Origin of the sequence: Isoptericola haloaureus (assembly GCF_036689775.1) — a bacterium.
GTDB classification, from domain to species: Bacteria; Actinomycetota; Actinomycetes; order Actinomycetales; family Cellulomonadaceae; genus Isoptericola; species Isoptericola haloaureus.
In genome coordinates this window covers 626,968-684,638 of the sequence record NZ_JBAGLP010000118.1, presented here as the reverse complement: position 1 = coordinate 684,638, position 57,671 = coordinate 626,968, and the positions used below count along the sequence as shown (strand labels likewise).

The window sequence follows — 57,671 nt, the reverse complement described above, 5'->3', positions numbered from 1 at the left end:
TGCAGCACGGTCCCGTCGGCGCGGCGCGGCAGGATCTCCGGGTGCTTGCGGGTGAGCCAGGGCGGCGGAGAGGCCGTGGCGGTGGCCAGCGCCACCTGGACGCCGTTCGCGTGCAGGCGGTCCATGGTCTCGTCGAGCCAGGTCCAGTCCAGCTCGCCCTCGCGCGGCTCGATCGTGGCCCACGAGAAGATCGCGACGCTGAGGATGTTGACCCCGGCCTCGCGCATCAGGCGCAGGTCGTCCTGCCGGACGTCGTCGGGCCACTGCTCCGGGTTGTAGTCCCCGCCGTAGCCCAGGCCGTCGACCCGCGCGTTCCACGGGCGGACGGCGGCAGGGTCGAAGGGGGGAGGAGTCACGCGTCGTTGCATGGCGACCAGTGTGCCATAAATCGATTCAAAACCTGAACGTCCTTCGCGCACCCGGTGGCTCGTGCCGGCGCCGGTCCCTGACGGTTCCAGGGGGCCTGATCGGCCACGACGCCCCGACCTCGCACCCCAGCGGGTGAAATCTTGGCGCAGGTCGCACGGTGTGCACGCCGTGGCCAGACCCGAAAAGCCCGGAAAGACGGGCCGCGGGGACAGATGGGGAGTCACCGGGCATTGCACCGCCGCCCGAGGGCCCGTCCGCCGGCTTCCGCTGTTGCCTCCGGCTCCCCTAGGCTGCCCGCGCCGTCTCTCCACGCCGAGCCCCCTGAGAGTGAGTTCCCAGCGATGACCGCTGCTCGACTACGTCTACCGATCGCGATGATCGCCGCTGCCGTGATGGTGCTCCTGGGCGCCCTCGTGGCGCTGCCCGGTGCGTCCGCCACCCCGGGGGGAGGTGGGGTCTCCACCGGCAACGGAAACGGGAATGGGAACGGGAACGGCCAGCAGACCTGCCCCGACGACGGTGAGTGGTCGAAGGTCGACGGTCTGACCGGCACCGAGTACCTCGCCGAGGCCAGCCCGGGCCACCTGATCGTCGAGGTCTGCGTGAAGTCCGCACAGGCCGTCGAGACCATCACGGTCGACCCGCCCGCCACGAGCTTCCTGATCGTCTCGCCGTCGGTCAACGGCCAGGGCAGCACGCAGGACATCAGCCACGTCTCCGTCCGGGAGATCGAGGACAACGGTGGTTGGCCCTACCCCGCGCCGACCTGCCAGGCCGGGCTGACGGTGACCTACCCGGACGGCGTCTCCGGCAACGACGTCAACATCCGTGTCCGCAACCTCGACACGGACGCCACGCGGACCTTCAACTTCCACCTCGGTACCGAGCGGTGGACGGGTGTGCAGAACTTCGACCCGACGACCCTGGACGAGTGGCCCGGCTGGACCCGCTACGTCTTCGAGTGGGTGCAGGTCGACGGGACGAACTACCACTGGGAAGGGTTCGTCGAGTGCGACGAGCCGGAGCCCTCACCGTCGCCGACCCCGACGCCGTCGGAGGAGCCGTCGCCGAGCCCGACGCCGTCGGAGGAGCCCAGCCCGTCGCCCACGCCGTCCGAGGAGCCGTCGCCGAGCCCGACGCCGTCGGAGGAGCCCAGCCCGACGCCGACGCCGTCGGAGGAGCCGTCGCCGAGCCCGACGCCGTCGGAGGAGCCGACGCCCGAGCCGGTGGAGCCGTCGCTGGCTGGTTCGCTCGCGGCCGGTGAGTGCGTCGCCGATGCGCCGTGGATCGTCTTCGACGTGACTCTGACCGACCCGGACGACCAGGTGTCGGAGCGAGCCGTGATCCTCGAGCTCACCGACGGCACGCACGTCGAGACGCTGGAGCTCGGGACTCTCGGCGCGGACGGCACGCTGTCCGGTCGCACCCTGTGGCCCGGTGCCTCCGTGGCCGACGACGGCGTGACGCCGACCGGGTGGCCGGGGTGGACCCGGCTCGAGGACGGCACCTGGGTCCAGACCAACGGCAACTACGCCTGGACCCGGGGCGACATCGACGCCACCCTCGTGGTGAACCCCGAGGTCGCGGTCGAGCTGGCCTACCCCGAGGCCACGCCGGTGTGCGCCGCGGTCCCGCCGCAGCCGGAGCCGGAGCCGTCCGCGGAGCCGTCGCCGGAACCGTCCGAGCCCGGTGACGAGGCGACGCCGGAGGAGGAGCCCTCCGCCGAGCCGACGTCGTCGCCGACGGTCGAGGCCGAGTCCGACACCGACGAGCTGCCCCGGACCGGGTCGAACGTCACGCTGATCGCGGTCGGTGCGCTCGCCCTGGTCGCGGCCGGCGGAGCGTTCCTCTGGCTGCGCCGCCGGGCGTGAGCTGACGTGAGGGCCCGCCCGGGAACGGTCCCGGGCGGGCCTCGCGCGTCCCCGGGCGACCTGGCACGGCGTCGTGGACCGGGTGAAGTTCGCGGGTGGCCCGGGCTCGGCCCGGGTCCCGATCGTCAGGAAAAGCCTGGAAAAACGGGCAGAGACGACAGATATGGTTTCCTGGGACACATCACAGCGGTGTCACGGTCGGCGCGGCGGTCTTCCGCGGCCGGGTGTCCTTCCTCTAATCTTCGGACGTCGTCACCCCGCCCTCAGAGAGTGAGCTCCAGCGATGACCGCTGCACGTCTCCGCCTGCCGATCGCGATGATCGCCACCGCTGCGCTGCTGCTGCTCGGTGCCCTGGCGCTGCTGCCCGGCGCCGGCGCTCTGCCCGCGAGCGCCGCCACCGTCCAGACCTCGGCTCAGGAGGTCTGCCCCGACGGGGGAGACTGGACCAAGACCGAGGACATCGACGAGACGTCGTACACCGTGACGGCGGACCCGGGATACCTCATCACCGAGGTCTGCGTGAAGTCCGCGACGACGGTCGAGTACATCGACCTGAGCCCGGGCGTGACCGAGTACACGGTCGAGTCGCCCTCGACGAACGGCAACGACCAGCTGCAGGAGATCAGCCACGTCTCCGTACGCCAGGTCGTCGAGCCGACGCCGCCCAACGAGCCGTCGCCGTCTCCGACCCCGTCGACGACGCCCACGCCGTCTCCGACCCCGTCGAGCACGCCCACACCGTCGAGCACGCCGCCCAACGAGCCGTCGCCGACGCCGACCCCGTCGAGCACGCCGTCACCGAGCGCGTCGCCGTCGCCCTCGGCGACGCCCACGCCGTCGCCGTCCGACGAGCCGTCGACCGAACCGTCGGAGGCCCCGACGCCGCCGTCCGACGAGCCCGAGGAGCTGCCGCAGACCGGCTCCGAGGTCACGTTCCTCGCGCTCGGGGCTCTCGCGCTCCTCGCCGCCGGCGGAACGATCCTCTGGCTGCGCCGCCGCGCCTGATCTGAGGGTCACCCGCTGAAGGGCCCGACCGGGACGATCCCGGTCGGGCCCTCGGCGTTCGGGCGGACGATGGTCCAGGGTGACCGGTCGCCGGCGCGGGTCGTCAGCACGGCAGGCGGGAGCGGACGTCGCCGCGGTGACACACGAGTCGACCGGCGTCGACCCGCAGCTCGGCGACGAGGACGCTCGATCGGCGGCCCTCGACGGAGTCCGGGTCGGCGACGGAGCGCCCGGGGTGCGTGAAGTAGACGATCCACGCGACGGCGTCCGGGGCGTCCGGGTCGTCGGTGAGCACCTCGACGTGGGCGTGGTGCCCGGGAGCCACGTCGTCGGGCCGGTCCGCCGACTCCTCGAGGATCAGGCCGTGCGGCTCCCAGTGCTCGAGGTCGTCCGACCGGTAGACCATCTGTCCCCGCCACTCGTCGACGATCATCCAGTACCGGCCCGACAGCCGGAACGTCTTCGCGCCCTCGTGGGGGCGTCCGCCGATCACCTGCCCGTGCACCGTCCAGGTCCACAGGTCGGGCGAGTCCGCGGCCCAGGTGGTCGAGCCGTCGGCCTCGTCCTTGTACCAGAGCCGCCACCCGCCGTCGGGCAGACGGTGGACGCAGGCGTCGATGACGCGGTCGGAGCTCAGCGGCAGCGGGCCGTGGTCGGTCCACCGCTCCAGGTCGAGGCTGGTCAGGTGGTGGATCCTGCGGTCGTTCCCCTCCCACCGGTCCGGGACGCCGGGTACGACGGTGAGGTACATGTGGAACGTCCCGTCGACCTCCACGACCTCGGGCGCCCAGTAGGTGTCGCGGGGTGCCGTGCCGGTCACCGGCAGCCCGTCGGCGGCTCCGAGGGTGCCGAGGTAGCGCCAGGTCGCGCCGCCGTCGTCGGACGTCGCGACCCCGAGGTCGGTGCCGTGCACCCAGGTGACGCCCGGTCCGTGGGCCGCCGGCCTGCGCTGCGTCCACAGCATCCGCCAGTCGCCGTCGGGATGCCGGACGACGAGCGGGTCGGTGGCGCCGTCGTGCACCGGGTCGCGCCACACGGGTGCGGGCAGCGGTGCGTGCGGTGCGGTGGGGCGCTGGGCGGGTCGGGTCGTCGTGCGGCGTTCCGTCATGTCATCCCGTTCCGGTGGTGGACTCCCGCACGACCAGCTCGGGCTGGAAGACGACCTGCTCGGCGGTCTCGTCGTCGGCCAGGAGCAGGTCGGCGGCGCGGTAGCCCAGGGCGTGCATGGGCTGGCGGACCGACGTCAGCGGGGTGGCGAGCTCGCCGGCGAAGGTGACGTCGTCGTAGCCGACGACGGCCATGCCCGACGGGACCGGCACCTCGGCCGCGCGCAGGGTGCGCAGGGCGCCGAGCGCCGTGAGGTCGTTGACGCACAGGGTCGCGGTGGGCCGGCGCTCCATGGCGAGGACCCGCTCGGTCCCGGCCTGGCCGCCGTCCGCGTTGAGCGCGGTGATCGTGATCTCCTCCAGGCACGTCGCGGGGTCGAGACCGGCCTCGACGAGGGCGTCGTGGATACCGGCCGAGCGGTCGGCGCACTGCCGGATCGTGTGCGGGCCGTTGAGGAAGGCCAGGTGCTCGTGGCCGAGGTCGATCAGGTGGCGGGCCGCGGCCGCGGCTCCGGCGCGGTCGTCCACCGCCACCGACGACAGTGCGGGGTCGGTGGAGGGTCGGTCCAGCAGGACGACGCGCAGGCCGCGGTCGTGCAGGGTGCGCAGGTGGTCGATGTCCGGGCCGGAGGGGACCACCATGACGCCCTGGACCCCGTGCTCCTCGAACAGCTTGAGGTAGCGGGCCTCCCGGTCGGGGTCCTCGTCCGAGCTGGCGAGCATGAGGGTGTACCCGGCCTCCTCGAGCCGGTCCTCGATGCCGCGCGCGACGTCGGTGAAGAACGGGTTCGCCACGTCGAGGACGATCGCGCCGGCGGTGGTGATGGTGCCCGCCCGCAGCTGACGGGCCGAACCGTTGCGCACGAAGGAGAGCTCGGTGATCGCTGCCTCGACGCGCTCCCGGGTGGTGGGGGAGACGCGGTCGGGACGGTTGAGCACGTTGGAGACGGTGCCGACCGAGACCTCGGCGAGCCGGGCGACGTCGGCGATGGACGTCCGGCGCTTGGTGCGCGGTGGCATGCTTCCTCTCCCCGTCGACAGTAGCGTGCGCTGCCGCCGGAGGTGAGCGGTGGCAGTGGTGCCACGGATCGTATCGGTTCGGGCGGTCCGCCGCCGCCCGCCGCGCCGGTAGGCTGGAAACCGCTTCCCTGCGTCGGTGAGGACGGCTCTTGCGCCGCACGGGAGGACACGGGTACCTTGGAGGCGTTGAAACGATTCATCGCGCGTCGACGATGATGCGAGGAGGAACAGTGGGAGACGACGGCAAGCGCCGGGTCATGTTCCAGTTCCGGGTCCACCCGGACCGGCTGGAGGAGTACGGTCGCCGCCACGGCGAGGTCTGGCCCGAGATGCTGCGGGCCCTGCACGAGGCCGGCTGGGAGAACTACTCGATCTTCACCGCACCCGACGGTCAGGTCGTGGGCTACTTCGAGAGCGCCGACCCGGACGCCGCGCGGGCCCGGATGGGGCTGACCGAGGTCAACGCCCGCTGGCAGGCCGAGATGGCCGAGTTCTTCGACGGCGACGGACCGGACGCGACCATGACCGAGCTGACGCCGGTCTTCCACCTCGAGACGCAGCTCGCCGCCGCGGACGCCGCGGACGACCAGGACTGAGAGAAGGACACCATGCCCAGCTTCGACGACATCACCCCGGTCCTGGACCGCCTCGCCATCGAGGTGCCGTCCTGGGCCTACGGCAACTCCGGCACCCGCTTCAAGGTGTTCTCCACCCCGGGCACGCCGCGCACCCCCGAGGAGAAGATCGCCGACGCCGCCCAGGTCCACCGGCTCACCGGCCTGGCCCCCACCGTCGCGCTGCACATCCCCTGGGACAAGGTCGACGACTACGCCGCGCTGCGCCGGTACGCCAACGACCAGGGCGTCGACCTCGGGACGATCAACTCCAACACGTTCCAGGACGACGTCTACAAGCTCGGCTCGCTGACGCACACCGACAGCGCGGTCCGCCGGAAGGCGATCGACCATCACCTCGACTGCATCGAGATCATGCACGCCACCGGGTCGAAGGACCTGAAGATCTGGCTGGCCGACGGTTCGAACTACCCCGGGCAGGCGGACATCCGCACCCGCCAGGACCTGCTGCACGAGGCGCTGACCGAGATCTACGGCCGGCTCGGCGACGACCACCGCATGGTGCTCGAGTACAAGTTCTTCGAGCCGGCGTTCTACCACACCGACGTGCCGGACTGGGGCACCTCCTACGCCCAGGTCGCCGCGCTCGGCGAGAAGGCGTTCGTCTGCCTCGACACCGGCCACCACGCCCCGGGCACCAACATCGAGTTCATCGTCGCCCAGCTCCTGCGGCTCGGGAAGCTCGGCTCCTTCGACTTCAACTCGCGGTTCTACGCCGACGACGACCTCATCGTCGGTGCCGCCGACCCGTTCCAGCTCTTCCGCATCATGGCCGAGGTCATCCGCGGCGGCGGCCTCGACGAGGGCTCCCAGGTCGCGCTGATGCTCGACCAGTGCCACAACATCGAGGACAAGGTCCCCGGCCAGATCCGGTCGGTGCTCAACGTCCAGGAGATGACCGCCCGCGCGCTGCTCCTCGACCGGGAGGCCCTGACCGCGGCGCAGGAGAACGGCGACGTCCTGGGGGCCAACGCGATCTACATGGACGCCTTCTACACCGACGTGCGCCCGCTGCTCGCCGAGTACCGCGAGAAGCGCGGCCTGCCGGCCGACCCCATGGCCGCGTTCGCCGAGTCGGGCTACCTGCCGAAGATCGCCGCCGAGCGCGTGGGCGGTCAGCAGGCCGGCTGGGGCGCCTGAGGCATGAGCACGACGACGGCGTCGACGGCGACGGCGAGCATCCGTGAGGAGGTGCTCGCCGGCCCGCACGGCGACCTGCGCGTCCGGGTGTACCGGCCCGGCTCCGGCGCTCCCGCGGCCGGGCTGGTCTGGGCGCACGGCGGGGCGTTCATGCACGGCGACCTCGACATGCCGGAGGCCGACCACGTCGCCCGCGTCCTCGCCGCCGGCGGTGTCGCCGTCGTCAGCGTCGACTACGCGTTGGCCCCCGCGTTCGACCACCACGCCGTGCTGGCCGACGACGGGCTCGAGAAGGGCCTGGCCCGGATGCTCGCCGCCACCGACGGCGCACGCTTCCCGGTCGCGTCCCAGGAGCTGGCCTTCGCCTTCGCCTGGGCGGTCGACGCCGACCTCGGCGTCCCGGCAGGCGGTTGGTCCCTCGGCGGGGCCAGCGCCGGCGGGAACCTCGCCGCGGGCGTGGCGCTGCGGCTGCGCGACGCCGCCGCCGGGGACACCGACGCCGCGCCGGTCCCGCCGTCGTCGACCGCGCGCACCGTCCCCCGCAGCGTGGTGCTCGCCTACCCGGTGGCGCACCACGAGCTGCCGGACCCGTGGCCCGAGCTGGCCACCAAGATCGCCGCGCTGCCGCCGGACCGGAGCTATCCTCCGGCGGCAGTGCGGGCCATGAACGACCACTACCTCGGACACGAGCGCGGCCCGGACTCCCCGTACGCGTTCCCGGCCGGGCACGACCTCCGTGGCCTGCCGCCGACCCTGATCGTCACCTCCGACCACGACGCGCTGCGGTCCTCCGGGGAGGCCTACGCCGCCGAGCTGGCCGTCGCCGGCACGGACGTCATGGTCGTGCGCGAGGACGACACCCTCCACGGTCACCTCAACCAGCCGGACGACCCCGGGTGTGCGCGCAGCCTCGCGCGCATCAGCGCCTGGCTCACGTCCGACGTGCTGGTCGGGACCACCCACGAACCACCCGCCTGATCCACCGACACACCACCTTGTGGAGCATTCGATGACGAACGAGACCGTTGCCGCTCTGGTCGAGCGGTCCAACCGCCTGGGCGCCGACCCGAAGAACACGAACTACGCCGGCGGCAACACGTCCGCCAAGGGCGTCGAGACCGACCCCGTCACCGGTCAGGACGTCGAGCTGCTGTGGGTCAAGGGCTCCGGCGGCGACCTGGGCACCCTGACCGAGAAGGGCCTGGCCGCGCTGCGCCTGGACCGCATGCGCGCTCTGGTCGACGTCTACCCGGGCGTCGACCGCGAGGACGAGATGGTCGCGGCGTTCGACTACTGCCTGCACGGCAAGGGCGGCGCCGCCCCCAGCATCGACACCGCCATGCACGGGCTCGTCGACGCCAAGCACGTGGACCACCTGCACCCGGACTCCGGCATCGCGATCGCCACCGCCGTCGACGGCCCGGACCTGACCGCGACCATCTTCGGCGGCAAGGTCGTGTGGGTGCCGTGGCGTCGGCCCGGCTTCCAGCTCGGACTGGACATCGCCGAGATCAAGAAGGCCAACCCCGACGCGATCGGGACCGTGCTGGGCGGCCACGGCATCACCGCGTGGGGCGACACCGCCGAGGAGGCCGAGGCCAACTCGCTGTGGATCATCGACACGGCGGCGGCCTACATCGCCGAGCACGGCAAGGCCGAGCCTTTCGGCCCGGCGCTCGACGGCTACGGCGCGCTGCCCGAGGCCGAGCGCCGCGCCAAGGCCGCCGCGCTGGCCCCGCACCTGCGCGCCGTCGCCTCGCACGACAAGCCGCAGGTCGGCCATTTCACCGACTCCGAGCCGGTGCTGGAGTTCCTAGCGCACGCCGAGCACCCCCGCCTCGCCGAGCTCGGGACCTCCTGCCCCGACCACTTCCTGCGCACCAAGGTCAAGCCGCTGGTGATCGACCTGCCGGCGACCGCCAGCGTCGAGGAGATCGTCGAGCGGCTGCCGGAGCTGCACGAGGCGTACCGCGCCGACTACACCGCCTACTACGAGCAGGGGGCCGCCGAGGCGCGCGAGCGCGGCGAGGAGCCGCCCGCGATCCGCGGTGCCGACCCCGCGATCGTCCTCGTCCCCGGCGTGGGCATGTTCTCCTACGGCGGTGACAAGCAGACCGCCCGGGTGGCCGGCGAGTTCTACGTCAACGCCATCAACGTGATGCGCGGTGCCGAGGCCCTGTCGACGTACCAGCCGATCGACACCTCGGAGAAGTTCCGCATCGAGTACTGGGCGCTCGAGGAGGCCAAGCTGCAGCGCAAGCCCAAGCCGAAGCCGCTGGCCACCCGCATCGCGTTCGTCACCGGCGCGGCCTCCGGCATCGGCAAGGCCATCGCCGAGCGGCTCGCCGCCGAGGGCGCCTGCGTCGTGATCGCCGACCTGGACGCCGAGAAGGCGCAGGGGGTCGCCGCGGAGATCGGGTCGACCGACGTCGCCGTCGGGCTCGCCGCGAACGTCACCGACGAGGCCGCGATCCGGGCCGCGCTGGACGAGGCCGTGCTCGCGTTCGGCGGCGTGGACATCGTCGTCAACAACGCCGGGCTGTCGCTGTCCAAGTCGCTGTTCGAGACCACGGCCGACGACTGGGACCTGCAGCACGACGTCATGGCCAAGGGCTCGTTCCTGGTGTCCAAGCACGCCGCACGGATCCTCGTGGACCAGCAGCTCGGTGGCGACATCATCTACATCTCGTCCAAGAACTCGGTGTTCGCCGGTCCGAACAACATCGCCTACTCGGCGACGAAGGCCGACCAGGCCCACCAGGTGCGCCTGCTGGCCGCCGAGCTCGGCGAGCACGGGATCAAGGTCAACGGCATCAACCCCGACGGCGTCGTGCGCGGGTCGGGCATCTTCGCCTCCGGGTGGGGCGCCAACCGGGCCAAGACCTACGGCATCGAGGAGTCGGAGCTCGGCAAGTTCTACGCCCAGCGCACGCTGCTCAAGCGCGAGGTGCTGCCGGAGAACATCGCGAACGTGGCGTTCTCGCTGTGCACCGCGGACTTCTCGCACACGACCGGACTGCACATTCCCGTCGACGCGGGTGTGGCGCAGGCGTTCCTGCGATGAGCGCGTTCGTCGCCGTCGACCTCGGGGCGACCAGCGGCCGGGTGATGCTCGGCGTCGTGACCGGCGGGGCCGGGGACGAGCACGTCGACCTCACCGAGGTCGCACGGTTCGGCAACGGCCCCGTCGAGATCCCCGGGTCCGACGGCACCGCGCTGCACTGGGACCTGCTGCATCTGTGGCGAGGGACCCTCGACGGCCTCCGCGCCGCCGGGGCCCTCGCCCGGGAGCGGGGTGTCGAGATCGCCGGGATCGGCATCGACTCCTGGGCTGTCGACCACGGCCTGTTCGCCGCCGACGGCTCGCTGCTGGCCAACCCGCGTCACCACCGCGACCCCCGGCTGAGCGGTGTGGCGGAGGAGGTGCTCGGCAGGCTCGGTCCCGGCGAGCACTACGGCGTCAACGGGCTGCAGACCCTGCCGTTCAACACCGAGTTCCAGCTCGTGGCCGCCCGGCACGACGCCGTGTGGCCGCTCGTGGACTCGATCCGGCTGATTCCCGACCTCCTCGGCTCGTGGCTCACCGGGGTGACGGTCGCCGAGGTCACCAACGCCTCGACGACCGGGCTGCTGGACGCGACCACCCGGCAGTGGTCCGGTCCGGTCCTCGACGCCCTGCAGCGCGAGTACCCCGAGCTGGGCGACCTGCGAGCCAAGCTCGCCGACGTCGTCGAGCCGGGGACCGTCGTCGGGCACCTGACCGAACGTGTGCAGGACGCCACGGGGCTGGGTGCCGTCCCGGTCGTCGCGGTCGGGTCGCACGACACGGCCTCCGCCGTCGTCGGCGTGCCCGCCAAGGACGAACGGTTCGCTTACGTCTCCTCCGGCACCTGGTCGCTGGTGGGCGTCGAGCTGGACGCCCCGGTGCTCACCGAGGAGAGCCGGCAGGCGAACGTCACCAACGAGCTCGGCGTCGACGGCACGGTGCGCTACCTCAAGAACGTCATGGGGCTGTGGGTGCTCTCGGAGACGCTGCGCACCTGGCAGGAGGCGGGCACGGAGGTCACGCTGGACGAGGCGCTCACGGCCGCCGCCGAGGCCCAGCCGCGTCGGACCGTGGTCGACGTCGACGCCCCCGAGTTCCTCCCGCCCGGGGACATGCCCGCCCGGATCGCCGCGGCGGCCCGGGCCGGCGGACAGCCGGTGCCCGAGAGCGTCGGCGAGACGGTGCGCTGCATCCTGGACTCCCTCGCCGACGCCTACCGGCGGGTGCTGCACGAGGTGACCCGGCTGTCGGGGCGGCACGTCGAGGTGCTGCACGTCGTGGGCGGCGGCTCGCAGAACGAGCTGCTGTGCCGGCTCACGGCGGCCGCCACGGGTCTGCCCGTCGTCGCCGGACCCGTCGAGGGCGCGGCCCTCGGCAACGTCGTGGTCCAGGCGCGGGCCGTGGGGACGCTCGACGGCGACTTGACCCGGTTGCGGGACGTCGTGCGCCGCTCCTCGCGGCTGCGGCGCTACGAACCCCAGCTCGTCAACGGCTGAGCGCTGCCGGCGCCCCGGGTCCGTCGTGGCCCGGGGTCCCGGCGCTGTCGCGCGCCCGGTCCGGGGCGGCGAGCGTGAACCGTGCCCACACGCGCTTCTCCCACGCGGAGTCCCTGTACCAGCCGACGTCGTCGGCGACGCGCAGGGCGAGCTGGAGCCCGAATCCGCCCTTGCCGAGGTCGCGGTGCGGGCTGAGGACCGGCGGGAGGTCGGGCCGCGGGTCCGTCACGGAGACGACGGCGGTCGTCCCGTCGCACCGCAGCTCCAGGCCGGCCGGGCCGCCGGTGTACTCCAGGGCGTTGGACGCCAGCTCGTTGGCGATGAGGACGACGTGCTGGGGCTCGGCGCCCGACGGGGCCAGGCAGCAGTCGCAGGTGCCGTCCGCCAGGCGTTGCAGCGCGTGGTCGAGGTCGGTCCGGATACGGGCGAGGTCGTCGGCGGACTCGACCGTCCAGCGGGCCAGGACGTGGTCGGGGTGGGTGGCGTCGGTCATCCTGCACCACCGAGCCGGACGAGCATCCCTACTCCTCACCCCGTGCTGGACTCCGAGAACGATCCGGCGTCGAGCCTACAACCGGCCCCGGGCCGCCGCCCGTCGGCGGGGAAGGGGAGGGCGGCCGCTCCGTGCCGTCGTCAGCGGAAGCGCTGCACGGCCTGCGGCGCCGCCTCGGCGAGCTCACGCACCACGGGGTGCTCGGCCGTCGACAGGACCTGCGACAGGCTCCCGGAGGCGACGAACGTCCCGTCGCCGAGCACGTGCACGGTGGGGCAGAGCCGTTCGACGAGCTCCAGGTCGTGGGTGACGAGCAGCACGGCGGTGCCCTGGTCCGCGGTCGCGTCCGCGAGCCGGCGCACGACCTCGCCGCGCATCGCCGGGTCGACGGCGGTGAGCGGCTCGTCGAGCAGCAGCGCGTCGGGGCGCGTCGCCAGCGCCGAGGCCAGGGCGAGGCGTTGCTTCTCCCCGCCGGACAGGGTCCCGACCTGGCGGACGGCGAACCGCGGCGCGAGCGCGACGTCGTCGAGCAGCTCCTCGACGGTCCGGCCCGAGGCGCGGCCGGCCTTGCGGGCGTCCGACAGGGCCTTGCCCAGCACGCGGTCGACGGTCCAGCGGGGATCGACGTCGGCGATGCCCTCCTGGGCGACCCGGCGGACCTGGGTGCGGAAGGCCTTCTTGTCCCGCAGGCCGATGCGGCTGACCGTGCGGCCGTGCCACGTGGCGTGCCCGCTGGTCGGCTTCACACGGCCGACCAGTGCCCGCACGATCGTCGACTTGCCGGCGCCGGACGGGCCGACGATACCGACGGGCGCCGAGCCGGTGGTGAGCTCGAGGTCGATGTCGCGGACGACGTCGGGGCCGCCGTAGCCGGCGGAGAGGCCGGAGGCGCGCAGGATCGGGGCGGTGTTCGAGCTCATCGGGACCTTCGGGGTGCTTGGGACTGGTGGCCCGCCGACGGAAAGGGGTGTCGACGGGCCACACGGTACGACGAACGGCGCGCGCCCGCGGTTCCCGTCAGTGCTGTGGGCATGAAATATGCAGCCCTCCGGTGGGGGAGGACTGCATATTTCATGCCCACAGCGAGGGTGGTGCCCACAGCTCGGGTCGTGCGCACGTCCCCGACGGAAGGACGGTCAGAGGTGCGGGGCGACGTGCTCCGCGTAGCGCTCCGCGACCGTCCGCGCGGTCTTGACCGGGTCCGCCGCCCAGATCCCCTCGTTGAAGATCTCGGTCTCGACGTCGCCGGTGTACCCGGCGTCGCGCACCCAGGACGAGATCGTCGCGAAGTCGATGTACCCGTCGCCGACGTGCCCGCGCGAGTTCAGCGCCGTGGCGCCGAACGGCAGGTTCCAGTCGCAGACCTGGTAGCTCGCGATCCGCCCCTCGCGGCCGGCCCGCTCGATCGACCCCCGCAGCTCGGGGTCCCACCAGACGTGGTAGGTGTCCACCACGACGCCCACGGTGCGGGCGTCGAACGGGGCGGACAGGTCGAGCGCCTGGCCCAGCGTGGAGATCACCGCGCGGTCGGCGGCGAACATCGGATGCAGCGGCTCGAGGACGATCCGCACGTCGTGCTCCGCCGCGATCGGCGCGAGGTCGGCCAGCCGGTCCGCCACCCGGGCACGGGCCGCGACGACGTCACGGTCGGTGCCGGGAGCCGGAGGCGCCTCGGGGGAGGACCCCGGCAGGCCGCCGACGACGAACACGAGCTCGCGCGTCCCGACCCCGGCGGCCTCCTCGATCGCCCGGGTGTTCTCCGCGATCGCGTCGCGGACGCCCTCGTCCGTGGCGGCCGTGAGGAACCCGCCGCGGCACAGCGAGGAGACGGTCAGCCCGGCGTCCTCGACGATCGCGCGGGCGGTCTCGGCGCCGTGCTCGGCGACCTGGTGCCGCCACAGCCCGACGGCGCCCATCCCGGCGGCGGCTGCCGCCTGGACGGCCTCGGGCAGCGAGGCGTGCTTGACCGTGGCGGTGTTCAACGAGCAGCGCGACAGGTCCGCTCTCTGCGCGCTCATGCGATTCCCTCCTTGCGTGACCGCTGCGGTGCCTCGCTGCGGTACACCTCGTTCCTCGGCGTCCCTCCGCGGGGGCTCCTCGCGCTCACGAGTCGACCCCGTTCGTCGTCAGCAGCGCCCGCAGCCGCACCGCGGCCAGGTCCGGGTCGAGCAGCATGCCGCAGTCGTCGGCCAGCCGGGCCAGCGTGACCAGGTGGGCCAGGGACCGGCCGGAGTGCAGGCCGCCGACGAGCTGGAAGCCGTCCTGGAAGCCGTTCAGCCAGCTGAGGAACGCCACGCCGGTCTTGTAGTAGTAGGTCGGCGCGGCGAAGATGTGCCGCCCGAGCTTCTCGGTCGAGGCGAGGATGGCGTGCCCCTGAGCGGGTTCGTTCGCGTCGAACGCCTGCAGCGCGGTGGACGCCGCCGGGTAGATCGCCGCGAAGATGCCGAGCAGCGCGTCGGAGTAGCCCTGGGAGTCACCCGTGATGAGCTCGGGGTAGTTGAAGTCGTCGCCGGTGTACAGCCGCACGCGCGACCCGTCCAGCGCCGCGAGCGACCGGCGCAGGCCGACCTCGTGCTGGGCGTCGAGCAGCGAGACCTTGACGCCGTCGACCTTGTCCTGGTGGGCGCGGATGACGTCCAGGAAGGTCGCGGTCGCGGTCTCGACCGAGTCCGAGCCCCAGTAGCCGGCCAGTGCCGGGTCGAACATCGTGCCGAGCCAGTGCAGGACCACCGGCTGGTCGGCCTCGGCGAGCACCGCGTCGTAGACCCGGGCGTAGTCCTCGGCGGACCGGGCGACCTTCGCCAGCGCGCGGGAAGCCATGACGATGACCTGCGCACCGGCCCCCTGCACGACCCGGACCTGCTCGCAGTAGGCGTCGACCACGGCGTCCAGGGCCGCCGTGTCCCCGCGCTGCCACCCGGCCACGCGGGCGGGGTCGAGCTGGTCGGTGCCGGCGCCGCAGGCGATGGCGCCGCCGACGGACGCGGCCTCGGCGGCCGAGCGGCGCACGAGCTCCTGGGTGGCGGCCCAGTCCAGACCCATGCCGCGCTGGGCGGTGTCCATGGCGTCGGCGACGCCCAGGCCGTACCGCCAGATCTGGTGGCGGTAGGCGAGGGTGGCGTCCCAGTCGACGACGGCGGGGGCGCCGGGCACGTTCTCGGCCCCGACCTGCGGGACGACGTGCGCGGCGGCGAAGGCGACCCGCGACCGGATCGGCCCGGTCGGCGCCTGCCACGGGCCGGGGGCGTTGAGCTCGCGCACCTCGGTCCCGGCGACGCGACCGCCGTCGTCGAACCGTGGCAGCCGCACGGTCGCGCCGCTGGCCTCGAGCACCGGGGCGCCGGCGGCGCCCGTCACCGCGGCGCTCACAGCGTGATCTCCGGGACGTCGAGGCGACGGCCCTCGGACGAGGACTGCAGGCCGAGCTCGGCGAGCTGGACGCCGCGGGCGGCGGACAGCAGGTCGAAGCGGTGCTCGCGCCCGGCGACGACGTCGCGCAGGAACTCCTCCCACTGCGCCTTGAAGCCGTTCTCCAGCTCGGCGTTGGCGGGCACGTCGGTCCACTGCTCGCGGAACGACTCGGTGACGGGAAGGTCGGGGTTCCAGACCGGCTTGGGCGTGTTGGAACGCTGCTGGGAGACGCACTTGAACAGGCCGGCGACGGCGGAGCCGTGCGTGCCGTCGATCTGGAACTCGACGAGCTCGTCGCGGTACACGCGCACGGCCCAGGAGGAGTTGATCTGCGCCACGACGGGGTCGCCGTCGGGCGTGGCCATCTCGAAGATGCCGTAGGCGGCGTCGTCGGCGGTGGCGTCGTAGGGCTTGCCCTGCTCGTCCCAGCGGGTGGGGATGTGGGTGATCGTCTGGGCGTTGACCGTCTTGACGGTGCCCAGGATGCCCTCGAGCACGTAGTTCCAGTGGCAGAACATGTCGGTGGTCATGCCGCCGCCGTCCTCGGAGCGGTAGTTCCAGCTCGGGCGCTGGGCCGGCTGGGTCTCGCCCTCGAACACCCAGTAGCCGAACTCGCCGCGCAGCGACAGGATCCGGCCGAAGAACCCCTCGTCCACCAGGCGACGCAGCTTGACCAGGCCGGGCAGGTAGAGCTTGTCGTGCACGACGCCGGCGGTCACGCCGGTCTCGTCGCGCAGCTTCGCGAGGTCGATCGCCTCGGCGAGGGTTTCGGCCGTCGGCTTCTCGGTGTAGACGTGCTTGCCGGCCTTCATCGCCTTCGACAGCGTCTCGGGGCGCAGGTTGGTCATCGCGGCGTCGAACACGATGTCGGTGTCCTCGGCGTGGACGATGCCGTCCAGGTCGGTCGTGTACTCGCTGATGCCGTGCTTCGCGGCGAGGTCGGCGAGCTTGGCCTCGTTGCGACCCACGAGGATCGGCTCGACCTGCACGCGGCTGCCGTCCGGCAGGGTCACGCCGCCCTGCTCGCGGATCGGCAGGATGGAGCGGAGCAGGTGCTGGCGGTACCCCATGCGGCCGGTCACGCCGTTCATGGCGATGCGCAGGGTGCGGGTGGTGGTCACGGACGGACTCCTTCGTCGGACGCGCGGGGCGTCGCTGCGGTGCTGCCGTGCGGCGAGAGCTGCCGCGGCTCGGCAAGAGCGGGTGCGGTCGGCACGGAATGCGCTTTCCGGTCTCACGGTAAGGTGTCTCCCGCGGCACGTCAAGCAGTCGCCGTCCGGCCCGGTCCGCCCCGCGGACGGCCGGTCCGCAGCGGACGAGGAGGATCAGGTGGCCAGAGCGCGGTTGCAGGACGTCGCCGACCGGGCCGGGGTGTCCCTGGCGACCGCGTCGCGTGTGCTCAACGGGTCGGCGCGCCAGCCCGGACCCGAGCTGGTCAGCCGTGTGCGCGCGGCCGCGGCGGAGCTCGGCTACGTCGTCAACGCGCAGGCCCAGGCCCTGGCCCGGTCGCGCACCGGCCTGCTCGGTCTCGTGGTGCAGGACATCTCCGACCCCTACTTCTCCTCGATCGCCGCCGGTGCGCAGGCGGCCGCCCGCGAGCACGGGCGCATGGTCCTGCTGGCCTCCACCGACCGCGACCCGTCCGCCGAGCACGACGCCGTCGCGGCCTTCGCCGCCCACCGGGTCGACGCCGTCGTCGTGGTCGGCACCCGGTGGTCGGCCGAGGAGGACGCTCCGGTGGCCGCCGAGCTCGCCGCGTTCGAGGCGTCCGGAGGGCGCGCGGTCGTCGTCGGGCAGCCGCTGGGACCGGCCGTCGTGGTGCGTCCGCCCAACGCCGAGGGTGCCGCGGACCTCGCGACCGCGCTGCTGGCCGAGGGGCACCGGCGGTTCGTCCTGCTCAGCGCCGCGAGCCGCGTCCGCACGGCGCAGGAGCGCGCCGGGTCGTTCGCCGAGGCCGTGACCGCCGGCGGCGGCGAGGTCGTGGAGGTCGTCGAGCGCGAGTTCTCCCGCGACGGCGGGTACGCGGCCGGCGACCGGGTCGCCGAGCTGGCGCGCGCCGCGGTCGCCGATGGTCTCGACACCCCGTGCGTCTTCGCGGTGAGCGACGTCATGGCGATCGGTCTGATCGCCCGGCTGCGCGATATCGGTGTCGGCGTGCCCCGCGACGTCCGGGTGGCGGGCTTCGACGACATCCCCACCCTCCACGACCACGTCCCGGCCGTGTCCACGGTGCACATCCCGCTGGAGGAGATGGGGCGGCTGGCCGTGGCGGCCGCCGTGTCCGAGGACGGTGCCGACGTCGGCGCCTCCGTCGGGCACGAGGTCGTGCTGCGCGAGTCCACCGCGCGCTGAGGATCAGCGCTCGTCAGCTCTCGTCGCCGGGGGCCAGGCGCATCAGGACGCGTGGGAAGCCGTCGAGCCGCGACGACGTCGCGGCGGCGACCCGGAACCCCGCACGCTCGAACATCGCCCGGGTGCCGACGTAGGCCATCGTGGTGTCGACGGTCTCGCCCCGGTTGTCCAGCGGGTACGCCTCGACGGCGGGTGCGCCGCGATCCAGCGCGAACCGGACGGCTCCGGCGATCAGCGGTGCGGTCAGGCCGGTCCCGCGGTACCCGGGCCGCACGCGCAGGCACCACAGCGACCACACGTCGAGGTCGTCGACGTGCGGGATCGAACGGCTTCGCGCGAAGGCCGTGTCCGCGCGGGGGTGGATCGCGGCCCAGGCCACGGGCTCGCCGCCGAGGGAGGCGATGACGCCGGGCGGCGGGTCCTCGGCGCAGAGCTCGCGCACCCGCTCGCGCCGCGCCGGTCCGCGCAGGCGCCGGTTCTCCGCGGACCCGATCCGGTAGCCCAGGCAGAAGCAGACGGTCGCGTCCGGGCGTCGGGGGCCGACGAGAGCGGTGACGTCGTCGAGGTCCGAGGCGGGGTGCACCGCGACCGGTGCCGGCGGCGGCCCGCCGGGCGCGGCGGCTCGGGGCATCGCTGCACCTCCCGCGACACGGCGTCCGGAGGGTTCCGGACACCTCCGATCCTCGTGGTCCCGTCCCGGCGGGGCAACGGGAGGCGACGGATGCGTGCCCCTGGCACATGTCGCCGACGTGCCCTAGGCTCGTGCGTGAATCGATACAAGATGTCGGTTCAACGCTCCGACGCTGTGGCGAGGACGCCGACCGGCGTGCCGACGTGGTCACCTCCGTCGAGCGTGTTCATCGATGCAACGACGCATGGAAGGAACCTGATGCGACGACGCAGGACCACCTGGCTGGCGGCGAGCGCCGCGGCCTGCAGCCTCATCGTCCCGACGGCGGCCGCCACCGCGGTACCGCCCTCGCACGCCGGGCCGGACGACACCGTCCAGCTCGAGGCCCTCGACCGCGGGCTGGTCGCCGTCACCATCGACGACGGCGTCTACCTCGGCTGGCGCCTCCTGGGCTCCGAGGTCACCGGCGCCACGTCCGACGGCATGACCGGGGCGGACTTCGCCGTCTACCGCGACGGCGACAGGATCGCCACCGTCACCGACTCCACCAACTACCTCGACACCGCCGGGACTCCGGACTCCCGCTACCGGGTCGTGCCCGTCGTCGACGGCACGGAGCAGCGGCGCGACCGCTCCGCCGTCGTCACGCCGTGGGCCCAGGACCACCGGGCGATCGCGATGAACAAGCCCGACGACGGCGTCACCCCGGTCGGCGAGGAGTACACCTACTCCGCGAACGACCTGTCGGTGGCCGACCTCGACGGCGACGACGAGCTCGAGCTCGTCGTCCAGTGGGACCCCTCCAACGCCAAGGACGTCTCCCAGAAGGGCTACACCGGCAACACCTATCTCGACGCCTACGAGATGGACGGCACCCAGCTCTGGCGCATCGACCTCGGCGTCAACATCCGGTCCGGAGCCCACTACACCCAGTTCCCCGTCTACGACTTCGACGGGGACGGCCGGGCCGAGGTCATGGTCAAGACGGCCCCGGGCACGAAGGTCACGCGCTACACCCCGAGCGGGCAGGTCAAGGACACCCGCCACGTGCAGATCCCGGCGGACGACGTCGCCGCCGGCATCACGCACGACGACGACTACCGCATGAGCGCCGACGACTACCTCGAGCACGTCGTCGACATGTTCGCCGGCTGGACCGAGAACCCCGAGGTGTCCTCCGGCCAGTGGCCCGCCACCCTCAAGGAGGCGTTCGCCGACGCGATGCCCGGCATCGACGACCCCACCTCGGAGAACTACCTCCCGGACTACGGGTACCCGCTGTCCGCGGCGGACGCCCGGGCCACGGCCGAGTACTTCGTCGACGTCTACGCTCCCGCGCGCAGCGGCCGCAACGACCTGCGCACCTTCGAGGGCTTCGTCGTCTCCGGCCCCGAGTACCTCTCGGTCTTCGACGGGAAGTCCGGCAAGCCGCTCGAGACCGTCGACTACACGCCCGCCCGGTACGACGACGGGCTGCGGTGGGGCGACTACGCCATGTCCCGCATCGAGCCGGGCAACCGGGTCGACCGCTTCCTGGCCGGCGTCTCCTACCTCGACGGCGAGCACCCCTCGGCCGTGTTCGCCCGCGGCTACTACACGCGCACCACGCTCGTCGCCTACGACTGGGACGGCCGTGAGCTGACGCAGCGGTGGAACGTCGACTCCGGGTGGACGCCGATGGACAACCCGTTCAACGACGGCCCGCACGGCACCCCGGGCACCGACCCCGAGTTCGGCCGGATCACCACGCAGGGCCAGCACTCGATGTCGTCGGCCGACCTCGACGGGGACGGCAAGCAGGAGATCCTCTACGGTGCCGCCGCCATCGACCACGACGGCTCGCTGCTGTGGAACGCCACGGCCGAGATGCCGCCCGAGTCCGCGAACCCCGGGGCCGAGGCGGGACTGGGGCACGGCGACGCCATGCACGTCACCGACATCCTGCCCGAGCGCCCTGGCCTGGAGGCGTTCATGGTGCACGAGGGCGGTCCGTGGGCCCCGTTCGGCACCTCGCTGCTCGACGCCGCCACCGGCGAGGTCATCGAGGGCGTCTACTCGGGCCGTGACACCGGTCGCGGGATGATCGGCGACGTCCGGCCGGACGTGCCGGGCATCGAGATGTGGTCCTCCATGCCGGGCGGCACCGACGCCTCCGGTCTGCTCGACTCCGACTGGAACACGCTGTCGGCGTCGACCCCGGGGACGAACCAGTCGGTGCGCTGGGCCGCGGACGGGTCCACGCAGGTCTTCGACTACGACCGCCTCTCGAACGACGTGCGCGAGTGGGAGCCGAAGATCGTCGACTGGGCCTCCGGCTCCGAGCGCGTGCTGGAGGGCACGCTGACCAACAACGACACCAAGGGCAACGCCGGTCTGATCGCCGACGTCCTCGGTGACTGGCGCGAGGAGATCCTCGTGCGGTCGGCCGACTCCTCCGAGATCCGGCTCTACACCTCGACCGAGGTGACGGACACCAAGATGTACACGCTGCTGCACGACCCCCAGTACCGCGCGGAGGTCGCCCGCCAGCAGACCGCGTACAACCAGCCCTCCTACCCGGGCTTCTACCTCGCCTCGGACACCGACTACACGGAGGTGCCGCTGCCGCCGAACGCCGGCTGAGCAGGACGAGCAGCAGGCGGGGGTCCGACCCCGACGGCACGGTCGTCAAGCGGGAAGCGCAGGGCGCGCAGCGCCCGTGAGCGCGACCGTGCCGTCGGGGTCGAACCCCCGCCGTTCGTCGTGGCGGAGCGGTGTCGCGGCCGGACCCTCAGGCGGCGACCTGCAGGCCGGTGCCGCGGAACGCCTGCTCGAGCACCTGGGCGTAGCCGGACAGCATCCGCACGTGGCTGAACCGCTGGCGTGCGGCAGTGAGCGCGCCGCGCAGCTCGCCGCGCCGGGCCGCTGCCTCGATCCACGTCTCGGCGATCTCCTCGGCGTCGAAGCTCGTGACGAACCCGATGCGCTCGACCAGGCGGGCGCTGTCGCCGACCGGGGTGGTGACGGGGACGGCGCCGCTCATCGCGCCCTCGATGAGGCACAGCGGGGCGGCCTCGCCGAACGCCGAGGTGAGGGCCACGACGTCGGCCATCGCGAAGACGTTCTCCATGTCCCGGCGCACGCCCTGCGGGTGGACCCGTGCCAGCAGGTCCGGACGGTCGCCGAAGGTCTCCTCGAGGTCCGCGACCAGGCCGGTGTTCTCCGTGGTCATGCCGGCGCCGCACATCATCACGTGACCGGCGGGCTCCCGCTCCAGGAAGGCGCGGGCGGCGGCCAGGAAGAGCCGGGGGTTCTTCATGGCGTCGTAGCGGGCCGCGTAGGCGACCAGGGTGGCGTCGGCCGGGATGCCGTGCGCACCGCGCAGCGCCATGCGCCGGACGCGGCGCAGCGGGTGGTAGCGGGTGAGGTCGATGCCGTTGGGCACGACCCGCAGCAGGTGCTCCGGGACGCCGGCGGCGGCGTAGGCCTCCTTGGTGGACTCCGCGCAGCAGATGCCGGCGACGAGCCGGCCGCTGTCGGCGGCGGCCTTGAGGTCGTCCAGCGCCGCGCCCGAGTGCTCCGGGTCGCTGCGGTGCAGGCAGGCCACCACGGGGCGGTCCGGGAAGCCCGGGTGCACGGCGAGGCGCAGCGGCTGCTCCTTGAGGGACATCACGACGTCGACGCCGGTGGCCTCGCGGGCGGCGATCTCCATCTCGGCGTCGGTGAAGGTCCGGGGGTCGTGGTCGTCGTCGGTCGACCGACCGAGGGTGGAGATCCGCACGCCGACCGACCGCAGGGACCGGTACCGCGGGTCGTCCTGCATCCGCTGCAGCATCGTCTCGCGTCGCACGGCGTCGTGGATGCTGAGGGCCGAGTGCTGCTGGTGGCCGTGGGTGTGCAGACCGGACACGACGGTCGAGTGCAGCACACGCGCACCGCCGGAGAAGAATCCCTCGTAGAGGGACAGGACACGAAGAGAACTGTGCTCGAACACGCTGACCACCTCCTGCTCTCAGGGTGGAGGTGCGTGATGTGGGGGTGATGACCGTGGTGTTACGTCTTCATGACACTTTGCGGGCCGATGACGTGGACAGTCCTGGCGGTCCGCGAGCGTTCGCCGGGTCGAGAGTCAGGCGAGCGCGCGGATCTCGTGCTCAGCGGCGTGCGGTGCGAGGGGGCGGCACCCGAGCCCGGTCCAGCGGCGCACCAGGGCGGGTTCGGCGCGCAGCAGCCCCCAGCCGCGGCGCAGCAGCGTGAACGGCGGCTTGCGGGACTCGGCGAGGTCGCGCAGCAGGCGGAACCAGAACGTCACCAGGCGCGGGCGTGCCAGGCAGATGGCGTCGGCCAGGATGCCCTCGGCGCGCAGGTCGGACACGAGCTCGGCGGCGAAGACGCCCTCGGCCAGCACCACCTTCTCGCCGTGCGCGTCGACCATCGTGGCGCCGGTCCGGCGCGACGTCGGGATGTCGTAGACGGGGACCTCGGTGCGGCCGGTGGTCGCGAGGGTGCGCAGCGCCTGCAGGGCGGCGTCGTGGTCCCAGCTCGCCGGGTCGTCCCAGTCGACGATGCCGAAGGCGTGCGGCATGCCGGGGTGGTCGTGGTCGCGGTAGAAGTCGTCGAGCATGACGACGGGCAGCCCGAGCCGGCGCGTCAGGGCGGACTTGCCGCTGCCGGAGGCTCCGGTGAGCAGCACGATCCGGGTGGTGGGACGACGTGCCTCGGCCGGGACGTCGAAGAGGGCGTCGGACGGCGGCACGGGAGCGGGCAGGTCGCTGTCGGTCACGGGAGCCCATTGTGCGACGTCGGCGACGTGCGGGCGACCGGCGCGCGAGGAGCGAGAGCATTGCGAAACCGATATCGATAACGATATCGTCGCGATTCCGGCGGCTCGACGACGAGCCGCCGGGCTCCACACAGGAAGGAACGACGATGTCCCATTCCCCGAGCACCAGGCGTGCTGCCGCCGTCGCGGCGTCGGCGGTCGCCGCCCTCGCCCTGTCCGGCACCGCGGTCCAGGCCACCCCGCCGGACACGACCCTGCGCGCCGAGGCGCCCCGCGACCTCCAGATCGGCAGCGCCGTCTGGGGTCAGCGTGACCTCCTCGGCCACGACCCCCAGGACCCGACCGCGTTCCAGCAGATCCTCGCGGCGGAGTTCGGCTCCCTCACGCCCGAGAACGACATGAAGTGGGCCGAGATCCACCCCGAGCCGGACGTCTACGACTTCGCCGGCGCGGACGCCCTCATGGCCTTCGCGCAGGCCCACGGCCAGGAGGTCCGCGGGCACACCCTGCTGTGGCACAGCCAGAACCCGGGCTGGGTGACCGAGGCGGCCGCGACCTGGACGTGCGACGAGGCGCGCGACGTCCTCGAGGACCACGTCCGCACCGTCGTCGGCCGCTACGCCGGCGACATCTACGAGTGGGACGTGGCCAACGAGCTCGTCCAGGACGAGTGGGACGCGGGCGGCGTGCGACTGCGCACCGAGGCCAACCCGTTCCTCGCGGCCTGCTCCGACGACCCGGTCGCCCTGATCGGTGACGTCTTCCGCTGGACCCACGAGGAGGACCCCGAGTCGGTGCTCTTCCTCAACGACTACAACGCCGAGGGCGTCAACGCCAAGACCGACGCCTACTACGCGCTGGCCCAGGAGCTGCTCGCCGACGGCGTGCCGCTGCACGGGTTCGGCGCCCAGGGCCACCTGAGCCTCCAGTACGGGTTCGACGAGTCGATCCAGGAGAACTTCGAGCGGTTCGCCGACCTCGGGCTGAAGGTGGCGGTCACCGAGGCCGACGTGCGCATGCCGCTCGGCGAGGACGGCGAGCCGACCGCCGAGCAGATCGCGCTCCAGGCGGAGCGGTACGACAAGATGCTCCAGGCCTGCCTGGAGGTGGCCGCCTGCACGAGCTTCACGGTCTGGGGCTTCGACGACGGGCGGTCGTGGGTCCCCGACGTGTTCCCCGAGGGGTACGCCACGATCATGACCGAGGCCTACGAGAAGAAGCCGGCCTACGACGTCCTGCTCGAGAGCCTCACCGCGGCCACGCCCGGCCGGTCCCCGCGGACCCCGCCGGGTCTGAACGAGTAAGGCATCCGGCCGAGGTAGGCAACGTCCGGCCGAGGTAGGCGTCGCCATCGCGCGGGGTCGCCTACCTCGGCCGGACGTTGCCTACCTCGGCGACACCAGCAGCACGTGCAGCGTGCGCGGCCCGTGCACCCCCTCGACCCGGTCGAGCTCGATGTCGCTGGTGGCGCTCGGGCCCGAGATCCACGTCTGCGGCCGCTCCGGGTGCGCGGACAGCCGGCGCACCATCTCCGGCACGGTCTGGACCACCTGGTCGGTCCGCACGACGCACAGGTGCACGTCGGGCACGAGCGACACCGCCCGACGTCCCTGGTCGGGCTCGCCGTCGAGCACGATCGTGCCGGTCTCGGAGCAGGCGACGCGCGCCGCGGTCACCACGGCGTCCAGCGCGTCCAGGTCGCCGGCCGTCAGCGGCGCCTCCGGTGTGTCCCGGTGCACGACGACGTCGTCCGGCAGGGCGGCCAGCCACCCGGCCTCGAGACCGGACGGGGCCACGAGCGCGGCCGGGGCGGACCGGTCGGCCCCGGCCCCCGGGAGCTCCGCCACGAGCGCGGCGATCGCCGCGGGCAGCTCGTCGGGGGAGACCTGCCGCACGTGCGCCTTGTAGTCCTCGAGCCGGTCGGTGAGCTGGTCGACGACGGCGGCCGACCCGGGGGCGTGCTCGCCGGCGGTCCGGTACTCCCGCGGCACCTCCACGGCCGCGGGCGCCGTGCCGACCCGCCCGGCCGCCGTCGTCCCCGTCCCCGGCTGCCCGAGCGCCGCCCGGATCCGCTGCAGCACCTCCTCGCGCGCGCTCATCGCTCGCCTCCGTCCTTCTCGTGCTCCGCCATCCACTGCCGGAACGTCTGCTTCGGCGGCGCGGGCAGGTCCCGCGACCGGGTCCACGCGGACGCCGGCGGCGGGGCGTACGAGACGACGCCGTCGGACCCACCGAGCGCGTGCCCCAGCGTGGCGGCACGTCCCGCCACGCCGAACCGTCCGCCGTCGGACATCACCCAGGAGGCGGCCTTCATGGCCGCCCGCCACGGGTCCACGGCCGACCGGCTCCGGTCGGCGTCGACCTCGCGGGCCCGCAGGTCGACGAGGATCGACGGGATGTCGATCTTGACGGGACAGACGTCGTAGCAGGCGCCGCACAGCGTCGAGGCGTAGGGCAGCGAGGAGTTGACGTCGTCGGAGCCGGACAGGCCGCCGCTGGACGCCGTGAGCTGCGGGGTCAGGATCGCCCCGATGGGGCCCGGGTAGACCGACCCGTAGGCGTGCCCGCCGACCCGCTCGTACACCGGGCACACGTTGAGGCAGGCCGAGCAGCGGATGCAGTGCAGCGCCGAGCGGCCCACCTCGTCGGCCAGCACGTCCGTGCGGCCGTTGTCGAGCAGGACCAGGTGGAACTCCTGCGGGCCGTCGCCCGGGGTCACGCCCGTCCACAGCGAGGTGTACGGGTTCATGCGCTCGCCGGTCGAGGACCGCGGCAGCAGCTGCAGGAACACCTCCAGGTCGTCGTAGGTCGGGACGAGCTTCTCGATGCCCATCACCGTCACGAGCGTCTCGGGCATCGTCAGGCACATGCGGCCGTTGCCCTCGGACTCCACGACGGCCAGGGTGCCGGTGTCGGCGACGCCGAAGTTCGCGCCCGACACGGCGACCTTCGCCGAGAGGAACTTGCGCCGCAGGTGCGCGCGGGCGGCCATGGCCAGCTCGCGCGGCACGTCCGACAGGTCCTCGGGGGCGTCGCCCATGCGCCGGCGGAAGATGTCGCGGATCTCGGACCGGTTGCGGTGGATGGCCGGGACGAGGATGTGCGAGGGCATGTCGTCGGCGAGCTGGACGATGAGCTCGGCCAGGTCCGTCTCGATGGCGGCGATGCCTTCGTCGGCCAGGTGCTCGTTGAGGCCGATCTCCTGGGTCGCCATGGACTTGACCTTGACGACCTCGTCGGCCTGCTTGGCCCGGGCGATCTCGGTGACGATGCGGTTCGCCTCGGCCGCGTCCCGGGCCCAGTGCACGACGCCGCCGCGGGCGGTGACGTTCTCCTCCAGCCGGGCCAGCAGGTCGGGCAGGTCGGCCATCACCTGCTCCTTGACGGCCGAGCCGGCGTCCCGCAGCGCCTCCCAGTCGGGGACCTCGCCGACGACGGCGGCCCGCTTGCCGCGGATCGTGCGGGTGGCGTGCCCGAGGTTCGCGCGGAGCTGGTCGTCGCGCAGAGTCTGTTTCGCCGCGGCCGGGAAGGCGTCGCCCCAGCGCAGCGGCTCGTCGGGGTGGGGGACCGGGCCGAACGGCTCGTCCGGGGCGTCGCCGCCGGTCGCGGCGTCGGACCGCCGCCGGATGCCGGGGATGCCGAGGAACGTGCTCATCGGGCGACCTCCACGGAGTCGGCGCCCGAGCGGGCGCGGGGCAGGGCGGTGGGTTCGGAGCGGGTCGAGGCCAGGATCTCGGCGAGGTGCAGCGTCCCGACCCCGGCGCGCTCCCGCGAGAGTCCGCCGCCGATGTGCATGAGGCAGGACATGTCGCCGGCGGTCAGCACCTCGGCCCCGGTGCCGCGCACGTTCGCCGTCTTGTCCACGAGCATCGCGGCCGAGGTGTCGGCGTTCTTCAGCGCGAAGGTGCCGCCGAACCCGCAGCACGACTCGGCCTCGGGCAGCTCGACCAGGTCGATGTCCTCGACGGCGCGCAGCAGCCGCAGCGGGCGCTCGCCGACCCCGAGCATGCGCAGCGAGTGGCAGGTCGGGTGGTAGGTGACCCGGTGGGGGAACCAGGCGCCGACGTCGGTGACGCCGAGCACGTCGACGAGCAGCTCGGACAGCTCGTAGGTCTTCGCGGCCACGGCGTCGGCGGTGGCGGCCAGGTCGTCGAGGCCCGCACGACGGCAGACCATGGCCTGCTGGTGGCGCACCGACCCCGTGCACGACCCGGAGGGGATCACGACGGCATCCCACTCGCCGTCGGCCACGGGGGCGAAGGTCTGCACGTGGTTGCGCACCACGGGCACGGCCTCGTCCACGTAGCCGGTGTTGATGTGCATCTGTCCGCAGCACGCCTGGCTGCGGGGGAAGACGACGTCGTGCCCGAGCCGTTCCAGCAGGCGCACGGTGGCGCGCGGGGCGCCGGGGAAGAGGGTGTCCGCGATACAGGTCGCGGCCAGGGCGATGCGCAACGTCCGGCTCCTTCGGCGGCGTGATGACACTACGTAAGGTCCGACCACTGTAGACCATGAATCGGCTTGTGGTCAGACCGACGCTAGGATCGATCCGTGCGTACCCACGAGAGAGTCCTCGCCCGCATCGAGTCCGACCTGGCCGCCGGCCGGTGGGCGCTGGGGGAGCGGCTCCCCGCCGAGCGGGCGCTCGCGGAGGAGCTCCAGGTCTCGCGTCCCTCGGTGCGCGAGGCGATCCGGATCCTCGAGGCCATGGGCATGATCCGCACCGCGGTCGGCTCCGGGCCCGACGCCGGTGCGACCGTCATCGACCGCCCCGCGGCCGGCCTCGGCGCGGCCGTGCGGCTGCACGTCGCGTCCGGGACCCTGCCGGTCCACGACGTCGTCGCGACGCGCGACGCGCTGGAGAGCTGGGCGGTCCGCGAGGCCGCCGGCCGCGGCGCCGGCTCGGACGACGACTGGGTCGCGGAGGCCGGGCGGCTCCTGGCCGCCATGGAGGTCCCGGACCTGGCGGTCGACGAGTTCGTCCGGCTCGACCAGGACTTCCACCTGGTCCTGGTCCGGCTCGGCGAGAACCAGCTCGTCGAGGCGATCCTCACCGGGCTGCGCAGCGCGGTGAGCTCCTACGTCGCGCGCGGCGTCGAGCAGCTGCCGACCTGGCCCGCGACGGCGGACCGGCTGTGCCGCGAGCACCGGACGATCCTCGACGCGGTGGTCGCCGGCGACGTCGACCGGGCCGTCCAGGTCACCCACGACCACATCTGGGGCTTCTACCGCGAGACGGGTCTCGCGGGGGACGTCTAGGCGCTGCGGCGCACGGACTCCGCGAACGACCCGCTCACCGGCAGGTCCGGCACCAGCAGCGCCTGCACCGCGTGGTAGATGTCCGGCTTGCCGTCCCAGACGGTAGCCGTCGGGCGGTCGTGGGGGTCGAGCTCGTGGTGCCACGAGCCGCGGTCGGTGTCGACGAACCGGTCGCGGAGCAGGTCCCACCAGGACGCCGCGAGCTCGCGGTAGCGCGACTCGCCCGTCACCGCCGCCAGCACCTCGGCGGCCGCGACGGCCTCGGCCGCGACCCAGTGGAACCGGCGCCGCTCGACGGGCTCGCCGGACCAGTCCACCGTGTAGACGAACCCGGTGCCGTCGAACCCGTCGGCCAGGGCCCGCTCGAAGAGGCGTCGGGCGGTCTCCGTGCGCCGGCCCGGGGTCCCCCCGGCGACGTCGACCTGGAGGAGGAGCCGGGCCCACTCGAAACCGTGCCCCGGGGTGGACCCGTAGGGCTTGAACGGGTCGCGGGGGCGGTCGGCGTTGAGCTCGAGGTCGGGGGTCCAGTCGGTCGTGAAGTGCTCCGGGACCCGCCACCGCGTCGCCTCGGCCCACTGCGCCACCCGGTCGCAGATCCGCACGGCGCGGTCGTGCCACCGGGGGTCGCCGGTCGCGTCGGCGGCGGCGAGCAGCGCCTCGACGCCGTGCATGTTCGCGTTGATGCCGCGGTAGGTCGACAGGACGGTCCAGCTGCGGTCCCACTCGTCGACGAGCATCCCCGGCCCGTCGTCCCAGAACCGCCGGTCGAGGACGTCCAGGGCCTCGTCGAGCAGGGCTTCCGCGCCGGGGCGTGCGGCCTGGACCGCGGAGGCGGCGGCGAGCACCACGAACGCGTGGGCGTAGGCCGCCTTGGTGCCGTCGACGGCGTCGTCCGGCCCGACGGCGGCGAACCACCCGCCGTGCTCGTCGTCGTGCAGCGGGCCGGTCAGCCCGGCCAGGGCCCGGTCGGCGAGGGCGTCGCACCCCGCAACGCCCAGCAGGTGTCCGAGGGCGTAGGAGTGGGCCATCCGTGCGGTGATCCAGGTCTGCGTCGGCCGGGTCCGGTCCGCCGCGCCGTCGGCGTCGAGCCAGGCCGCGCCGTCCGGGCCGCTGAGCGCGGCGGCGCCGAAGTCGAGCAGGCGGCGGACCTCGGCGGCGCGCCACCGACGGGCGTCGGCGGGCGTCGTCGGCGGCGTCGGCGCCGCGTCGTGCTCGGTCACCCGGGGTCCTCTCGATCGGGTCGACGCGTGGTGGTCGCGCGCCTGGTCACCAACGTACGGGACGGGCCTCCGGACCGGCCACGGTCCGCGCTCGTCGAGGGTGGACCCCTGGACAGCGGCCCCGTCAGCAGGCATGATGACCACAGACGCGCTTGAATCCATTCAAAAAACCCATTCAACAAACCTCACCGACGAGGGGCCAGCGCGTCGCCGGCCGAGGCCGGACTCAACGACGAGACGACGAGGTGACCAGTGCATCAGCCCAGCAGGCACTCACGTGCCGAGCGAGCAAGCGCTTACCAGCACCAACCGGACAACCCGACCGCTCCGACCGCCCGGACCGCCAGGTCCCTCGTGGCCGGTGCCGCCGCCGCAGCCCTCGTGCTGCCGCTCCTGCCCGCCGCCGCGACCGCGGCCGAGGAGGAGCCCGCCCAGTGGTCCTTCGACTTCGGCACCGCCGACAGCCCCGTCGCGGAGGGCTTCACGCAGGTCCACGGCGGCACCGCCTACAGCGCGGAGAACGGCTTCGGCATCACCACGGGTGAGCAGGCCTCCCGAGACCGCTCCACCGACGTCGACCCCCTCACCGGAGACTTCGTGCTCGGGTCCGACTGGGAGTTCGCGGTGGACGTGCCGAACGGCACCTACGACATCGAGGTCTGGACCGGGGACACCCTCGCGGGGACCTCGAGCGTGCGCACCTCCGTGTCTCCCGAGGGCGGCGAGGCCACCAACATCTACGCCGACGCCGAGCAGACCGCCAGCGGCACGCTGTCCGCCGAGGTCTCCGACGGCCAGCTCAACCTCGGCATCACCGGCAAGGGCTACGGCTACGTCAACGGCATCCAGATCACGGAGTCGACCGGCGACGGCGGCGACGACGGGTCCGGCGACGGCGGGGGCGACGACGGATCCGGCGACGGCGGCACCACCGGCGCCGCCGGTCCCGAGAACGTCCGCATCGCCCACGCGAGCGCCGACCAGGTCGTCGTGCGCTGGAACGAGGTCGCCGGTGCCAGCGAGTACGTGCTGACCCGCAGCGACGCCGTGGACGGCGAGTACACCGAGATCGCCCGGACCGGTTCGCGCGAGGTGTTCCACGCCGACACCGACGTCGACACCTCCGCCGTGCACTACTACCGCGCGCACGCCGTGACCGCGGACGGCCTCACCGAGGCGTCCGCGCCGGTGGTCAGCACGCTGGCGAGCGAGCCGAGCTTCCCCGAGTCCGGCACCCTGCAGATCGACCTCGGCTCCGGGGCCGTGGCCGACGGTGCGGTCGGGGTCGACGCCGACACCGCCTACACCGCCGAGAACCGCCTCGGGTTCGTCGACACCTCCGTGGTGACGGCGACGGACGACGGCGGCGACAACGCCCTGCGCGGCGACTTCGTCACGGCCGACGGCGGACAGCTCGTCGTCGACCTGCCGAACGGCGACTACACGGTCGACCTGATCGCCGGTGCGGCCGACGCCGCCACGGACGTCGCGATCACCGCCGAGCAGATGGCCAAGGTCCAGCAGACCGAGCGGGCTGCCGGCGAGTACCTCGAGATGTCGTTCGACATCGCCCTCGTGGACTCCCAGCTCAACCTGCAGATCGCCGGCGGCGCCGCGAACCTCAACGCGCTGACGATCACGCGTCTGGGCGACCGGGACGCCGGCGGTCAGCCGACCGCCTTCGTCACCGGCGACTCGACGGTGCAGACCTACGACGAGTACTGGGCGCCGCAGGCCGGCTGGGGCCAGATGATCGAACGGTTCCTGTCCGACGACGTCGCGGTGGACAACCACGCGATCGGCGGCCGGTCCTCGAAGAACTTCATCAGCCAGGGCCGCCTCGACACCGTGCTGAAGCAGATCCGGCCGGGCGACTACCTGTACGTCCAGTTCGGGCACAACGACAACAGCTACGGCGTCGACGACCGCTGGGCCGCCCCGGGCGACTACGCCTGGTACCTGCGCACCTTCGTCGAGGGCGCCGTCCAGCGCGGTGCGCAGCCGATCCTGGTCACGCCGGTCTCGCGCCGGTCGTTCGACCCGGAGACCGGCGTGTTCAACGTGTCCTTCCCGGACTACGTGCAGGCCGCCACGGACGTCGCCGCCGCCACGGGCACCCCGCTCGTGGACCTGTCGGCCTCCTCGCGGGCCTACCTGAACGAGATCGGGCCGGAGGCCGCCAAGAGCGTGTTCCTGCACGTGCCGGCCGGGGTGTACCCGAACCGACCCAACGGCACGACGGACGACACCCACTTCCAGGAGTACGGCGCCATCCAGATGGCCCGCCTGGTCGCGCTGGACACCGCCGAGCTGGACATCCCGCTCGCGGACGAGGTCGTGGACGCCGAGCCGCCGGCCGACGTCCCCGAGGCGCCGGCCGGCGTCGTCGCGGGCAACATCTCCGCCTCGAGCGCCACCCTGACGTGGACCGAGGTGGAGGGCGCCGACATCTACAAGGTGTTCGCCAAGGCGTCCGACGCCGGGGACGACGCCTGGGACCTCGTCACCACCTCGACCATCGGCGTGGCGAACGTCGGCGGACTCACCGAGGGCACCTCGTACGACCTGCGCGTCGTCGCGGTCAACGGGGCGGGCGACTCGGAGCCGTCGGCCACCGTCACGATCGAGACCAAGGCGCCGATCTACAAGTTCGACCTGCAGCTCGCCTCCAACGGCGTCACCGAGGACGGGTACACCGCCTTCGACGACACCACGCTGTACACCGCCGAGCTCGGCTACGGCTTCACCTCGGACTCCGGCCCCGGTGGCCGCGACCGCGGCACCGGCGACGGCCAGCTCGACGACCTGCAGCGCGACTTCCTGCTGCCGAGCGCCGGCACCCCGATGCGGTTCGACGTGCCGAACGGCACCTACGCCGTCGAGGTGATCTGGGGTGACCTCATCGGGACCGCCCGTCTGGGCGTGACCATCGAGGGCACCGACTACGGCTCGTCGAACGCCGGCCGTGGCGGCACCTCCAGCAAGATCGTCCAGCCGGTGGTCGTCACCGACGGGACGATCGACATCGTCGCCGAGGGCTGGTTCAACGGCCTGACGATCACGCCGCTGCTGTACGCGCCGACCGAGCTCACCGCCGGCGACGTGTCCATCGACGGGTCCGCCGTCGAGGTCCCGCTGAGCTGGCAGCCGGCCGAGGACGTGGCCGGCTACCGCGTCTACCGTCTCGCCGAGGGTGCGGCGGAGCCGACGGCGCTCGGCGACGTCGAGTCGGGCGTGACCGAGTTCGTGGACACCACGGCGGACGTCGGCCTGCAGTACACCTACACCGTCGTGGCGACGGACGACGCCGGCAACGAGTCGGTACCGTCCAACGAGCTCGAGCTGACGACGGTGGACCCGGACGTCCCGACCGCCCCGACGCCGTCGGGCCTGGCCGTGGGCGACATCGAGAAGAACGCGGTCTCGCTGGGCTGGGAGCCCGTCGAGGACGCGCTGTTCTACCACGTGTACCGCGAGGACAAGGGCGGCGAGCTGGTCCTGATCGACCGGGCCGCGGACGCGCAGTACACCGACACCGACGTGCTCACCACCGTCGAGTACACCTACGCGGTGGCCTCGGTGAACGCCGGTGGTGTCTCCGAGCTGTCGGAGACGGTCACCTCGGAGGCCGTGACGAACCTGTCGCGGCAGGCCGAGCGCATCGGCCGCCAGCCCGTCGCGGCGCAGTCCGAGGACGGCGTCTACGTCGGCTGGCGGATGCTGGGCGAGGACCCGGCGTCGATCGCGTTCCACGTCTACCGCGACGGCGAGCTGCTGACGGACGAGCCGATCAGCGGGTCGACGAACTACGTGGACACGGACGGCCAGGCCGGCTCCTCCTACCGGATCTCCTCCGTCGTGGACGGTACGGAGCGGTGGGCCACGCAGGAGTTCTCCGTCTGGGACGGCCAGACGCTGGACATCCCGCTGAACAAGCCGGCCGACGCCTACACGAAGGACGGCCAGCCGTACTCCTACACCGCGAACGACGCCTCCGTGGCGGACCTCGACGGTGACGGCGAGTACGAGTACGTCGTCAAGTGGTACCCGACCAACGCCCAGGACAACTCCCGTCCCGGGTACACGGGGAACACGTACCTGGACGCCTACGAGCTCGACGGCACCCAGCTGTGGCGCATCGACCTCGGGATCAACATCCGCTCCGGCGCCCACTACACCCAGTTCCAGGTGTTCGACTACGACGGCGACGGGAAGGCCGAGGTGGCGATGAAGACCGCCGACGGCACCACCGACGGCGTCGGCACGGTCGTCGGGGACGCCCGGGCGGACTTCCGCCAGTCCAACGGGTACGTGCTGTCCGGTCCGGAGTACCTGTCGATCTTCGACGGCGCCTCCGGCGAGGTGCTCGACACGATCGACTACGTGCCGCCGCGCGGCGACGTCGGCTCGTGGGGCGACGGCTACGGCAACCGGGTCGACCGGTTCCTGGCGACGACGGCCTACCTCGACGGCGAGACCCCGTCGATGGTGTTCAGCCGTGGCTACTACACCCGGACAGTCATCGCCGCGTTCGACTTCGACGGTGAGGAGCTCAGCGAGCGCTGGGTCTTCGACTCCGACGAGGCGGGCGACCAGTACCGCGGTCAGGGCAACCACGACATGCAGACCGCGGACGTGGACGGCGACCAGAAGGACGAGCTCGTCTTCGGGTCGATGACCGTCGACGACGACGGCACGGTCCTGGTCAACACCGGGCTCGGGCACGGCGACGCCATGCACGTGTCGGACTTCGACCCGTCGCGTCCGGGCCTGGAGCAGTTCGCGGCCCACGAGAACATCCCCGCCTCGGGCAACCGGGGGGCGACGTTCCGCGACGCCGAGACCGGCGAGATCCTCTGGTCGATCCCGGCCGAGGTCGACACCGGTCGTGCCGCCATGGCCGACATCGACCCGCGCTACGACGGCGCCGAGGGCTGGGCCGTGGGCGGCGACGCCGCCTGGGACTCGCCCGTCGGCCAGCTCGTGTCCTCGTCCACCGGTGAGGTGATCGCCGAGTCCATCCCGGCGGCGAACTTCACCACCTTCTGGGACGGCGACCTGCTGTCCGAGATCGGGGACCACGACTGGGACGGTGACGCCGGCGTCGGCGTGCCGACCATCGCCAAGTGGGACTACGAGAACGCCGAGGAGGTGGAGATCTACCGGGCCGAGGGGACCTTCTCGAACAACTACACCAAGGGCACGCCCGCGCTGCAGGCGGACCTGTTCGGTGACTGGCGCGAGGAGATCGTCAGCCGCACGGAGGACTCCACCGCGCTGCGGATCTCGACCACGGTGATCCCGACCGAGCACCGGCTGCGGACGCTCATGTCGGACTCCCAGTACCGCCTGGCCGTGGCCTGGCAGAACACCGGCTACAACCAGCCGCCGCACACCTCGTACTTCATCGGCGAGGGCATGGAGACGCCCGACGCACCGCGTCTGGCGTACACCACGGAGGCGGAGACGATGCCGATCGTCGTCGACGAGGCGCCGGAGAAGGTCGTCGTCACCGCCGAGAAGCTGGACGACGGCACGGTCACGGCGACCGTGCGCAGCGTCCAGGGCGGCGCCGTGACGTCGGTGGTGCTCCGCGTCGACGGGCAGACGGTCGCCACGGCCAGCCTGCCCGACGGGGCCTCGACGGTCGACTTCGACCTCGGGGTGCTGGAGCCCGGCAAGTACGAGCTCACCGCCACCGTGGCGAACGAGCTCGGTGCACAGGAGAGCAAGCCGCGTCAGCTCACGATCTCGTGAGCTGAGCTGAGCCGACCCGGCCGGGGGTCGCCGTCGTCCGCGACGGTGGCCCCCGGCCGTCGTCGTCCCGGGGCGTCGGTGTCGCCGGCGACGTCTCGCCTTCCGAACGGGCAGGCGGGACAGCGGGCCGCGGCGTGCCATGATCGGAGTCATGCTCTCGCTCCCCGCCGGTGCGGCCGGCTCCCGGATCGTCGGCCTCGGTCACCACCAGCCCGCCAAGGCCCTGACCAACGACGACATCGCACAGTTCGTCGAGACGAACGACGAGTGGATCCGGTCGCGCACCGGCATCGTCACCCGGCACGTCGCCGCCGACGACGTCACGGTGGCGGACATGGCCACCGCGGCGGCGGAGCACGCGCTGGCCGACGCCGGGGTGGCGAGCGACGACGTCGACCTGGTGATCGTGGCCACGACCACCGCGGCCGACCGTTCGCCGAACACCGCGGGCCGGGTGGCCTACGCGCTGCGTACCGGGGTCCAGCCGGGGGCGAGCACGCCGGAGGGCGAGGACGAGCCGGACCTGCGCGGCGTCGTCGGACCCGGCGTCATCGACGTCAACACCGCCTGCTCCGGGTTCGCCTACGCCGTGGGCCTCGCCGACCAGGCCATCCGCGCCGGCAGCGCCCGGACCGCCGTCGTCGTCGGCTCGGAGAAGCTGACGGCGGTGACGGACTGGTCCGACCGGTCCACCTGCATCCTCACGGCCGACGGGGCCGGTGCCGCGGTGCTCCAGGCCGCCGAGGAGCCCGGCGTCGGGCAGGTCGTGTGGGGCTCCGAGCCGGAGATCACCCCGGCGGTGCGGATCGAGGCCCCGGCCGAGCGCTTCGCGCAGGACGGCCGTGCGGTGTTCAAGTGGGCGATCACCCGGGCCGCCGAGCGGGCCCGCCGTGTGGTCGAGGCCTCCGGGCTCACGCTGGACGACGTCCAGGTGCTGGTCGCGCACCAGGCGAACCTGCGGATCATCGAGCCGCTGGCGAAGTCGCTCGGGCTCGAGGACCGCATCGTGGTCAGCGACATCACGGAGTCGGGCAACACCTCCGCGGCCTCGATCCCGCTGGGCCTGTCCAAGTGGTGGCATGACGGGCGGATCCCCGCGGGGGTGCCGGCGCTGCTGTTCGGCTTCGGCGGCGGGTTCACCTGGGCCGGCCAGGTGGTCATGACGCCGCAGCGCTGAGTCCGCTCCGGCGCCCACCTGGTCGTTCGCAAGGCACGGTCGGGGCAGGGGTCCGGTACAGTGGTGGAAACCGCTTTCTGACCCGGAAGACCCCAGGAGCCAACGTTGTCCTCCACCACCAGCCGCCTCCGCTACGCCGTCGTCGGCACCGGCCACCGTGCCGGCATGTTCGTCGGCGGGCTGCTCGAGAACCACGCCGACGAGGGCGAGATCGTCGCCTGGGTCGAGCCCAACCCGGTGCGTGCCGCCGTCCACGAGGCGCGCGTCGCCGCCAAGGTCGGCGGTACCCGCCCCGTCTACGCCCCGGCCGACCTGGAGAGGGCGATCGCCGAGCAGCAGGTCGACCGCGTCGTGGTCACCAGCGTCGACAACACCCACGCCGAGATGGTCTCCCGGGCCCTGCGCGCCGGCGTCGACGTCGTGGTGGAGAAGCCCATCGCCGCCTCGGCCGACGAGGCGCGGCAGATCGCCGACGCCGTGGCCGAGACCGGCCGCGACGTCACGATGACCTTCAACTACCGCTACTCGCCGCGGAACTCGGCGCTGCGCGAGGTCGTCGCCTCCGGCGAGATCGGTCAGGTGCTGTCCGTGCACTTCGACTGGGCGCTGGACACCGTCCACGGGGCCGACTACTTCCGGCGCTGGCACCGCGAGAAGGTCAACAACGGCGGGCTGCTGGTGCACAAGTCGAGCCACCACTTCGACCTCGTCAACTGGTGGATCGACGACGTGCCGACCCGGGTCTTCGCCAGCGGCGGCCGCCGGTTCTACGGCGACGACGGCGCGCACGAGACGGACTACGAGCCCACCGCGGGCGAGCGGGACCTGCGGGCCCGGGGCGTGGACCCGTGGGCGATGGACCTCGACAAGGACCCGTACCTGCTCGAGCTCTACGGACCCGAGGCCCAGGCGCACGACGGCTACGTGCGCAACAAGTCGGTGTTCGACGCCGGCATCACCACCGAGGACACGCTCGGCCTGGTCGTCGAGTACGCCGGCGGGGCGATGCTGACCTACTCCCTGACGGCGCACAGCCCCTGGGAGGGGTACCGCGTCGTGGTCAACGGCACGCGGGGCCGCGCCGAGCTGGAGGTCGTCGAGCGCGGGTCCGTGCTCTTCGGCGACGACGGGCGCGCCGTGCTGGACCCGAGCTTCAGCGACGCCTACGCCGAGGACGCCGTGCGCCCCGTGGGCGAGCGCCTCGTCGTGCAGCGGCACTGGGAGCAGGCCGAGGAGCGCCCGATCGTCGCGGTCGCCGCCGGCGGGCACGGCGGTGGCGACACGCTGCTGCTCTCGGACGTGTTCCACGGCCGCGACGAGGTCGACCCGCTGGGACGTGCCGCGGGGTTCCTCGACGGCCTGCGCGCCTCGGGCGTGGGGTACGCGGGCAACCGCTCGCTGGAGACGGGGGAGCCGGTGCGGCTCGCCGACCTCGGCCTCGGCGTCGACCTGGGCTGACCCCCTTCCCGCGAGATCGACGCACCCGTGCCGAGATCGACGCACCCGTGCCGAGATCGACGCACCGTGCGTCGATCTCGGCACGGGTGCGTCGATCTCGCGGTGGGGCGGTGGCGGTGGGCGTGGTGCCGTCTCACATCGTCGAACACGTCTGGACCCGGGAGGCGCGGCGGGTTACAGTCCGGAAAGCGCTTGCCAACCTGCCAGACACTGGAGACCGACGATGACGTCCACGACCGCACCCGCGACGGCACCCGCCCCCGCACGTCCGGCGGGCCGCCCGCCGGCTCCCGGCCCGGACCGGCCGCGCACCGCCGTGCGCACCGCCCGACGACGGACCGTCCTCGTGGGCGACGGTCCGACGGCGGAGGCCGTCCGTGACGCGTCGGCCGGGCCCCACGCGGACGTCGTCGACCTGGTCGCCGACCTGGTCGGCGGCTCGGCGTCGAGCGAGGCCGCCGACGTCGACCGGCTGGTGCGCGAGACGGCGCCGGACGTCGTCGTGGTCGCGTCCTCCCGCCCGACAGCCGCCGTCGTCGCCGCCCTGGACACCGGCGCGGACGTCGTGCTGGACGGCGCACCGGCCGGGGCCGGCGAGATCTACACGCTGGCCGAGGCCGTGCGGCGCGCCGAGGGCCGGCTCTCCGCCGCCTTCGACGACCGCTACGCCGCGGCCGCCGCGGAGCTGCGCCGGGTCGTGGCCGACGGGCGGCTCGGCACGGTGGTCTCGGCCCACGCCGAGTGGCTCCACGCGAACCGCGACCCCCGGACCGCGGCCGCGCGCACCAGCCGCCGGGCCGACCTGCTCGGCTGGTGGATCGACGACGTGCCGGTGTCCGTGTTCGCCCAGGGGCCGGGGTCCACGGGCCGGGCGTCCGGCGTCGCGTCCGGCCACGGCATGGTGCTCGGCTACCAGGACGGGGCGACGGTCACCTGCAGCGAGACGGCGGGCGGTCCGCGCACCGGCTACCGGGTCGCGGTGAACGGGACGCTGGGCCGGGCGGACCTCGAGGTCGTCCACGGGCAGGGGGCCCGGCTCGTGGTGCACCGGCACGGCGGCGGCGCGGGCGTCGTCCTGGACGCCGGTGCCGTCGCGACCGACGGGCGCTCGGCCATGCTCCGCGCCCTGCTGGCAGGGACCGACGACGCCGGACCGCTGCGCCGTCGTGCCGACGGGTCCGACCTGCTGCGTGCCGCCGGGGTCGCGGCCGCGGCCGCCCGCTCGGCGGCCTCGGGCCGCGCGGTCCCGCTGAGCGCGCTCGGCCTGGCGCTCTGAGCCGTCCGCCGGCTCGCCGCAGCGGGGCGGTGCGTCAGCGGGTCCAGGGCGCCCCGAGCTCGCTGAACGTCTGCTGGCGGCGCGCGACCTGCTCGCACCAGTCGGCGACGTCGCTGACGACCGGGTGCCGGGCGTCGCCCTCACCGACCCACGTGACGAGCTCGTCCGGCATCGGCCGCGGGTCCGGGCCGGTGCGGACGGCCTCCAGCACGCGCATGAACGCGCCGGTGTCCCGCACGTCGCACAGCAGGCGGCGCTGCGGGTCGTCGTCGGCGCGCACCTCGAGCAGGTCCTCCAGCAGCGAGGTGCGGCCGTAGGTCTTGTCCAGGGTGAGGCGGTCGCTGCGCAGCACGAGCCGGTCGGACTCGTAGAACAGCTCGATCTCGCCCGCGGTGCCGAGCACCAGCACCCGGGCCCGGGTCCGCTCGGCCGCGCACAGGGTCAGGCCGAAGCCGTAGCGGGTGCCGTCCGCCGCGGTGACGCGGACCGAGGACGTGTCGTCGGCCTCGATCGGGTTGGCCCGGTAGAGGTCCGTGTCCACCCAGGCGACGTCCTCGGCGCGGGTCACGCCGCCGATCCGCAGCGCCGTGGCCACCGCGTGCGCGAGCGGGTTCGTCACGACGCCGTCGACGACGTCGCGACCGTCCAGCCGTCGGCGGCCCGCCCACGGCGCCCGGGCCCAGTACGCGGCGTCGCGCACCCAGGTCCCGACGGCGCCGAACCCGACGACGTCGCCGATCTCGCCGCGGGCGACGAGCTCGGACACCGCGGGCAGGGCGTGCGACCCGAAGGTCTGGAACCCCACCTGGCAGTACCGGCCCGTGCGCTCGGTGACGGCGACGAGCTCGGTCAGCTCGGCCAGCGACGCCGTCGTCGGCTTCTCCAGCAGCACGTCCATGCCCGCCTCCATGGCCGCCCGGGCCAGCGGCAGGTGGGTGGGGATGGGCGTGCAGAGCACGACGACGTCGGGGCGGACGGCGTCGTCGGCCGACAGCAGGTCGCCGAGGGTGGGGTACCAGGGGGTCCCGGCGCCGTGGGCCGGGTGGTCGGGGTCCGGCTCGCGCGGGTCCACGACCGCGCACAGCTCCGCGCGGCCCGCACGGGTCAGCTCGAGCGCGGTGCGGACGTGGTTGGTCCCGTGGCCGTGGATGCCGACCACGGCGAGGCGGGGGCTGCTCATGGAGGTGCTCCTGGGATGGTCAGCGCAGGCCGGTGGCCAGCGCGGCGGCGGCGTCGATGTCGAGCTCCCGGTCCAGCAGGGCCGCCACGACGCCGGTCTCGACGGTCCCGCCGGCGGGGACCCGCAGAGGGGTGTCCCAGGCCAGGGCGGGGCAGGCGCCCGGGTACTCGGCGGCGCGCAGGAACCAGTGCCGTGCGGGGGAGGTCTGGGTCAGGAGCGTGGTCGTGCTGTGCTCCTCGCCCCGCGCGTCGCGGTGGCGCTGCACGAACGCCACCCACGGCGAGGTCGAGCCGTGCGCGAGGTCCTCGCCCTCGCCCTCGGCGGACAGCACCCGCGTCCGGTGCGCCAGCGGGAGCCGCCAGAACAGGCCTCCGTAGCCGGCGCCGGGCCGGCCGTTCGTCGCGGGGGAGCTGATCTGCAGCGGGCCGTGCGCGGCGTGCAGCGTGGAGCGCCACTCCAGCACCCACCCGTCGTCCAGCAGACGTGCCCCGACGCGACGTCGCTCGTCGAGCACCGGGCGGCCGTGCTCGTCGGTCCAGGCGACCGTGTCCAGCAGGACGTTCGGGGACAGCGGGTCGATCGTGGTCTGGACCGACGTCTGGCGGCCGTGGTTGGGCAGCAGCGTCGGGCCGACGTCGGCGACGAACGTGCGCCCGCCCCAGTAGCTGGTGCCGTTGACGTCGGGCACGGCGAGGCTGACCCCGTAGTGGTGGCGGTGGTCGACCGGGCCCGACTCCGTCAGCGGGATCCCGGCCAGCGAGCTCACCGGGTGCAGGAACGGTCGCGGCGAGTGGATGGTCGGCAGGTCCTGGCCGGAGTCGTAGCGGGCCAGCGGTGCGCGGTCGACGCTGCGGTAGAGCGCGGGCACCCCCTGCTCGAGGCTCCAGGCGGGGTCCTGCTCGGCCTGGGTGACCTCCGGGACGGCGGTGGCGGCGGCCACCGGGTCCTCGGGCAGGGCCGTGGCGCGCACGGCCGAACGGGGTACCGGTCCGGTGCTCGCGCGGACCTGGAGCTGGACCCCGAAGCGCGTCGTCTCGGCCGCGTGACCGGCGTCGTCGACCACGGCGTGCAGCTCGCGCCAGGCGTGTCGCCCCAGGTCCTGCTGCGGCACGGCGACGGTGGTCAGTGCCGGGGTGGCGTAGCGCGCCAGCTCGATGTCGTCGACGCCGCACACCGACAGGTCCGCCGGGACCGCCACGCCGGCCTCGTTCAGGGCGGCGAGCAGACCGAAGGCCACCAGGTCGTTGAACGCCACGGCGGCCGTCACGCGGCTGGCCAGGACGTCCGCTGCCGCGGCGTGCCCGGCCGTGATGTCGGAGCCCGCGGGGAGGTCGACGACCTCGAGGTCCGGGTGACGCTCGCAGCTCGCGGTGAGGCCGCGGCGTCGCGCGATGTCGGAGACCGAGGCGCGGGGACCTGCGACGTAGGCGATGCGCCGGTGCCCGAGCTCGACGAGGTGCTCGACGACCTGCACCATCGCGTCGGCGTAGTCCACCACCAGGCTCGGGGCGCCGCGCGGGACGTCCCGGTTGACCACCACGGCGGGGGAGACCTCCGGCAGCAGGGCGTCGAGCGCGCCGTCGGGCATGCGTGGCGAGACCAGGATGAGCGCGTCGCAGCGTGCGCGCGCCTCCCGGGCGATCGACGCCTCGGTGCCGGGGTCCTCGGCCGAGTCCGCCACCAGCACGCGGTAGCCGTCCTCGCCGGCGGCGGAGGTGACGCCGCGCAGGATCTCCTGGAAGACGGGGTTGGCGAGGTCCGGGACGACGAGGGCCACGGTGGTGGTCCGGCCCAGCGAGAGGCTGCGCGCCACGTTGCTGGGGCGGTAGTTCAGCTCGATCGCCGCCTCCTGCACGCGGGCGGAGATCGCGGGGTCCACGGTGCTGCGGCCGTTCATCACCCGGGAGACCGTCGCGCGGGAGACCCCGGCCGCTCGTGCGACGTCGGCGATCGTCACCGCGGGTCGGCGCGTGGTCGCACCAGGCATCCTTGCCTCCGTCCTCGGTCACGCGTGGATCACGCGTGGATCACGTCCTGATCACGACCGGCGCTCGGCACGAGGGTCGGTCCAGGAGTTGACCGTACACCATGGGAAACCGGTTCCACCTGTGGTACGTTCCTCAGCAGCAACCGGTTTCCCGGTGCGGGCACCGACGCCCGGGCCGGCGGGAGCGATCGACGACGATCAGGAGGACGACGATGGTGTCCACCGCGACACGGCACGGGGAGGTGCCGTCATGTCCGTGATCCAGGAGGTTGCCAAGACCCGCGGCGCCGCCCGTGAGACGCGGAAGGGTGACGGCAAGGCCGCAGCGATCTTCCTCGCGCCCTGGTTCCTGGGCCTGGGGCTGATCACCGCCTTCCCCCTGCTCGCCTCGCTGTACCTGTCGTTCACCGACTACAGCCTGCTGGAGGCACCGAGCTGGATCGGCGTCCAGAACTACGTCGACATGGTCTCGGACCCCCGATGGCTGAAGTCGCTGGGCGTGACGTTCCGCTACGTCTTCATCTCGGTGCCGCTCCAGCTCGCTGCCGCGCTGGCGCTGGCGATGGTGCTCGACCGCGGGCTGCGGGGGCTGGCGATCTACCGCTCGGCGTTCTACCTGCCGTCCCTGCTGGGGAGCTCGGTGGCGATCGCCCTGCTGTGGCGCCAGATCTTCGGCGCCGACGGCCTGGTCAACCAGGTGCTCGCCTACTTCGGCATCCAGGGCGTCGGCTGGGTCTCCCACCCGGACTACGCCCTGGGAACCCTGATGATCCTCAACGTGTGGACCTTCGGCGCACCGATGATCATCTTCCTCGCGGGGCTGCGTCAGATCCCCACGATGTACTACGAGGCCGCCTCCATCGACGGGGCGAGCAAGTTCCGGCAGTTCTTCAGCATCACGATCCCGCTGCTGAGCCCGATCATCTTCTTCAACCTCGTGCTCCAGCTCATCAACGCCTTCCAGACCTTCACCCAGGCGTTCGTGATCTCCAACGGCACAGGTGGCCCGATCGACGAGACCTTGTTCTACACGCTGTACCTCTACAACCAGGGGTTCGGCTCGTACAACATGGGCTACGCCTCGGCGATGGCCTGGGTGCTGCTGCTCATCGTCGCCGGGCTGACGGCCGTCAACTTCCTCGCCTCCAAGTACTGGGTCTTCTACGATGACTGACACGCCCGTGCGCCCCGACGCACACGCCGCCACCACCGACGACCGGTCACCCGTGCGCCCCCGGCGCCCGCTGTCGGAGGTCGCCGCCGAGATCCCGGACTCCCCGCGCAAGCGGTCGTGGCAGCCCCGAGCGCGCCGGCTGCTGAAGCACGCGCTGCTCATCGGCTTCGGCCTGGTGATGCTCTACCCGTTGCTGTGGATGCTGTCGAGCTCCTTCAAGCCGAACGACATCATCTTCCGGGACACGGGGCTGATCCCGACCGAGCTCGACCTGACCAACTACGGCGACGGCTGGTTCGCGCTGCTGCACCCGTTCCACCACTACCTGCTGAACTCGGCGATCGTGGTGCTCGGATCGGTGCTCGGGAACCTCATCTCCTGCTCGATGGCGGCCTACGCCTTCGCACGGCTGAAGTTCCGCGGCCGGCCGATCTGGTTCGCCATCATGCTGATGTCGATCATGCTGCCGATCCACGTCGTCATCGTGCCGCAGTACATCCTGTTCTCCGAGCTGGAGTGGATCAACACGTTCCTCCCGCTCGTCGTGCCGAAGCTGCTGGCCACGGACGCGTTCTTCATCTTCCTCATGGTGCAGTTCTTCCGCGGGCTGCCGAAGGACCTCGACGAGGCGGCACGTCTGGACGGCTGCGGGCACGGCCGGATCTTCCTGCAGATCATGCTGCCGCTGTCGCTCCCGGCCCTGGCGACGACGGCGATCTTCACGTTCATCTGGACGTGGAACGACTTCTTCAGTCAGCTCATCTTCCTCACCGACCCCGAGATGTACACCGTCCCGATCGCGTTGCGGACGTTCATCGACGCCACGAGCGCCAGCTCGTGGGGCCCGTTGTTCGCGATGTCGATCGTCTCCCTCGTCCCGATCTTCTTCATCTTCCTCTTCGGCCAGAAGTACCTGGTCAAGGGGATCGCCACGACCGGCATCAAGTAGCACTCCGACCCGGCCCGACGGTGGGCCACTGCTGGATGACAACGACGACGTTCTCGTCACGCACACACAAGGAGAATCATGCGAGCAACGACCACACGACGCGGCCGCCGGAACGCCGCCGCCTTCATCGCGCTGACCGCGGCGAGCACCCTCGCGCTGGGTGCCTGCTCGGGAGACGCGGGCGGCCCGGCCGCCGAGGGCGACGACACCGGGTCGTCCGAGGAGGGCGGCGGTGACGGCGGCGACGGCGTCGAGATCCGCTTCTCGTGGTGGGGTTCCGACGACCGTCACCAGACCACCCAGGAGATCATCGACCTCTTCGAGGAGAAGAACCCGGACATCACCGTGGTGCCCGACTTCACCGACTGGGGCGGGTACTGGGACAAGCTGGCGACCACGGTCGCCGGCGGTGACACCCCCGACGTCATCACCCACGAGGAGCGCTTCATCGCCGACTACGCCAACCGCGGCGTGCTCGCCGACCTGGAGTCCCTCGACATCGACACCTCCGAGGTCCCCGAGAGCATCATCGACTCCGGTCGCGTCGACGGGACCCTGTACGGCATGGCCACCGGCGTGAACGCCTACGCCATCACGGCGGACCCGACGGTGTTCGAGGAGGCCGGCGTCGAGATGCCGGACGACACGACCTGGACGTGGGACGAGTTCGTCGAGATCTCGGCGCAGATCTCCGAGGCCGCCGGCGACGGCGTCTGGGGCACCCAGGACATCGGCTTCAACGAGGCCGGGCTCAACATCCTCGCCCGCCAGAAGGGCCAGTCGCTCTACAACGAGGACGGTTCGCTCGGCGTCGACGCCGAGACCGTGGCCGAGTTCTTCCAGATCGGCGTCGACCTGCAGGAGTCGGGCGGTGCGCCGGACGGCTCGCGCACCATCGAGATCCAGAACGCCGGCCCCGAGGGCTCGCTGCTCGGCACGAACGCCGGCGCCATGGGCGTCTGGTGGACCAACCAGCTCGGCGCGCTGAGCGCCGCGTCGGGCCACGAGCTCGAGCTGCTGCGCATGCCGGGCGAGTCGGAGTTCGAGCGCACCGGCATGTACTTCAAGCCGGCCATGTTCTACTCCGTCGCCGAGGACACGGAGCACCCGGAGGCCGCGGCGAAGTTCGTCGACTTCCTGGTCAACGACCCGGAGGTCGCGCAGCTGCAGCTCACCGACCGCGGTCTGCCGTCGAACCTGTCGGTGCGCGAGTCCATCGAGGGCCAGCTCGAGGCCGCCGACGCGCGGGTCGCGGAGTTCATGGCCGACCTCGAGTCCGACATCGTGGACGGTCCGCCGGTGCCGCCGAACGGCGCCGGTGACGTCCAGGACGTCATGATCCGGCTCAACACCGAGGTGCTCTTCGGTTCCATGACGCCGGAAGAGGCCGCCGAGCAGTTCCTCACCGAGGTCGCGGAGGTGACCGGGAGCTGAGGACCGTTCGGCGTGGGCTGATGCCACAGCTCACCTGACACGACGGGTGCGGGGTCGTCGCCGGAGCCTCCGGCGGCCCCGCACCCGTCGCTCCCCGGCCGCGGGCGGTCGGGAACCGGCCCCGCCCACCGGCGGGGCTGACCCGTGTGCGAAGGACGGAACGATCGCGATGAACGACCTGCTCGTGCTGCGTGACGGCGACGACGTCGCCGTGGCCACCCGGGACCTGAGCCCCGGCGACCGTGCCGGGACGCCCGACGGCGGTGCCGTCGTCGTGCGCGACGCCGTCCCCCGCGGGCACAAGCTCGCCCTGCGGGCCGTGGCCGCCGGGGACCCGGTGCGCAAGTACGGGCAGGTCATCGGTGTCGCGACCTGCGCCGTCGAGCCCGGTGACCACGTCCACGCCCACAACCTCGGGTTCGACCCGGGCGAGCGGGAGGCTCCCCTCGGTGGCGAGCACACCGAGCTGGTGGTGCCCGACGGGCCGCGCCCGACGTTCCGGGGATACCGGCGCTCCGACGGCCGGGTCGGCACCCGCAACTACGTCGCCATCCTGACCAGCGTGAACTGCTCGGCCTCGACGGCGCGGATGATCGCCGACCAGTTCCGCGGTGCCGCGCTCGACGATTACGAGCACGTCGACGGGGTCGTGCCCCTGACGCACACCTCCGGCTGCGGCCTGGTGCCGGACTCCGAGGGCGGGCAGGTGCTGCTGCGCACCCTGCGCGGGTACGCCGCCCACCCCAACGTCGCCGGGGTGCTCGTGCTGGGCCTGGGCTGCGAGATGGTGCCCGGGGCGGCGCTGTCCGCCCGGTCGGGGACCGTGACCGACCTGGGGATGCCCGGCGTGGGCGCCCCGGACCCTGAGGACTCCTCCGCGCTGCTGGCCGCCATCCCCGACGACACCGTCGTGCGCTCGATGACGATCCAGGAGGCCGGGGGAGTGCGCGCCACGGTGCGTGCCGGCGTCGAGGAGATCCGGGCGATGCTGCCCGAGGTGAACGCCCGGCGCCGGACCGAGTGCGACGTGGCCGAGCTCGTCCTCGGGCTGAACTGCGGCGGCTCGGACGGCTACTCCGGCATCACCGCCAACCCGGCCCTCGGCTGGGCCTCGGACCGGATCGTCGGCTACGGCGGCACCTCGGTGCTGGCCGAGACGCCCGAGGTCTACGGTGCCGAGCACCTGCTGACGGCCCGGGCCACGTCGCCCGGGGTGGCGAAGAAGCTGCTCGACCGCATCGACTGGTGGCAGGACTACGTCGCCGCCGGCGGCGGCACCCTCGACAACAACCCCTCGCCGGGCAACAAGGCGGGCGGGCTGACCACGATCCTGGAGAAGTCGCTCGGCGCCGTGGCCAAGGGCGGCCAGGCGGACCTGGCCGCGGTGTACGAGTACGCCGAGCCGATCACCGACCGCGGCTTCACCTTCATGGACACCCCGGGCTACGACCCGGTCTCCGTGACGGGGCTGGTCGCCGGCGGCGCGAACGTCGTCGTCTTCACCACCGGTCGCGGGTCGGTCTTCGGCTGCCGCCCGACGCCGTCGATCAAGGTCGCGACGAACACGCCCATGTACGAGCGCATGAGCGAGGACATGGACGTCAACGCCGGGCGCATCGTCGACGGGACCGCCGCGCTGGAGGAGGTCGGCGCCGAGCTGCTCGAGCGGATCCTCGCCGTGGCCTCGGGAGAGCGCACCGTCAGCGAGGAGCTGGAGATCGGCACCGAGGAGTTCATCCCCTGGCACCTGGGTGCGGTGACCTGACGGTCTGGTCCCGGACGCCGCCCGCCACCGTGGTGAGCCCGGCCGCGGAAGGATCAGGTGTCGATGACGCGGGCGACGACGGCGCACCGGTCGTCGCCCGGCGCCGCGGCGGACGCGGCCCGTGCGAGCAGAGCCCGCAGGTGGTCCCGCTCGACGGCGCTGAGGTCGGCGAGCAGAGCGTCCTCGGCGGCGCGCACGCGGGCGTCGAGGTCGGCCAGCACGGCGCGTCCGTGCTCGGTCGCCACGATGCGTCGGGCGCGTCGGTCCGCGGGGTCCTGCTGCCGCTCGACGAGGCCGCACCCGACGAGCTCGTCGAGCAGGTAGGTCATGACGGTGCGGTCGATGCCGAGCCGGGCGGCCAACGCGGCCTGGGTCGGCGGGGCGTCGTGGACGACGGCGGCGAGCACCTCGTACCCGCGGGCGCCGTGCGGGACGTCGGCGCAGGCGGCGGTGACCCCGTCGCTCCACTCGCGCAGCAGCGCGGCGAGCGGCCAGCCGAGCGGGCTGTGCCCGGTGGCCGTGTCCGCCGTCGTCCCGGTGCTCATGGCGTCATGGTAACCGGAATGAGCGGTCCCTGAGACGAGTTGTCACTGATATCGTCTGTGCAGCAGACGATCTCTCGGGCGACGTGCTCGGGAGCGCCACCCTCGCCCGGAGGTCCCCGCATGACGGACTACGGCCACGACCTGGTCTTCGGTACGTTCCTCACCCCGTCCAACCGCGACCCGCAGGCGCCCGTGCGCCTGGCACGGACGGCCGAGTCCGCCGGGCTGGACCTGGTCACCTTCCAGGACCACCCGTACCAGCCCGGGTTCCTCGACACCTGGACGCTGATCTCCTACGCGGCCGCCGTCACCGAGCGCGTGCACCTCGCCGGCAACGTGCTCAACCTGCCGCTGCGCCAGCCGGCGGTGCTCGCCCGGTCCGTGGCCAGCCTCGACCTGCTCAGCGGCGGACGGATCGACCTCGGCCTCGGTGCGGGCGGGTTCTGGGACGCGATCGAGTCGATGGGCGGCGAGCGGCTCACTCCTGGGGAGTCCGTCGACGCGCTGTCCGAGGCGATCGAGATCATCCGGGGCGTCTGGGACGCCGGCGAACGACGTCCTCTGCGCACCGCCGGGGAGCACCACCGGGTCTCCGGTGCCAAGCGTGGTCCCGCCCCCGCGCACGACGTGCCGATCTGGCTCGGCGCGTACAAGCCCCGCATGCTGCGGCTCGTGGCGCGGCAGGCCGACGGGTGGCTGCCGTCGCTGGGGTACATGAAGGACGGCGACCTGGCCCGCGGCAACGCGATCATCGACGCCACGGCCGAGGAGGCCGGGCGGCACCCGGCCGAGATCCGGCGCCTGCTGAACGTCCAGGGCGCGGTCACGGCCGACCGGCAGGGCTTCCTGCAGGGCCCCGTGGACCAGTGGGTCGAGGAGCTCGCCGGGCTGGCCCTGGACGACGGCGTCGGCACGTTCATCACGGCCACCGACGACCCGCAGATGCTCGCGGTCCTCGGCGGGGAGATCGCCCCGGCCGTGCGCGAGCTGGTGGCCCGCGAACGGGCCTCGGCCGGCACCCCCGCGGCGGCCACCCGGCGCGGCCGCTCCGCGATCGAGCTGCGGCGCGAGGGCATCGACTACGACGCGGTGCCCGCGCCGCTGGCCGAGCGCGCCGTCGAGCCCGGCGACCGCGCCTACGACACCGTGCGCCACAACTACCTGCGCTCCGGCGCCCCCGGCCTGGTGCTGCGGCCGCGCACCACCGCGGAGGTGGCCGACGCCGTCGCCTGGGCGCGGTCGCAGGACGTCCCGCTGGGCATCCGCTCGGGCGGGCACGGCATCAGCGGCCGGTCCACGAACGACGGCGGCATCGTCGTCGACCTCGGCGCGCTGGACCAGATCGAGGTGGTGGACGAGGCGACGCGGCGGGTGCGGCTCGGCGCCGGTGCCACCTGGGGGCAGGTCGCCGAGGCGCTCGCGCCGCGCGGCTGGGCGATCAGCTCGGGCGACTACGGCGGTGTCGGCGTCGGCGGGCTCGCCACCGCGGGCGGGGTCGGGTTCCTCGGACGGACCTACGGGCTGACCATCGACCACGTCGTCGCGGCGGAGGTCGTCACGGCCGACGGTCGGGTCGCCCACGCCTCCGCCGAGGAGAACCCGGACCTGTTCTGGGGCCTGCGCGGCGCCGGCGGCAACCTCGGGGTCGTCACCTGGGTGGAGATCGAGGCCATGGCGCTGGAGAACGTCGTCTTCTCCCAGATGGCGCTCGACGCGACCGACACCGCCGGCCTGCTGGAACGCTGGGGCGCCGCGGTGGAGTCCGCGCCGCGCGAGCTGACCAGCTTCCTCATCCTGTCCCCGGCGCGTGCGGGCCAGGGACCGGTCGCCCAGCTCATGACCGTCTACGCCGGCCACGACACCGACGCCGCCGTCGAGCAGCTCGAACGGCTCGCCGACGCCGGACCGCTGCTCGGGCACCAGGCCTACCTCATGCCGTACTCCGGCGTCGTCCAGGCGGGGGACAAGCACCACTCCGGCGGGGGAGACCCGGCCGTGCGGTCGGGGCTGGTGCCCCACCTGGACACGGCGACGAGCCGCGCCTTCGAGCGTCTCGCGCACTCGGGCGACGCCTACTTCCTGCAGGTCCGGGCCACCGGCGGGGCCGCCCACGACGTGCCGGACGACGCGACCGCGTACGCGCACCGGCGGCAGAACTTCCTGCTGTCGGCCATGTCGTCGAGCCAGGAGCGGATCGACCGCGCCTGGGACGCCGAGATGGCGCCGTACACCGAGGGGCTCTACCTCTCCTTCGACACGGACACCCGGCCCGAGCGGCTGGCCGAGGCGTTCCCGGAGCCGACGCTGTCGCGGCTGCGCGAGGTCAAGGCCGAGTGGGACCCGGACAACCTCTTCCGGGCGAACTTTCCGGTCCGCCCGGCCCTCTGACCCGCCCCGCCCCTCGTTGTGGGCGTGAAATCTGCAGGTCGGACCCGGTCCCGACCTGCAGATTTCACGCCCACAACGGCTCGGGCGGGGGCGCGGCCGGTCAGGGGCCGAGAGCGCCGATCGCCACGGAGAACAGCACGGCCGCGAGCGCGGTCAGGCCGAGCAGCGCCCCGACGAGCCCGTGCCACATGCCGGGAAGGCCGTCCCGGTCGGCGACGTGGCTGCCGAACGAACCGAGTCCGAGCGCGGCCACACCGAGCGGCGCCGACACCCAGTCCCCGACGACCGGCACGACCGCGCAGGCCAGCGCCGCGATCCCCAGAGCGAGGGCCCACTCGCAGGACCGTGGCGCACCGTGCCGCGTACCGTCGTCCTGCATGCCCGCCCTTCGTGTCGCGGGCAGAGGATCCGGCCCGTCGTGCCCGCGACGTCGAACTCCCGGGCGCAGAGATCGTACCCGCGGCGCGGGGTCAGGCCGGGGCGACGGGCTGCTGCAGCTCGGTGACCCAGTCGGCCTGGTCGGTGCCCTCGGCCCGGACGTAGAGCTCGCGGCACGGTGCGTCCGGTGCGAGTCCGCGCGCCGCCGCCTCGCCGTGCAGCGACTGCCAGCTGGCCGGGATGCGCTCCATCGGCCCGAGGTGGACGGCGCACGCCGCCTGGGCGACCGCCGGCAGGGTGACGATCTCGAACCCGTCGCGCGGCTCGCCGTCGTAGGCGTACCCGACGACGACGTCGATCCCGTCCTCGCCGATCGCGTACTGCGCGACCGGGGTCTCGAGCAGGCCGCGGTTCGGCTGCAGCGCCTCCGCGACCGCCCCGAACAGCGGCCCGACGACGGCGCTGATCTCGGGCTGCTCGGTCACGTGGGCCCGACGCGCGGCCAGACGCAGCGCGGGCAGGGGCTTGACGACGATCTCGATGGTGGACATGGTCTTCTCCTCACTGATGAGCCGGAGCCGCCGTTCCACGTCCGCGAGCCGGGCGGAGGCCAGCGCGTGCTCGCGCTCGACCGCCTCCCGCCGGGTCTCGAGCAGCTCGGTGAGCCGCTCGTCCGCGACGCCGTCGGCGAGGGCCGCCGCGACGTCGTCGATCCCGAACCCGAGCTCGCGCAGCGCCACGATCCGGTGCAGCCGGGCGAGCTGGGACGGGTCGTAGGACCGGTACCCGGTGAGCTCGTCCACGTGGGCGGGCACGAGCAGCCCGGTGGCGTCCCAGTGCCGCAGCATGCGGTGGGTCACCTGGCCGATCTGCGCGAACGCTCCGATGGACAACATGACACCGTTCTCCCGTCTGCCACCGTGTGAGGGTCAAGCCCCCTCCTGCGTGCCAGGATGGCGGCATGCCCCTCGCACCGCGATATCTCGCCGCCGAGACCCGCTACGAGTCCATGACCTACCGCCGCACCGGCCGCTCGGGGCTCGACCTGCCCGCGTTGTCGCTGGGCCTGTGGCACAACTTCGGCGACGTCAACCCGTTCGAGACGCAGCGCGCCATCCTGCGCCGTGCGTTCGACCTCGGGGTGACGCACTTCGACCTGGCGAACAACTACGGCCCGCCCTACGGGTCGGCCGAGGAGAACTTCGGGCGACACCTCGCCGCCGACCTCGCGCCCTACCGCGACGAGCTGGTGATCTCGACCAAGGCCGGGTACGACATGTGGCCCGGCCCGTACGGCGACCACGGCTCGCGCAAGTACCTGCTCGCCTCGCTCGACCAGTCGCTGGGACGCCTGGGGCTCGACTACGTCGACATCTTCTACCACCACCGTCCCGACCCCTCCACGCCGCTCGAGGAGACCATGGGGGCGCTGGCCTCCGCGGTGCAGCAGGGCAAGGCGCTGTACGTCGGGGTGTCCAACTACTCCCCGGCACGCACCCGTGAGGCCGCGCGCATCCTGGCGGACCTGGGCACGCCGCTGCTCATCCACCAGCCGAGCTACTCGATGTTCAACCGCCACGTCGAGGACGCGCACCGCGACGACCGCTACGACGGACGGCAGAGCGAGTCGCTGCTCGACGCGGTGGAGGACCTGGGCGTGGGCACCATCGTGTTCTCCCCGCTGCAGCAGGGCCTGCTGACCGGGCGGTACCTGTCGGGTGACGCTCCGGCGGGCTCCCGCGCGGCGCGCTCCGACTCGCCGTTCCTGTCGAGCGACGCCCTCAGCGAGGCGTACCTGACCCGGGCGCGGGCCCTGCACGAGGTCGCGGCGGGACGGGGCCAGAGCCTCGCCCAGCTCGCGCTGTCCTGGGTGCTGCGCGACCCGCGGATCACGTCGGCCCTCGTCGGCGCCTCGTCGGTGGAACAGCTCGAGGACAACCTCGGGGCGCTCGACGCCGGGCCGCTGACCGAGGAGGAGATCGCCGCCGTCGAGCCCTACGCCGTCGACGGCACCGGACGCTGAGCGACCCGGGGAGGAACGACATGCGCACCTGCTGGTTCGTCGGACTGACGACCCTCGACGTCGTGCACCGCGCCGCCGGGCGACCGGGCCGCGACGAGAAGGTCACCGCCTCGCGCCAGGACGTCGCCGCGGGCGGCCCGGCCGCCAACGCCGCCGTCACCGCCGCCGCCCTCGGGGCCCGGGCCGTCCTCGTCACCGCCCTGGGCAGCAGCCCCGTCGCGCAGGCCGCGCGCGCCGACCTGGAGGCCTGCGGCGTCGAGGTGCACGACGTCGTGGCCCCCGGGGAGGATTTCCCGCTCGCGGTCTCGGCGGTGCTGGTCGATGACGCGACCGGCGAGCGGTCGGTCGTCTCGGCCGACGCGGCGTTGGCCGAGGCCCCGCCGCCGACGTTCCTGCGCGACCTGCCCGCGCCCGACGTCGTCCTGTTCGACGGGCACCACCCGGTGATCGCGGGTGCCGCCGTCGGGCACCTCGAGAACCGTGACCCGCGGCCGCAGGTGCTGCTCGACGCCGGACGCTGGCGGCCGTTGTTCGCCGAGCTGCTGCCCGTCGCGGACGTGGCGGCGGTCTCCGCCCGGTTCACGGTGCCCGGGCACGACGACGTCGTGTCCGGGACGCACGCCCTCGGCGCGCGTGGCGTGGTGGTCACCCACGGCGGCGGGCCGGTCGAGTGGTCCACCGGCGGCGAGGCCGGGACCGTCGCCGTGCCGCCGGTCGACGCCCGCGACACCCTCGGCGCGGGGGACGCGTTCCACGGGGCGCTCGCCGTCGAGCTGGCCGACGGCGCCACGCTGCCCGTGGCCTGCGCGGCCGCGAACGAGGTCGCCTCGACCCGCGTGGCGCACGTCGGGCCGCGCGCCTGGCTCACCGAGGTGCGCGCCGAGACGCGTGCCGAGGCCCCCCGGTGACGGGGACGACGGCGGAGCTCGTCGGGCGTGCGCGGGCGCTCGCGGTGCCGGGCCGGCGGGCGATCCTCGGGATCGTCGGGGCGCCCGGCTCCGGCAAGTCCACGCTGGCCGCGGCACTCGGCGAGGCGCTGGGACCGGACCTCGCCGTCGTGGTCGGGATGGACGGTTTCCACCTGTCGGACGCGGTGCTGACGGCCCACGGCAGCCGGGGGCGCAAGGGTGCGATCGACACGTTCGACGACGGCGGCTACGCGGCGCTGGTCGACCGGCTCGCGGACGCCCGGCCCGGCGACCCGCCGGTCTACGCCCCGGTGTTCCGGCGCGAGATCGAGGAGCCGGTCGCGGCCGGCGTCGAGGTGCCCTCCGACGTGCCCCTGGTGGTGACCGAGGGGAACTACCTGCTGGCGCCCTCGGGTGCCTGGCCGCGGGCACGGGCCTGCATGACCGAGGTCTGGTACGTCGAGGTGCCCGACGACGTCCGGCTGGCCCGGCTGGAGGCGCGGCACCGGGCGTTCGGCAAGAGCCCCGCCGACGCGTCCCGGTGGGCGCGGGGCTCGGACCAGGTCAACGCCGAGCTGATCGAGAGCACGCGGGACGCCGCGGACCTCGTCGTCACGCCCGGCTGAGTGCCGGGGGCGACGCCGGCGGGCGATCCCGTCAGGCGCGGTCGTCGGCCACCGGGGCCTCCGTCGTCTCCCGGGAGCGGCGGCCCAGCGTCAGGGTCGCCCCGAGCCCGAGCAGCAGGAACCCGCCGGCCGCCCACGCCGACCACCGGGTGCCCTGGGTCAGGGCCGCCCGGGCGTCGTCGGCGACCGAGGCCGTGGCCGGGTCCTGCTCGAGCCCGGCGATCGCGCCGCCGGCGCTGTCCACCACCGCCGTGACCGTGGTGGCGCGCTGCGCCTCGGGGACGCCCTGGTCCGCGAGCCGTGCGTCGAGATCCACCGCGGTGGTGGTGAACAGGATGGTGCCCAGGATCGCGATGCCGAGGGCGGACCCGACCTGACGGGCGGTGCTCTGGGTCCCCGACGCGGCGCCCGAGACCCGCACGGGCACGTCGGCCAGCACGACGCCGGTGAGCTGGGCCGTGGCCAGTCCGACGCCGAAGCCGTACACGACCAGGAAGGGCACCACCGACACCCACGTCGAGTCAGGACGGGCCACGACGCCGAGGCCCACGACGCCGACGATCTCGGCCGCGATGCCCAGGCGCACGATCGGCACGGCGCCGTACCGGACCGTGAGCGCCTGGGCGGCGCCGCTGGCCAGGAAGGACCCGCCGGCCAGCGCGACGAGGATCCAGCCGGTGGCCAGCGCGTCGTAGCCGAGGACGTTCTGCAGCCAGATCGGCAACGAGAGCAGGATGCCGAACTCGCCGAGGGACACCACGAGAGCGGCGACGTTGCCGTTGCGGAAGGAGGCGATGGCGAACAGGTCCAGGGGGATCAGCGTCGGGCGCCCCTGTCGGGCGCGGCGCAGGCCGCGGCGCACGAACAGCGCTGCCGCGACGACCCCGACGCCCAGCGCGACGGGTACGGGCGACAGCGCCCACGGCCACCAGGTGGCGGCGTCGTCGAGGGTGGTCCACCAGCCGAGCGAGCGCCCCTCGATGAGTCCGAAGACGAGGCCGCCGAAGGCCACGACGGACAGCAGCGCCGCGACGCCGTCGGTCCCGCGTCGTTCGTCCGCCCGCGACTCGGTCACCACGAGCGCCGCGGCCACGAGGATCAGCGCCCCGAGCGGGATGTTGATGCCGAACGCCCAGCGCCACGAGTAGTCGGTGGTGAGCCAGCCGCCCAGCAGCGGGCCGACGGCGGCCATGCCGCCGATGGTCGACCCCCACACGGCGAAGGCGATGCCGCGCTCGCGGCCGCGGAAGGTCGCGTTGATGATCGAGAGCGTCGTCGGCAGGATCATCGCGCCGCCCAGGCCCTGGACGAGGCGGGCGCCGACGAGGACGGTGCCGTCGGGTGCGGTGGCGGCCAGCAGCGAGGACGCGGCGAAGACCACGACGCCGGTCATCATCATGCGGCGTCGGCCCCAGCGGTCGGCGAGCACGCCGAGCACGAGCAGGAGCGAGGCGAAGACGAGGGTGTAGGACTCCTGGACCCACTGGACCTGGGTGGAGTCGATCCCCAGGTCGTCGACGATCGACGGGATCGCCACGTTGACGATCGTCGAGTCGACGATGATGAGCGAGACGGCGACCGACACGGTCACCAGCGCGAGCCATCGACGGCGGTCCGGCACGAGCCCTCCCAATGCACAGCATGCTGAGTATTGGTGACTCTACCCCCTGGCGCTGAGGCCGCGGGGGTCAGACCTCGCGGCGCAGCTTCTCCACCAGCGGCTGCACCCGGTAGGGGATGAGCTCGCCCATGGCCAGGGAGGTCTCGGTCCGCTCCACCCCGTCGACGCGCAGGATCGCCGCGTCGATGCGGAACAGGTGGTCGGTGTCGCGGCACACGACGTGCACCCGCAGATCGGCCGTGCCGCTGTGCCCGTAGGCCTGCACGACCTCGGGGATCCGGGCCAGGTGCTCGACGATCCGTGCCAGGTCGCGCTGGTGGACGGTGATCTCGATGAAGGCCAGCAGCGGGTGGCCCAGCACCGCGGGGTCGATGCGGCGGTCGAAGGAGAGGAACGCGCCCGCGTCCTCCAGCCGCGCCAGCCGGGCGGCCACGGTGTTGCGAGAGATCCCCAGGTTCTGGGCGAGTGCGACCGTGGTCGCGCGGGGGTCGTCGGCGAGCGCCCGCAGCAGGTCCAGGTCCACGGCGTCGATGCTGTGCACGCGGTCAGCCTAGTCCCGAACGCCGGGTCGACCTGACACCTCGGCAGCTCGTCGCCGAGTCGGCATTCCGACGTGCCGACTCGGCGACGAGCTGCCGACCGGACCGGCCCCCGGTGAGCAGTCTGCTCACCGTGCCCGGCCGGGACGACGCACGGTGCGCAGCCCGCCGAGGGCTGGTGGTGCGGTGTGACGTACCAGCGTTACCTTCGCCACAACGGCGCTCGACGAGGAGCGTCGACCCCGATGCGAGGTGAGGCCACCCATGCCCAGCACCACGGATCCGAGGACGCACCACGACCTGTCACGAGCGGGAGAATCGGTGTCCTCGGCGGACAGTGCCCACGGCGGCGCACGTGACCACGTGCCGGCCGGGTGGGTGCAGCACGAGAACGGCCGGTCCGACGACGTCCCGGCCGACGGCGGAACGCGGCCGGAGGGCAGCACGCGGCCCGACGGCGGGAGCACCGCCGAGCCCGTGCGGCTCCTGGACCCGGACGGCACCAGGCACGGCGACCCCGACCTGGACCGCTGGCTCGAGGACGTGGACGACGCCGCGATGCTGCGGCTGTACACCGACATGGTGGTCGCACGCCGGATCGACACCGAGGCGACCGCCCTGCAGCGCCAGGGCCAGCTCGGCCTGTGGCCGCCGCTGCTCGGCCAGGAG

At 73.1% G+C, this 57,671-nt stretch carries 46 protein-coding genes (2 of these 46 only partly in view); 24 read left to right on the top strand and 22 right to left on the bottom strand.

From position 1 onward, the window contains the following. Nucleotides 1–368: the 5' end (the start) of a beta-galactosidase gene (locus V5O49_RS13270; RefSeq protein ID WP_332902614.1), read on the bottom strand. It extends 1,705 nt beyond the left edge of the window; 368 of the gene's 2,073 nt are visible here — the first part of the coding sequence; its start codon is at nucleotides 366–368; its stop codon lies off the left edge, out of view. A gap of 375 nt (nucleotides 369–743) precedes the next feature. Here V5O49_RS13270 and V5O49_RS13265 point away from each other — a divergent pair, with 375 nt between their 5' ends. Together V5O49_RS13265 and V5O49_RS13260 are read left to right on the top strand one after the other, a co-directional pair. Continuing rightward, nucleotides 744–2,240 carry an LPXTG cell wall anchor domain-containing protein gene (locus V5O49_RS13265; RefSeq protein ID WP_332902613.1) on the top strand — a complete coding sequence of 499 codons (1,497 nt, stop codon included), beginning with the start codon at nucleotides 744–746 and terminating at the stop codon, nucleotides 2,238–2,240. 283 nt (nucleotides 2,241–2,523) lie between these two features. Beyond that, the gene (locus V5O49_RS13260) at nucleotides 2,524–3,246 is read left to right on the top strand and encodes an LPXTG cell wall anchor domain-containing protein (RefSeq protein ID WP_332902612.1); all 723 of its coding nucleotides are present in this window, start codon (nucleotides 2,524–2,526) and stop codon (nucleotides 3,244–3,246) included. A gap of 103 nt (nucleotides 3,247–3,349) precedes the next feature. Here V5O49_RS13260 and V5O49_RS13255 read toward each other — a convergent pair whose 3' ends face one another. Next, nucleotides 3,350–4,354 (bottom strand): glycoside hydrolase family protein, encoded by a 1,005-nt coding sequence (locus V5O49_RS13255; RefSeq protein ID WP_332902611.1) that lies wholly within the window; start codon nucleotides 4,352–4,354, stop codon nucleotides 3,350–3,352. A gap of 1 nt (nucleotide 4,355) precedes the next feature. After that, the gene (locus tag V5O49_RS13250) at nucleotides 4,356–5,372 is read right to left on the bottom strand and encodes a LacI family DNA-binding transcriptional regulator (RefSeq protein ID WP_332902610.1); all 1,017 of its coding nucleotides are present in this window, start codon (nucleotides 5,370–5,372) and stop codon (nucleotides 4,356–4,358) included. Nucleotides 5,373–5,602: 230 nt separating this feature from the next. Between V5O49_RS13250 and V5O49_RS13245 the strand changes: the two genes are divergently transcribed. The 5 genes from V5O49_RS13245 to V5O49_RS13225 are packed head-to-tail and all read left to right on the top strand — an operon-like array spanning nucleotide 5,603 to nucleotide 11,689. Further along, nucleotides 5,603–5,968: an L-rhamnose mutarotase gene (locus V5O49_RS13245; RefSeq protein ID WP_405001182.1), complete on the top strand. Its 366-nt coding sequence runs from the start codon at nucleotides 5,603–5,605 to the stop codon at nucleotides 5,966–5,968. A gap of 12 nt (nucleotides 5,969–5,980) precedes the next feature. Beyond that, on the top strand, nucleotides 5,981–7,147 hold the full coding sequence (rhaI, locus tag V5O49_RS13240) for an L-rhamnose isomerase (RefSeq protein ID WP_332902609.1): 1,167 nt from the start codon (nucleotides 5,981–5,983) through the stop codon (nucleotides 7,145–7,147). 3 nt (nucleotides 7,148–7,150) lie between these two features. Then, a complete protein-coding gene (locus tag V5O49_RS13235) occupies nucleotides 7,151–8,125 on the top strand; it encodes an alpha/beta hydrolase fold domain-containing protein (RefSeq protein ID WP_332902608.1) in 975 nt (324 codons plus the stop codon). A gap of 31 nt (nucleotides 8,126–8,156) precedes the next feature. Then, nucleotides 8,157–10,211, top strand: a complete 2,055-nt coding sequence (locus V5O49_RS13230; protein ID WP_332902607.1) for a bifunctional aldolase/short-chain dehydrogenase — start codon at nucleotides 8,157–8,159, stop codon at nucleotides 10,209–10,211. Next, nucleotides 10,208–11,689 (top strand): rhamnulokinase, encoded by a 1,482-nt coding sequence (locus V5O49_RS13225; RefSeq protein WP_332902606.1) that lies wholly within the window; start codon nucleotides 10,208–10,210, stop codon nucleotides 11,687–11,689. Before V5O49_RS13230 ends, V5O49_RS13225 begins: the two co-directional genes overlap by 4 nt. On the opposite strand, the gene V5O49_RS13220 is transcribed toward V5O49_RS13225, so the two are convergent. From V5O49_RS13220 to V5O49_RS13200, 5 genes are all read right to left on the bottom strand, one after another. Then, on the bottom strand, nucleotides 11,679–12,182 hold the full coding sequence (locus tag V5O49_RS13220; protein WP_332902605.1) for an ATP-binding protein: 504 nt from the start codon (nucleotides 12,180–12,182) through the stop codon (nucleotides 11,679–11,681). The genes V5O49_RS13225 and V5O49_RS13220 overlap by 11 nt on opposite strands. Nucleotides 12,183–12,322: 140 nt before the next feature. Then, nucleotides 12,323–13,102 (bottom strand): ABC transporter ATP-binding protein, encoded by a 780-nt coding sequence (locus V5O49_RS13215; RefSeq protein WP_332902604.1) that lies wholly within the window; start codon nucleotides 13,100–13,102, stop codon nucleotides 12,323–12,325. Between the two features lie 216 nt (nucleotides 13,103–13,318). Beyond that, complete coding sequence (locus V5O49_RS13210) at nucleotides 13,319–14,200, bottom strand: sugar phosphate isomerase/epimerase family protein (RefSeq protein WP_332902603.1); 882 nt, start codon at nucleotides 14,198–14,200, stop codon at nucleotides 13,319–13,321. Between the two features lie 85 nt (nucleotides 14,201–14,285). Next, nucleotides 14,286–15,485 (bottom strand): dihydrodipicolinate synthase family protein, encoded by a 1,200-nt coding sequence (locus tag V5O49_RS13205; protein WP_405001195.1) that lies wholly within the window; start codon nucleotides 15,483–15,485, stop codon nucleotides 14,286–14,288. A 62-nt stretch (nucleotides 15,486–15,547) separates the two neighbouring features. After that, nucleotides 15,548–16,684 carry a Gfo/Idh/MocA family protein gene (locus V5O49_RS13200; RefSeq protein WP_332902957.1) on the bottom strand — a complete coding sequence of 379 codons (1,137 nt, stop codon included), beginning with the start codon at nucleotides 16,682–16,684 and terminating at the stop codon, nucleotides 15,548–15,550. Between the two features lie 238 nt (nucleotides 16,685–16,922). Here V5O49_RS13200 and V5O49_RS13195 point away from each other — a divergent pair, with 238 nt between their 5' ends. Further along, a complete protein-coding gene (locus V5O49_RS13195; protein WP_332902602.1) occupies nucleotides 16,923–17,945 on the top strand; it encodes a LacI family DNA-binding transcriptional regulator in 1,023 nt (340 codons plus the stop codon). 13 nt (nucleotides 17,946–17,958) lie between these two features. On the opposite strand, the gene V5O49_RS13190 is transcribed toward V5O49_RS13195, so the two are convergent. Then, the gene (locus V5O49_RS13190) at nucleotides 17,959–18,576 is read right to left on the bottom strand and encodes a GNAT family N-acetyltransferase (RefSeq protein WP_332902601.1); all 618 of its coding nucleotides are present in this window, start codon (nucleotides 18,574–18,576) and stop codon (nucleotides 17,959–17,961) included. Between the two features lie 258 nt (nucleotides 18,577–18,834). On the opposite strand from V5O49_RS13190, the gene V5O49_RS13185 reads away from it, so the two are divergent. Then, nucleotides 18,835–21,198 (top strand): rhamnogalacturonan lyase, encoded by a 2,364-nt coding sequence (locus tag V5O49_RS13185; RefSeq protein WP_332902600.1) that lies wholly within the window; start codon nucleotides 18,835–18,837, stop codon nucleotides 21,196–21,198. A 148-nt stretch (nucleotides 21,199–21,346) separates the two neighbouring features. Here V5O49_RS13185 and V5O49_RS13180 read toward each other — a convergent pair whose 3' ends face one another. Together V5O49_RS13180 and V5O49_RS13175 are read right to left on the bottom strand one after the other, a co-directional pair. Further along, nucleotides 21,347–22,549 (bottom strand): glycosyltransferase, encoded by a 1,203-nt coding sequence (locus V5O49_RS13180; protein ID WP_332902599.1) that lies wholly within the window; start codon nucleotides 22,547–22,549, stop codon nucleotides 21,347–21,349. Nucleotides 22,550–22,684: 135 nt separating this feature from the next. Then, complete coding sequence (locus V5O49_RS13175) at nucleotides 22,685–23,338, bottom strand: uridine kinase family protein (RefSeq protein ID WP_332902598.1); 654 nt, start codon at nucleotides 23,336–23,338, stop codon at nucleotides 22,685–22,687. Between the two features lie 146 nt (nucleotides 23,339–23,484). Here V5O49_RS13175 and V5O49_RS13170 point away from each other — a divergent pair, with 146 nt between their 5' ends. Further along, nucleotides 23,485–24,642, top strand: coding sequence for an endo-1,4-beta-xylanase (locus tag V5O49_RS13170; protein WP_332902597.1), 1,158 nt, complete (start codon nucleotides 23,485–23,487; stop codon nucleotides 24,640–24,642). 81 nt (nucleotides 24,643–24,723) lie between these two features. Here the strand turns inward: V5O49_RS13170 and V5O49_RS13165 are convergent, their stop codons facing one another. Genes V5O49_RS13165 through V5O49_RS13155 form a run of 3 tightly spaced genes read right to left on the bottom strand, consistent with a single transcriptional unit; the run spans nucleotide 24,724 to nucleotide 27,793 of the window. Further along, entirely contained in the window at nucleotides 24,724–25,437 is a 714-nt protein-coding gene (locus tag V5O49_RS13165; protein WP_332902596.1) for a LutC/YkgG family protein, read from the bottom strand. Further along, on the bottom strand, nucleotides 25,434–26,993 hold the full coding sequence (locus V5O49_RS13160) for a LutB/LldF family L-lactate oxidation iron-sulfur protein (RefSeq protein ID WP_332902595.1): 1,560 nt from the start codon (nucleotides 26,991–26,993) through the stop codon (nucleotides 25,434–25,436). Before V5O49_RS13160 ends, V5O49_RS13165 begins: the two co-directional genes overlap by 4 nt. Then, on the bottom strand, nucleotides 26,990–27,793 hold the full coding sequence (locus V5O49_RS13155) for a (Fe-S)-binding protein (protein ID WP_332902594.1): 804 nt from the start codon (nucleotides 27,791–27,793) through the stop codon (nucleotides 26,990–26,992). The genes V5O49_RS13160 and V5O49_RS13155 overlap by 4 nt, the downstream gene beginning before the upstream one ends. 96 nt (nucleotides 27,794–27,889) lie before the next feature. Between V5O49_RS13155 and V5O49_RS13150 the strand changes: the two genes are divergently transcribed. Beyond that, the gene (locus V5O49_RS13150) at nucleotides 27,890–28,597 is read left to right on the top strand and encodes a FadR/GntR family transcriptional regulator (protein WP_278236392.1); all 708 of its coding nucleotides are present in this window, start codon (nucleotides 27,890–27,892) and stop codon (nucleotides 28,595–28,597) included. Here V5O49_RS13150 and V5O49_RS13145 read toward each other — a convergent pair. Beyond that, entirely contained in the window at nucleotides 28,594–29,817 is a 1,224-nt protein-coding gene (locus V5O49_RS13145) for an AGE family epimerase/isomerase (RefSeq protein WP_332902593.1), read from the bottom strand. The genes V5O49_RS13150 and V5O49_RS13145 overlap by 4 nt on opposite strands. Before the next feature lie 354 nt (nucleotides 29,818–30,171). Between V5O49_RS13145 and V5O49_RS13140 the strand changes: the two genes are divergently transcribed. The 4 genes from V5O49_RS13140 (at nucleotide 30,172) to V5O49_RS13125 (ending at nucleotide 39,485) form a co-directional block, all read left to right on the top strand. After that, nucleotides 30,172–35,574 carry a rhamnogalacturonan lyase family protein gene (locus tag V5O49_RS13140; protein WP_332902592.1) on the top strand — a complete coding sequence of 1,801 codons (5,403 nt, stop codon included), beginning with the start codon at nucleotides 30,172–30,174 and terminating at the stop codon, nucleotides 35,572–35,574. Between the two features lie 151 nt (nucleotides 35,575–35,725). Continuing rightward, on the top strand, nucleotides 35,726–36,751 hold the full coding sequence (locus V5O49_RS13135) for a beta-ketoacyl-ACP synthase III (protein ID WP_278236396.1): 1,026 nt from the start codon (nucleotides 35,726–35,728) through the stop codon (nucleotides 36,749–36,751). A gap of 105 nt (nucleotides 36,752–36,856) precedes the next feature. After that, a complete protein-coding gene (locus V5O49_RS13130) occupies nucleotides 36,857–38,209 on the top strand; it encodes a Gfo/Idh/MocA family protein (protein ID WP_332902591.1) in 1,353 nt (450 codons plus the stop codon). Nucleotides 38,210–38,432: 223 nt separating this feature from the next. Beyond that, nucleotides 38,433–39,485 (top strand): Gfo/Idh/MocA family oxidoreductase, encoded by a 1,053-nt coding sequence (locus V5O49_RS13125; protein ID WP_332902590.1) that lies wholly within the window; start codon nucleotides 38,433–38,435, stop codon nucleotides 39,483–39,485. Nucleotides 39,486–39,519: 34 nt separating this feature from the next. Here V5O49_RS13125 and V5O49_RS13120 read toward each other — a convergent pair whose 3' ends face one another. Beyond that, nucleotides 39,520–40,665 (bottom strand): Gfo/Idh/MocA family protein, encoded by a 1,146-nt coding sequence (locus V5O49_RS13120; protein ID WP_332902589.1) that lies wholly within the window; start codon nucleotides 40,663–40,665, stop codon nucleotides 39,520–39,522. Between the two features lie 19 nt (nucleotides 40,666–40,684). Beyond that, a complete protein-coding gene (locus V5O49_RS13115) occupies nucleotides 40,685–42,652 on the bottom strand; it encodes a DUF6807 family protein (protein ID WP_332902588.1) in 1,968 nt (655 codons plus the stop codon). Between the two features lie 250 nt (nucleotides 42,653–42,902). On the opposite strand from V5O49_RS13115, the gene V5O49_RS13110 reads away from it, so the two are divergent. The 4 genes from V5O49_RS13110 to V5O49_RS13095 all read left to right on the top strand — a co-directional run bounded on the left by V5O49_RS13110 (nucleotide 42,903) and on the right by V5O49_RS13095 (nucleotide 47,974). Continuing rightward, entirely contained in the window at nucleotides 42,903–43,826 is a 924-nt protein-coding gene (locus tag V5O49_RS13110; RefSeq protein ID WP_278236401.1) for a carbohydrate ABC transporter permease, read from the top strand. Then, complete coding sequence (locus V5O49_RS13105; RefSeq protein WP_278236402.1) at nucleotides 43,819–44,775, top strand: carbohydrate ABC transporter permease; 957 nt, start codon at nucleotides 43,819–43,821, stop codon at nucleotides 44,773–44,775. The genes V5O49_RS13110 and V5O49_RS13105 overlap by 8 nt, the downstream gene beginning before the upstream one ends. A gap of 78 nt (nucleotides 44,776–44,853) precedes the next feature. Next, nucleotides 44,854–46,209, top strand: a complete 1,356-nt coding sequence (locus V5O49_RS13100) for an ABC transporter substrate-binding protein (protein WP_332902587.1) — start codon at nucleotides 44,854–44,856, stop codon at nucleotides 46,207–46,209. A 169-nt stretch (nucleotides 46,210–46,378) separates the two neighbouring features. Next, nucleotides 46,379–47,974 carry a UxaA family hydrolase gene (locus V5O49_RS13095; protein ID WP_332902586.1) on the top strand — a complete coding sequence of 532 codons (1,596 nt, stop codon included), beginning with the start codon at nucleotides 46,379–46,381 and terminating at the stop codon, nucleotides 47,972–47,974. 53 nt (nucleotides 47,975–48,027) lie between these two features. On the opposite strand, the gene V5O49_RS13090 is transcribed toward V5O49_RS13095, so the two are convergent. Beyond that, entirely contained in the window at nucleotides 48,028–48,519 is a 492-nt protein-coding gene (locus tag V5O49_RS13090; RefSeq protein WP_332902585.1) for a MarR family winged helix-turn-helix transcriptional regulator, read from the bottom strand. 120 nt (nucleotides 48,520–48,639) lie between these two features. On the opposite strand from V5O49_RS13090, the gene V5O49_RS13085 reads away from it, so the two are divergent. Then, nucleotides 48,640–50,907, top strand: coding sequence for an LLM class flavin-dependent oxidoreductase (locus tag V5O49_RS13085; RefSeq protein ID WP_332902584.1), 2,268 nt, complete (start codon nucleotides 48,640–48,642; stop codon nucleotides 50,905–50,907). Nucleotides 50,908–51,007: 100 nt separating this feature from the next. On the opposite strand, the gene V5O49_RS13080 is transcribed toward V5O49_RS13085, so the two are convergent. Then, the gene (locus V5O49_RS13080) at nucleotides 51,008–51,286 is read right to left on the bottom strand and encodes a hypothetical protein (RefSeq protein ID WP_332902583.1); all 279 of its coding nucleotides are present in this window, start codon (nucleotides 51,284–51,286) and stop codon (nucleotides 51,008–51,010) included. A 91-nt stretch (nucleotides 51,287–51,377) separates the two neighbouring features. Further along, nucleotides 51,378–52,181 (bottom strand): MerR family transcriptional regulator, encoded by an 804-nt coding sequence (locus V5O49_RS13075; protein ID WP_332902582.1) that lies wholly within the window; start codon nucleotides 52,179–52,181, stop codon nucleotides 51,378–51,380. Nucleotides 52,182–52,246: 65 nt separating this feature from the next. Between V5O49_RS13075 and mgrA the strand changes: the two genes are divergently transcribed. Genes mgrA through V5O49_RS13060 form a run of 3 tightly spaced genes read left to right on the top strand, consistent with a single transcriptional unit; the run spans nucleotide 52,247 to nucleotide 54,842 of the window. Further along, entirely contained in the window at nucleotides 52,247–53,308 is a 1,062-nt protein-coding gene (mgrA, locus tag V5O49_RS13070) for an L-glyceraldehyde 3-phosphate reductase (RefSeq protein ID WP_332902581.1), read from the top strand. Between the two features lie 20 nt (nucleotides 53,309–53,328). Further along, nucleotides 53,329–54,216 carry a PfkB family carbohydrate kinase gene (locus V5O49_RS13065; RefSeq protein ID WP_332902580.1) on the top strand — a complete coding sequence of 296 codons (888 nt, stop codon included), beginning with the start codon at nucleotides 53,329–53,331 and terminating at the stop codon, nucleotides 54,214–54,216. Then, nucleotides 54,213–54,842 carry a nucleoside/nucleotide kinase family protein gene (locus V5O49_RS13060; protein WP_332902579.1) on the top strand — a complete coding sequence of 210 codons (630 nt, stop codon included), beginning with the start codon at nucleotides 54,213–54,215 and terminating at the stop codon, nucleotides 54,840–54,842. Before V5O49_RS13065 ends, V5O49_RS13060 begins: the two co-directional genes overlap by 4 nt. A 31-nt stretch (nucleotides 54,843–54,873) precedes the next feature. Here the strand turns inward: V5O49_RS13060 and V5O49_RS13055 are convergent, their stop codons facing one another. Together V5O49_RS13055 and V5O49_RS13050 are read right to left on the bottom strand one after the other, a co-directional pair. Beyond that, nucleotides 54,874–56,463, bottom strand: a complete 1,590-nt coding sequence (locus tag V5O49_RS13055) for a DHA2 family efflux MFS transporter permease subunit (protein WP_332902578.1) — start codon at nucleotides 56,461–56,463, stop codon at nucleotides 54,874–54,876. A gap of 67 nt (nucleotides 56,464–56,530) precedes the next feature. Further along, entirely contained in the window at nucleotides 56,531–57,004 is a 474-nt protein-coding gene (locus V5O49_RS13050) for an Lrp/AsnC family transcriptional regulator (protein WP_278236413.1), read from the bottom strand. 319 nt (nucleotides 57,005–57,323) lie between these two features. Between V5O49_RS13050 and pdhA the strand changes: the two genes are divergently transcribed. After that, nucleotides 57,324–57,671: the 5' end (the start) of a pyruvate dehydrogenase (acetyl-transferring) E1 component subunit alpha gene (gene pdhA, locus V5O49_RS13045; RefSeq protein WP_332902577.1), read on the top strand. It continues 948 nt past the right edge of the window; only the first 348 of its 1,296 coding nucleotides appear in the window; its start codon is at nucleotides 57,324–57,326; its stop codon lies beyond the right edge, outside the window.

Excerpts from the sequence above, each read along its gene's own strand:
- V5O49_RS13265 (WP_332902613.1), top strand. The coding sequence starts at position 744 with ATGATCGCCGCTGCCGTGATGGTGCTCCTGGGCGCCCTCGTGGCGCTG.
- V5O49_RS13260 (WP_332902612.1), top strand. The coding sequence starts at position 2,524 with ATGACCGCTGCACGTCTCCGCCTGCCGATCGCGATGATCGCCACCGCT.
- V5O49_RS13255 (WP_332902611.1), bottom strand. The coding sequence starts at position 4,354 with ATGACGGAACGCCGCACGACGACCCGACCCGCCCAGCGCCCCACCGCA.
- V5O49_RS13250 (WP_332902610.1), bottom strand. The coding sequence starts at position 5,372 with ATGCCACCGCGCACCAAGCGCCGGACGTCCATCGCCGACGTCGCCCGG.
- rhaI (WP_332902609.1), top strand. The coding sequence starts at position 5,981 with ATGCCCAGCTTCGACGACATCACCCCGGTCCTGGACCGCCTCGCCATC.
- V5O49_RS13235 (WP_332902608.1), top strand. The coding sequence starts at position 7,151 with ATGAGCACGACGACGGCGTCGACGGCGACGGCGAGCATCCGTGAGGAG.
- V5O49_RS13230 (WP_332902607.1), top strand. The coding sequence starts at position 8,157 with ATGACGAACGAGACCGTTGCCGCTCTGGTCGAGCGGTCCAACCGCCTG.
- V5O49_RS13225 (WP_332902606.1), top strand. The coding sequence starts at position 10,208 with ATGAGCGCGTTCGTCGCCGTCGACCTCGGGGCGACCAGCGGCCGGGTG.
- V5O49_RS13220 (WP_332902605.1), bottom strand. The coding sequence starts at position 12,182 with ATGACCGACGCCACCCACCCCGACCACGTCCTGGCCCGCTGGACGGTC.
- V5O49_RS13215 (WP_332902604.1), bottom strand. The coding sequence starts at position 13,102 with ATGAGCTCGAACACCGCCCCGATCCTGCGCGCCTCCGGCCTCTCCGCC.
- V5O49_RS13210 (WP_332902603.1), bottom strand. The coding sequence starts at position 14,200 with ATGAGCGCGCAGAGAGCGGACCTGTCGCGCTGCTCGTTGAACACCGCC.
- V5O49_RS13200 (WP_332902957.1), bottom strand. The coding sequence starts at position 16,684 with ATGAACGGCGTGACCGGCCGCATGGGGTACCGCCAGCACCTGCTCCGC.
- V5O49_RS13190 (WP_332902601.1), bottom strand. The coding sequence starts at position 18,576 with ATGCCCCGAGCCGCCGCGCCCGGCGGGCCGCCGCCGGCACCGGTCGCG.
- V5O49_RS13185 (WP_332902600.1), top strand. The coding sequence starts at position 18,835 with ATGCGACGACGCAGGACCACCTGGCTGGCGGCGAGCGCCGCGGCCTGC.
- V5O49_RS13170 (WP_332902597.1), top strand. The coding sequence starts at position 23,485 with ATGTCCCATTCCCCGAGCACCAGGCGTGCTGCCGCCGTCGCGGCGTCG.
- V5O49_RS13165 (WP_332902596.1), bottom strand. The coding sequence starts at position 25,437 with ATGAGCGCGCGCGAGGAGGTGCTGCAGCGGATCCGGGCGGCGCTCGGG.
- V5O49_RS13160 (WP_332902595.1), bottom strand. The coding sequence starts at position 26,993 with ATGAGCACGTTCCTCGGCATCCCCGGCATCCGGCGGCGGTCCGACGCC.
- V5O49_RS13135 (WP_278236396.1), top strand. The coding sequence starts at position 35,726 with ATGCTCTCGCTCCCCGCCGGTGCGGCCGGCTCCCGGATCGTCGGCCTC.
- V5O49_RS13125 (WP_332902590.1), top strand. The coding sequence starts at position 38,433 with ATGACGTCCACGACCGCACCCGCGACGGCACCCGCCCCCGCACGTCCG.
- V5O49_RS13120 (WP_332902589.1), bottom strand. The coding sequence starts at position 40,665 with ATGAGCAGCCCCCGCCTCGCCGTGGTCGGCATCCACGGCCACGGGACC.
- V5O49_RS13115 (WP_332902588.1), bottom strand. The coding sequence starts at position 42,652 with ATGCCTGGTGCGACCACGCGCCGACCCGCGGTGACGATCGCCGACGTC.
- V5O49_RS13110 (WP_278236401.1), top strand. The coding sequence starts at position 42,903 with ATGTCCGTGATCCAGGAGGTTGCCAAGACCCGCGGCGCCGCCCGTGAG.
- V5O49_RS13105 (WP_278236402.1), top strand. The coding sequence starts at position 43,819 with ATGACTGACACGCCCGTGCGCCCCGACGCACACGCCGCCACCACCGAC.
- V5O49_RS13100 (WP_332902587.1), top strand. The coding sequence starts at position 44,854 with ATGCGAGCAACGACCACACGACGCGGCCGCCGGAACGCCGCCGCCTTC.
- V5O49_RS13095 (WP_332902586.1), top strand. The coding sequence starts at position 46,379 with ATGAACGACCTGCTCGTGCTGCGTGACGGCGACGACGTCGCCGTGGCC.
- V5O49_RS13090 (WP_332902585.1), bottom strand. The coding sequence starts at position 48,519 with ATGAGCACCGGGACGACGGCGGACACGGCCACCGGGCACAGCCCGCTC.
- V5O49_RS13085 (WP_332902584.1), top strand. The coding sequence starts at position 48,640 with ATGACGGACTACGGCCACGACCTGGTCTTCGGTACGTTCCTCACCCCG.
- V5O49_RS13080 (WP_332902583.1), bottom strand. The coding sequence starts at position 51,286 with ATGCAGGACGACGGTACGCGGCACGGTGCGCCACGGTCCTGCGAGTGG.
- V5O49_RS13075 (WP_332902582.1), bottom strand. The coding sequence starts at position 52,181 with ATGTTGTCCATCGGAGCGTTCGCGCAGATCGGCCAGGTGACCCACCGC.
- mgrA (WP_332902581.1), top strand. The coding sequence starts at position 52,247 with ATGCCCCTCGCACCGCGATATCTCGCCGCCGAGACCCGCTACGAGTCC.
- V5O49_RS13065 (WP_332902580.1), top strand. The coding sequence starts at position 53,329 with ATGCGCACCTGCTGGTTCGTCGGACTGACGACCCTCGACGTCGTGCAC.